At 39.6% G+C, this 57671-nt stretch carries 52 protein-coding genes, 1 pseudogene and 1 riboswitch (1 of these 54 only partly in view); of the genes and pseudogenes, 19 read left to right on the top strand and 34 right to left on the bottom strand.

The window, feature by feature from the left end:
* A protein-coding gene (locus MKZ11_RS10610; protein ID WP_340794416.1) for a YhgE/Pip domain-containing protein crosses the window boundary here: on the top strand, positions 1-147 show its final stretch. Its footprint begins 2058 nt before the window's first position; 147 of the gene's 2205 nt are visible here — the last part of the coding sequence; the start codon falls outside the window, past its left edge; its stop codon occupies positions 145-147.
* Between the two features lie 320 nt (positions 148-467).
* Here the strand turns inward: MKZ11_RS10610 and MKZ11_RS10605 are convergent, their stop codons facing one another.
* The gene (locus MKZ11_RS10605; RefSeq protein ID WP_340794415.1) at positions 468-1937 is read right to left on the bottom strand and encodes a DHA2 family efflux MFS transporter permease subunit; all 1470 of its coding nucleotides are present in this window, start codon (positions 1935-1937) and stop codon (positions 468-470) included.
* 172 nt (positions 1938-2109) lie between these two features.
* Here MKZ11_RS10605 and MKZ11_RS10600 point away from each other — a divergent pair, with 172 nt between their 5' ends.
* Both MKZ11_RS10600 and MKZ11_RS10595 read left to right on the top strand, forming a co-directional pair.
* The gene (locus tag MKZ11_RS10600; RefSeq protein ID WP_340794414.1) at positions 2110-2766 is read left to right on the top strand and encodes a TetR/AcrR family transcriptional regulator; all 657 of its coding nucleotides are present in this window, start codon (positions 2110-2112) and stop codon (positions 2764-2766) included.
* 279 nt (positions 2767-3045) lie between these two features.
* Positions 3046-3993: a nucleoside hydrolase gene (locus tag MKZ11_RS10595; protein ID WP_340794413.1), complete on the top strand. Its 948-nt coding sequence runs from the start codon at positions 3046-3048 to the stop codon at positions 3991-3993.
* A 12-nt stretch (positions 3994-4005) separates the two neighbouring features.
* Here the strand turns inward: MKZ11_RS10595 and MKZ11_RS10590 are convergent, their stop codons facing one another.
* From MKZ11_RS10590 to MKZ11_RS10580, 3 genes are read right to left on the bottom strand one after another with little or no spacing between them, the layout of a single operon-like run.
* Positions 4006-5130 carry a Ger(x)C family spore germination protein gene (locus MKZ11_RS10590; RefSeq protein ID WP_340794412.1) on the bottom strand — a complete coding sequence of 375 codons (1125 nt, stop codon included), beginning with the start codon at positions 5128-5130 and terminating at the stop codon, positions 4006-4008.
* Positions 5127-6239 (bottom strand): GerAB/ArcD/ProY family transporter, encoded by a 1113-nt coding sequence (locus tag MKZ11_RS10585; protein WP_340794411.1) that lies wholly within the window; start codon positions 6237-6239, stop codon positions 5127-5129. The genes MKZ11_RS10590 and MKZ11_RS10585 overlap by 4 nt, the downstream gene beginning before the upstream one ends.
* Complete coding sequence (locus MKZ11_RS10580) at positions 6240-7808, bottom strand: spore germination protein (RefSeq protein WP_340794410.1); 1569 nt, start codon at positions 7806-7808, stop codon at positions 6240-6242.
* A gap of 257 nt (positions 7809-8065) precedes the next feature.
* Here MKZ11_RS10580 and MKZ11_RS10575 point away from each other — a divergent pair, with 257 nt between their 5' ends.
* A complete protein-coding gene (locus MKZ11_RS10575) occupies positions 8066-8560 on the top strand; it encodes a DUF948 domain-containing protein (protein ID WP_340794409.1) in 495 nt (164 codons plus the stop codon).
* Positions 8561-8583: 23 nt separating this feature from the next.
* Positions 8584-9033, top strand: a complete 450-nt coding sequence (locus tag MKZ11_RS10570) for a DUF948 domain-containing protein (RefSeq protein ID WP_340794408.1) — start codon at positions 8584-8586, stop codon at positions 9031-9033.
* Between the two features lie 68 nt (positions 9034-9101).
* Here MKZ11_RS10570 and MKZ11_RS10565 read toward each other — a convergent pair whose 3' ends face one another.
* The 7 genes from MKZ11_RS10565 to MKZ11_RS10535 form a co-directional block, all read right to left on the bottom strand.
* On the bottom strand, positions 9102-9635 hold the full coding sequence (locus MKZ11_RS10565) for a DUF948 domain-containing protein (RefSeq protein ID WP_340794407.1): 534 nt from the start codon (positions 9633-9635) through the stop codon (positions 9102-9104).
* Positions 9636-9664: 29 nt separating this feature from the next.
* A complete protein-coding gene (locus tag MKZ11_RS10560) occupies positions 9665-10081 on the bottom strand; it encodes a DUF948 domain-containing protein (RefSeq protein ID WP_340794406.1) in 417 nt (138 codons plus the stop codon).
* 409 nt (positions 10082-10490) lie between these two features.
* Positions 10491-10769 (bottom strand): anti sigma factor C-terminal domain-containing protein, encoded by a 279-nt coding sequence (locus tag MKZ11_RS10555; RefSeq protein WP_340794405.1) that lies wholly within the window; start codon positions 10767-10769, stop codon positions 10491-10493.
* A gap of 102 nt (positions 10770-10871) precedes the next feature.
* A complete protein-coding gene (locus tag MKZ11_RS10550; protein WP_340794404.1) occupies positions 10872-12290 on the bottom strand; it encodes an NAD-dependent succinate-semialdehyde dehydrogenase in 1419 nt (472 codons plus the stop codon).
* An 18-nt stretch (positions 12291-12308) separates the two neighbouring features.
* Positions 12309-13490 carry an iron-containing alcohol dehydrogenase gene (locus MKZ11_RS10545; protein WP_340794403.1) on the bottom strand — a complete coding sequence of 394 codons (1182 nt, stop codon included), beginning with the start codon at positions 13488-13490 and terminating at the stop codon, positions 12309-12311.
* 16 nt (positions 13491-13506) lie between these two features.
* Positions 13507-14355, bottom strand: a complete 849-nt coding sequence (ahlS, locus tag MKZ11_RS10540) for an AhlS family quorum-quenching N-acyl homoserine lactonase (RefSeq protein WP_340794402.1) — start codon at positions 14353-14355, stop codon at positions 13507-13509.
* 235 nt (positions 14356-14590) lie between these two features.
* Positions 14591-15589 carry a LacI family DNA-binding transcriptional regulator gene (locus MKZ11_RS10535; protein ID WP_340794401.1) on the bottom strand — a complete coding sequence of 333 codons (999 nt, stop codon included), beginning with the start codon at positions 15587-15589 and terminating at the stop codon, positions 14591-14593.
* A 204-nt stretch (positions 15590-15793) separates the two neighbouring features.
* Between MKZ11_RS10535 and MKZ11_RS10530 the strand changes: the two genes are divergently transcribed.
* Positions 15794-16756: a polysaccharide deacetylase family protein gene (locus MKZ11_RS10530; RefSeq protein WP_340794400.1), complete on the top strand. Its 963-nt coding sequence runs from the start codon at positions 15794-15796 to the stop codon at positions 16754-16756.
* Positions 16757-16899: 143 nt separating this feature from the next.
* On the opposite strand, the gene MKZ11_RS10525 is transcribed toward MKZ11_RS10530, so the two are convergent.
* The 4 genes from MKZ11_RS10525 to MKZ11_RS10510 all read right to left on the bottom strand — a co-directional run bounded on the left by MKZ11_RS10525 (position 16900) and on the right by MKZ11_RS10510 (position 22287).
* Positions 16900-18165 carry an acetylornithine deacetylase gene (locus MKZ11_RS10525; protein ID WP_340794399.1) on the bottom strand — a complete coding sequence of 422 codons (1266 nt, stop codon included), beginning with the start codon at positions 18163-18165 and terminating at the stop codon, positions 16900-16902.
* 116 nt (positions 18166-18281) lie between these two features.
* Positions 18282-18384: riboswitch (TPP riboswitch) on the bottom strand.
* Between the two features lie 17 nt (positions 18385-18401).
* The gene (locus MKZ11_RS10520; RefSeq protein ID WP_340794398.1) at positions 18402-20588 is read right to left on the bottom strand and encodes an S-layer homology domain-containing protein; all 2187 of its coding nucleotides are present in this window, start codon (positions 20586-20588) and stop codon (positions 18402-18404) included.
* Positions 20589-20863: 275 nt separating this feature from the next.
* Positions 20864-21409 carry a hypothetical protein gene (locus tag MKZ11_RS10515; protein ID WP_340794397.1) on the bottom strand — a complete coding sequence of 182 codons (546 nt, stop codon included), beginning with the start codon at positions 21407-21409 and terminating at the stop codon, positions 20864-20866.
* Between the two features lie 149 nt (positions 21410-21558).
* Positions 21559-22287 (bottom strand): alpha/beta fold hydrolase, encoded by a 729-nt coding sequence (locus tag MKZ11_RS10510; protein WP_340794396.1) that lies wholly within the window; start codon positions 22285-22287, stop codon positions 21559-21561.
* A 698-nt stretch (positions 22288-22985) separates the two neighbouring features.
* Here MKZ11_RS10510 and MKZ11_RS10505 point away from each other — a divergent pair.
* The 3 genes from MKZ11_RS10505 (at position 22986) to MKZ11_RS10495 (ending at position 25901) form a co-directional block, all read left to right on the top strand.
* Entirely contained in the window at positions 22986-23582 is a 597-nt protein-coding gene (locus MKZ11_RS10505) for a hypothetical protein (RefSeq protein ID WP_340794395.1), read from the top strand.
* Positions 23583-24002: 420 nt separating this feature from the next.
* On the top strand, positions 24003-24335 hold the full coding sequence (locus tag MKZ11_RS10500) for a DUF485 domain-containing protein (protein ID WP_340794394.1): 333 nt from the start codon (positions 24003-24005) through the stop codon (positions 24333-24335).
* 15 nt (positions 24336-24350) lie between these two features.
* A complete protein-coding gene (locus tag MKZ11_RS10495) occupies positions 24351-25901 on the top strand; it encodes a solute symporter family protein (RefSeq protein WP_445326990.1) in 1551 nt (516 codons plus the stop codon).
* A 1349-nt stretch (positions 25902-27250) separates the two neighbouring features.
* Here the strand turns inward: MKZ11_RS10495 and MKZ11_RS10490 are convergent.
* The 11 genes from MKZ11_RS10490 to argC all read right to left on the bottom strand — a co-directional run bounded on the left by MKZ11_RS10490 (position 27251) and on the right by argC (position 36826).
* Positions 27251-27382, bottom strand: a complete 132-nt coding sequence (locus tag MKZ11_RS10490) for a hypothetical protein (RefSeq protein ID WP_340794393.1) — start codon at positions 27380-27382, stop codon at positions 27251-27253.
* Entirely contained in the window at positions 27375-27683 is a 309-nt protein-coding gene (locus MKZ11_RS10485; RefSeq protein WP_340794392.1) for a hypothetical protein, read from the bottom strand. Before MKZ11_RS10485 ends, MKZ11_RS10490 begins: the two co-directional genes overlap by 8 nt.
* Before the next feature lie 152 nt (positions 27684-27835).
* On the bottom strand, positions 27836-28003 hold the full coding sequence (locus MKZ11_RS10480) for a hypothetical protein (protein ID WP_340794391.1): 168 nt from the start codon (positions 28001-28003) through the stop codon (positions 27836-27838).
* A 124-nt stretch (positions 28004-28127) separates the two neighbouring features.
* Positions 28128-29672, bottom strand: a complete 1545-nt coding sequence (locus tag MKZ11_RS10475; protein WP_340794390.1) for an S-layer homology domain-containing protein — start codon at positions 29670-29672, stop codon at positions 28128-28130.
* A gap of 173 nt (positions 29673-29845) precedes the next feature.
* On the bottom strand, positions 29846-30799 hold the full coding sequence (locus tag MKZ11_RS10470; RefSeq protein WP_340794389.1) for a stalk domain-containing protein: 954 nt from the start codon (positions 30797-30799) through the stop codon (positions 29846-29848).
* Positions 30800-30940: 141 nt separating this feature from the next.
* Positions 30941-31351, bottom strand: coding sequence for a hypothetical protein (locus MKZ11_RS10465; protein ID WP_340794388.1), 411 nt, complete (start codon positions 31349-31351; stop codon positions 30941-30943).
* 322 nt (positions 31352-31673) lie between these two features.
* Positions 31674-32321 carry a hypothetical protein gene (locus tag MKZ11_RS10460; RefSeq protein WP_340794387.1) on the bottom strand — a complete coding sequence of 216 codons (648 nt, stop codon included), beginning with the start codon at positions 32319-32321 and terminating at the stop codon, positions 31674-31676.
* Positions 32322-32656: 335 nt separating this feature from the next.
* A complete protein-coding gene (locus MKZ11_RS10455) occupies positions 32657-33808 on the bottom strand; it encodes an acetylornithine transaminase (RefSeq protein WP_340794386.1) in 1152 nt (383 codons plus the stop codon).
* Positions 33805-34578 (bottom strand): acetylglutamate kinase, encoded by a 774-nt coding sequence (argB, locus tag MKZ11_RS10450; protein ID WP_340794385.1) that lies wholly within the window; start codon positions 34576-34578, stop codon positions 33805-33807. The genes MKZ11_RS10455 and argB overlap by 4 nt, the downstream gene beginning before the upstream one ends.
* A complete protein-coding gene (gene argJ, locus MKZ11_RS10445; RefSeq protein WP_340794384.1) occupies positions 34547-35776 on the bottom strand; it encodes a bifunctional glutamate N-acetyltransferase/amino-acid acetyltransferase ArgJ in 1230 nt (409 codons plus the stop codon). Before argJ ends, argB begins: the two co-directional genes overlap by 32 nt.
* Positions 35777-35791: 15 nt before the next feature.
* Positions 35792-36826 carry an N-acetyl-gamma-glutamyl-phosphate reductase gene (argC, locus tag MKZ11_RS10440; RefSeq protein WP_340794383.1) on the bottom strand — a complete coding sequence of 345 codons (1035 nt, stop codon included), beginning with the start codon at positions 36824-36826 and terminating at the stop codon, positions 35792-35794.
* Between the two features lie 215 nt (positions 36827-37041).
* Here argC and MKZ11_RS10435 point away from each other — a divergent pair, with 215 nt between their 5' ends.
* Positions 37042-37821 (top strand): enoyl-ACP reductase FabI, encoded by a 780-nt coding sequence (locus MKZ11_RS10435; protein ID WP_340794382.1) that lies wholly within the window; start codon positions 37042-37044, stop codon positions 37819-37821.
* Positions 37822-38030: 209 nt separating this feature from the next.
* Here MKZ11_RS10435 and argH read toward each other — a convergent pair whose 3' ends face one another.
* Positions 38031-39359, bottom strand: a complete 1329-nt coding sequence (argH, locus tag MKZ11_RS10430; RefSeq protein WP_340794381.1) for an argininosuccinate lyase — start codon at positions 39357-39359, stop codon at positions 38031-38033.
* Positions 39360-39626: 267 nt separating this feature from the next.
* On the opposite strand from argH, the gene MKZ11_RS10425 reads away from it, so the two are divergent.
* The 4 genes from MKZ11_RS10425 (at position 39627) to MKZ11_RS10410 (ending at position 44559) form a co-directional block, all read left to right on the top strand.
* Complete coding sequence (locus MKZ11_RS10425; RefSeq protein WP_340794380.1) at positions 39627-40529, top strand: DoxX-like family protein; 903 nt, start codon at positions 39627-39629, stop codon at positions 40527-40529.
* 10 nt (positions 40530-40539) lie between these two features.
* Positions 40540-41154, top strand: coding sequence for a DUF4166 domain-containing protein (locus tag MKZ11_RS10420; protein WP_340794379.1), 615 nt, complete (start codon positions 40540-40542; stop codon positions 41152-41154).
* Positions 41141-42739, top strand: coding sequence for a YndJ family protein (locus MKZ11_RS10415; protein ID WP_340794378.1), 1599 nt, complete (start codon positions 41141-41143; stop codon positions 42737-42739). The genes MKZ11_RS10420 and MKZ11_RS10415 overlap by 14 nt, the downstream gene beginning before the upstream one ends.
* Before the next feature lie 917 nt (positions 42740-43656).
* Positions 43657-44559: a cation diffusion facilitator family transporter gene (locus MKZ11_RS10410; RefSeq protein WP_340794377.1), complete on the top strand. Its 903-nt coding sequence runs from the start codon at positions 43657-43659 to the stop codon at positions 44557-44559.
* Positions 44560-44737: 178 nt separating this feature from the next.
* Here the strand turns inward: MKZ11_RS10410 and MKZ11_RS10405 are convergent, their stop codons facing one another.
* Together MKZ11_RS10405 and MKZ11_RS10400 are read right to left on the bottom strand one after the other, a co-directional pair.
* Positions 44738-45727, bottom strand: coding sequence for an LCP family protein (locus MKZ11_RS10405; protein ID WP_340794376.1), 990 nt, complete (start codon positions 45725-45727; stop codon positions 44738-44740).
* 30 nt (positions 45728-45757) lie between these two features.
* A complete protein-coding gene (locus MKZ11_RS10400) occupies positions 45758-46402 on the bottom strand; it encodes a DUF1232 domain-containing protein (protein WP_340794375.1) in 645 nt (214 codons plus the stop codon).
* A gap of 203 nt (positions 46403-46605) precedes the next feature.
* On the opposite strand from MKZ11_RS10400, the gene MKZ11_RS10395 reads away from it, so the two are divergent.
* Both MKZ11_RS10395 and MKZ11_RS10390 read left to right on the top strand, forming a co-directional pair.
* Positions 46606-47187: a branched-chain amino acid aminotransferase gene (locus MKZ11_RS10395; RefSeq protein ID WP_340794374.1), complete on the top strand. Its 582-nt coding sequence runs from the start codon at positions 46606-46608 to the stop codon at positions 47185-47187.
* Between the two features lie 53 nt (positions 47188-47240).
* Positions 47241-48146: a TRM11 family SAM-dependent methyltransferase gene (locus MKZ11_RS10390; protein ID WP_340796966.1), complete on the top strand. Its 906-nt coding sequence runs from the start codon at positions 47241-47243 to the stop codon at positions 48144-48146.
* A gap of 75 nt (positions 48147-48221) precedes the next feature.
* Here MKZ11_RS10390 and MKZ11_RS10385 read toward each other — a convergent pair whose 3' ends face one another.
* A complete protein-coding gene (locus MKZ11_RS10385) occupies positions 48222-49769 on the bottom strand; it encodes a sensor domain-containing diguanylate cyclase (protein ID WP_340794373.1) in 1548 nt (515 codons plus the stop codon).
* 278 nt (positions 49770-50047) lie between these two features.
* Here MKZ11_RS10385 and MKZ11_RS10380 point away from each other — a divergent pair, with 278 nt between their 5' ends.
* Complete coding sequence (locus tag MKZ11_RS10380; RefSeq protein ID WP_340794372.1) at positions 50048-51232, top strand: ABC transporter permease; 1185 nt, start codon at positions 50048-50050, stop codon at positions 51230-51232.
* 86 nt (positions 51233-51318) lie between these two features.
* On the opposite strand, the gene MKZ11_RS10375 is transcribed toward MKZ11_RS10380, so the two are convergent.
* The 3 genes from MKZ11_RS10375 to MKZ11_RS10365 form a co-directional block, all read right to left on the bottom strand.
* Entirely contained in the window at positions 51319-52704 is a 1386-nt protein-coding gene (locus tag MKZ11_RS10375; protein ID WP_340794371.1) for a leucyl aminopeptidase family protein, read from the bottom strand.
* A 70-nt stretch (positions 52705-52774) separates the two neighbouring features.
* On the bottom strand, positions 52775-52930 hold the full coding sequence (locus tag MKZ11_RS10370) for a hypothetical protein (RefSeq protein ID WP_340794370.1): 156 nt from the start codon (positions 52928-52930) through the stop codon (positions 52775-52777).
* A complete protein-coding gene (locus MKZ11_RS10365) occupies positions 52923-53846 on the bottom strand; it encodes a hypothetical protein (protein WP_340794369.1) in 924 nt (307 codons plus the stop codon). The genes MKZ11_RS10370 and MKZ11_RS10365 overlap by 8 nt, the downstream gene beginning before the upstream one ends.
* 241 nt (positions 53847-54087) lie before the next feature.
* On the opposite strand from MKZ11_RS10365, the pseudogene MKZ11_RS10360 reads away from it, so the two are divergent.
* Positions 54088-54743 (top strand): annotated as a pseudogene (locus MKZ11_RS10360) (DNA alkylation repair protein).
* 202 nt (positions 54744-54945) lie between these two features.
* On the opposite strand, the gene MKZ11_RS10355 reads toward MKZ11_RS10360, so the two are convergent.
* A complete protein-coding gene (locus tag MKZ11_RS10355) occupies positions 54946-55923 on the bottom strand; it encodes a S8 family peptidase (protein WP_340794367.1) in 978 nt (325 codons plus the stop codon).
* 776 nt (positions 55924-56699) lie between these two features.
* Between MKZ11_RS10355 and MKZ11_RS10350 the strand changes: the two genes are divergently transcribed.
* Entirely contained in the window at positions 56700-57608 is a 909-nt protein-coding gene (locus tag MKZ11_RS10350) for an endonuclease I family protein (protein ID WP_340794366.1), read from the top strand.
* Positions 57609-57671: the final 63 nt, after the last annotated feature.

Below are 57671 nucleotides of genomic sequence, written 5' to 3'. Positions count from 1 at the left end.
GTCTGGAGAAGAGTAAGCATCGATCTTATATTCTTAGCAGGTGTCGGTCTAGCATTCCTGCTATTCGGTACTTTCCTGAAAGAACGGATAAATAAAAAAACAAAGCATCTATTGACCAAGTCCAAGGAATCAGATCTGTTTCACTAAACACCCATCCAACGCAATGTATCCCGTTGAATGACAATGGTTAAGATTGATCATATATCAACTCTGACCAATCATATCCCACAGAAGACCGGAAGTACGATATAGAAGTGGCTAAAACAATCCAAGTTTGTGGAAAAGGTATAAAAGCAAGAAACGGAACTCCTCTACGAGCTTAACTGCGCAGGGGGTCCCGTTTCTTCTTTCTACATCGTCTTATCCTCCGCCCTTTTTAAAATGGATGAGCAGATGGGCATTTTTTCTGAATAGTGTCAAATTTGACTTGGTGACTGTCACTCCGAATTTCCCCTGATTTCGCCGACTCAAGAAGATGTCTTATGACGGCGCAATAATAGTCCTAAAGCCGCTCCAATAATCGCAACAATCACCATGAATCCAAATGTATCACCGAACGAATTTGCGGCTACTTCTGCCATTGCCTGCTGCATGCTCTCTGGTGTCGGAGAAACTGTTCCCGTAGCTGATTGGGCTGCTTCTTTTAATTCATCAGTTCTAAGGGTCACATGTGCTGATAAAATCGTTACCAAAGCTGCGACAGATAATGAATTGATCACCTGCTGCATGGAATTCGTCAGTGACGTCACTCGGCTGACCAAATGACGCGGCGCCATATTGAATAGATGTGTATTCATAGGCATTGTCATCATTCCCATACCTGCACCGGCCATGATTAACGGTATTAGCAAATCTTTCCCGGTAGTCGTCACGTCCACTTGTGAATATTGATAAGTGGCTCCTGAAACGAGACCAAGTCCGATAACAACAAGCCAACGAACACCTATCCTGTCAAACAAGTAACCTGCAATCGGCATTACAATCATCGAAGCTATCGCCTGTGGCAGTAAAATCATTCCCGTATCAAATGCACCAAAACCTCTTGCTTGCTGAAGAAATTGTGGAAGAAGGAAGATTGCCCCGAATAGCGCAAACTGACCAATCCATTGCACGATAATTCCAATCGAAAAATCGATTGAACGGAAGACTCGAAGATCTAGTAGCGGCGTTTCAATCGATAGCTCCCTGATGATAAAGGCTATTAAAGCTATTCCGCCGATTACGAGACCTGCAATTGTATTTACAGAAGTCCAACTAGTCGCCCCTTCAATTACACCATAGGACAATCCGGCGAAAGCGATAGGAGCAAGAATCATACCAGGCAAATCTATTCCTGCTACCGTTTGACGTTCCACTTTTGGCAACGTTTTTAGACCAATCAATATAGAGATGATTCCCACTGGAATGTTAATGAGGAAAAGCCATCTCCATGAGTAGAATTCTACCAGCCAGCCTGAAAGAACCGGTCCAATTGCCGGCGCAAATAAAATCGGAATCCCCATCATAGCCATGACAGTCCCGACTTTATGCTGTGGACTAAGTCTGTACACATATGCCATTGCAACTGGGATTACACAACCGCCGCCAAGTCCTTGAACAATACGGAAAGCGATAAGCCAGCCGGCACTATTCGGAATTGTACATAAAATAGATGCAATTGTAAATAGAGTTATGGAACTTAAAAACACCGCTTTTGCTCCAAATCGGTCAGACAACCAACCTGCTAACGGGATTACAGAAGCTTGGGCTAACATATAACCAGTGACTGTCCATTGAATTGTAGGAAAGTCAGTATTTAAATCTTTCAATAATGTAGTTAACGCAACATTCATGGATGTACTATTAAGGACAACCATGAACACCCCTGCAATAATAGCTAGCAAAGGTACGATGATACTTCTAATCCGAAATTCTTCTGGTGCCACGTTCTTCTCCATCTATAATCCCCCTGATTTGTGTGAAGTCTGTTTGACTGCAATTTGTGCGGAATGTTACAATGAAACCGGACAACTGTCCTCTAGAAATATAATACGGACAACTGTCCGGTTTGTCAAACGCAACTTATCTACTCTATAGATTCGCTTTAAAAACAGAATGGAGGATTTCACAATGACCGAGCGGGTAAACGAAAATGAAACAGACCTAGTTAAAAAAGAATCGACCCTAATGAGCAGTGGTCAAAAAAACTCTGAAGAATACCGAAATCGAATTGTAACTGCAGCAAAAAAACTGTTCAATGAGTATGGAATTGAAAATGTCACGATGCACCAAATTGCAAAAGCCGCCGCTATTGGGCAAGCCACCCTATATCGCCGCTATTCCCATAAGGGTGAAATCTGCATGGAAATCCTAAGCAGCAATACGCAGAACTTCTTGAAAGAACTTGATTTATTACTTACCACAACCGAGAAGACCTTAACCCCTTTGGAACAATTGGATAATGTAATTACCAAAATTGCAGACTATATTGATGACAAAGCCTCCATGCTCGTCATTATCAAAATAGAATACAGCCGTGAGTTACAACTGTTACAATTCCACCACCCCATCTTTCTTTACCTGCACAAAATTATTTCTGACTTATACTTAAAGTCGATTAATAATGGTGAAATAGTGAAGCTGCATACAACTTTGACTGCACACACATTAGTAGCAGCCTTAAGTCCTGACTTATTCCTTCATCAAAAAAATGAAATGAGTTTCAGTAAAGAAGAAATTATTGCGAGTATTCGACAAACCTATATTGAAGGATTTAAAAAACTATGAAAAGAACCTTGGAACATCCAAGGTTCTTTTTCATAGTTTTTCCGTTTAGGGCACCCGTGCACTGCAAGCATCACTCAAATTTCACGCCATGTTTTACACGATCTTTGAACCAACAGGTTGATGTAGCATACTGGTCCCTTTCACCATAATATAGGCTAATAGGATTTAACGAAAAGTCTGTGTGGATACGAAAGGTCCTGCCGACACATACTATGGGAATACACAAATGGAGCACATTTATCCAGTTCAGTAAAAACGTATATGAAAGGAGAGTTTCTATTGGCAAAAAAAGTTCTTTTAATTGGGGATATTGGAATTGACGATACAGTAGCCTTAATCTACGCTCACTTGAATGATGAAATTGATATTGTCGGAGTGGTGGCCGATTATGGAAATGTATCAAGGGATGATGCAATTGCAAACATCCATTACTTGTTTAACTTGCTCAATTTTTCTAAAGATATCCCGGTCATAAGCGGTGCGAAGGCTCCGATGACTGCAGAACAACCTACTTACTATCCTGAAATTCATGGTGTGCACGGCCTTGGACCCATCGTTCCAGATGGGCCTGAATTGATCATTGAAAACTTCCTGGAGATTGTAAATATAATCAAAAAGTATAAAGATGAGTTGATTATCGTAAATATAGGCCGTCTAACTTCACTTGCTACGATGTTCATTCTTTATAAAGATTTAATGAGCAATGTAAAAGAGTATTATATTATGGGAGGCGCATTCTGTGTTCCTGGTAATGTCACAAGTGCTGCAGAGGCAAACTTCCATGCGGATCCTATCGCCGTAAAAATCGTTCTTTCATCCGCTGAAAATGTCACTATCGTCCCGTTAAATGCAACACAAAAAGCGATTGTCACACCTGACATGGTCGATTATATTGATTACTTTGGAAAAACTGCTATCTTTAAACCGCTAATGGACTTTTACACTGAATTTTATCAAGAACGGGATCCAACTCTTCAAGGAAGCCCCGTGCATGATGTACTGACACTTATTGCGGTGATACATCCCGAAATGTTCACGTTCAAGTCTTACCCTATCGAAATTGGGCAACAACTAGAAGGACTCACAAGGGGGCAAAGTATTGCAGAGATACAGCCTGAAGCCCAACTTGTCAATAACGGAACAAACCACCGTATTGCATATGACTTAGATTATGAAAGGTTTTTCCACAACTTCCTGTCTGTCATGACAGGTAACCATTCAAAATAAGTTTAGTATCCATCATTCAAAGACTCCACTTCTAAGTAGTGTAAAGTCAACATCAACGTTAACTTTCATTTTCTTGTACAACTCATGCCATTTCTCTTCCGTCAGTTTAGAATGACGTACAGAACTTCTATAATGATCACCATATCCAAAAACATCCGAATCAATTTTCTGACAGTAGGCAATAACCCTTGAGATTTCACTCGACAGGCTCTTACTGATTGCTTTTTCAAGTTCTTCCGTGTTTTCAGCTTTCCCTGCATTAATATTTGGTTTTATTTCCAGTATTCTTGCTTGCACGGAGAGGCGTAGATTAAATTCGGGAGTTGTTGGATTGACTAACTTCACATCTTTATGCGTTTTAATCGGATCGAATACCAAACTAATTTCATCAGGAGGATTCTTCATCAAAGATGAAGGTAAATCATCGCCTTTAATTTTCAATTCATAGGTTCCAGCATGATAATCATCTCTACTTAGCTTTACGTAAAAACTATCCTCAACAGGAAGTTTACCAACCATTTTGCCCTTTTTAAACAAAGCAATTCCAGAGATCTCCAATAACTCCTCCTCTCTTCTAATAATGGGTAGCGCAATTTCTCTGCCAATGGAATAATAATCATGGGCTAGTTCATGAAGCGCAGATGAAACCACCTGCTCATTATCGATGTTTTGTTTTAACATATTATAGACATGTTCACCAATGTCATCGATATTTGGGTATTGGTATTCAAGTAATGGTCTCGTCTCGCCCTCAACCACTGCGAAAAGCATTCCCCCACTTATAGCGGGATTTTTCAAAAAGGTATCAATATAATGACCAATGCCTGCCTTGGCAAATTCCTCACCGAATAACCCCCCTCTCAATTGTCCTGACATTATCTTTTTAGCTGCCCTGCGATTGATTTTTGCGCGCGTTCCTTGACTTGTGTCGTTTTCAGCGGTAATAATTGCAACTTTACTTTGTAATTCCGTGCTCACCTGGCGAACAACCGCCGTAGTCTCCACTACTTCCTCCTTGCCAAAATCATAGCCAATCAACGTTGCTAGGCCTACCCTCTCAAGAAGATTTGTTTCTGCACACCCGACCAAACCGACGCAGAGAAATAATAGTAGTAAAAAAAAATGTTTTTTTTTCATTCTTTTTGCTCCTTACGCGATTTAAATTTCTTTTTTGCCACTGCTAATACATACAAGATGATTGGGTAAACAAAAACAATATAAAACGCCACCTGGCCATAGTAATTATTAAATGTATTTATTTGGGGTCGAGTCTTAAACGCTATACTTATAATGAACATGATGAATGAAAATCCCCAGACGAATTTAGTCGCACTTACCTTTACCAGGCGTCTAGTTCCGCGAAAAGTAGCCCATAAAAAAAGACAAAGGTTCGGCAAAATAATTAACATCCAAAAACAAACCACTATATACTCAAATCGTTCCACGAATGGAAGTTTAACAATACTGAACAAAGACAATGTCGCCCAAATGGTCTTAGTTAATTGTTCCCCACTGAAGTAAGTTAGCGTAACCAACATAACGGCGAGATAAATCAAGGTCGTTACGAATAAAGCAAGATGAACATGTTTTTTTGTATTCTCTTTATCCTTTACAAAAGGATAAATCACATATAATATTTCAAATCCAATAACCGTAAATGTCATAGACTTTACACCTTTTAATATTCCGCCCAAATTGGCCTCCAAAAAAGGGAGAAGACTTCGGGATTCTATAGACTTCATCGGATAAGCCAACATTGGGAACAGCCATATGGAAAGCACAAAACTAAAAAAAGAAACACCCACAATTACCCGTAAACCGCCCGTAAACGTATACATCACGATTAGCAGCAATGTAGCCGTAAGAAACCAAGTATTCAAATCTGGAAACACCCATGTTTGAACGACTTCAATATAGTTCCTTAAAACGGCCAAAAACGCAGCTGAACAATAAATAATATAAATTATATTAAAAAAATTCCCTATCCATTTCCCAAATACATCTTGATGAATACCATATAAGTCATTTGAACCGTATATTTCTAACGTTTTAATCATGAAAATTGCGATGATATGGGTGGCAAGCCCTGCAAGTAGTACCGGAATCCATGCATCATGTTTCGCGTCTTGGTATATAATCCGCTGAAATCCTTGTATTCCGATCCCGATTTGCGCGGTATGAATGATGAAAAAAAGGAGAAAAGCATTAATCGTATCACTGGGACCAATTTGAATGGTATTTTTCACTTATTTCACCTTCTGTTCATTTTTCTCGGGATTTATGGGTTCAGGTTCATATTTGTCTTCATCCTCTGGTCTTGTATTTGAAGGTCGCTTAAATGTAAACGGCAACGGTAATCTGATCAGACTATCACGCCAATCAAGCAGTCGAGGTGGATAAAAAGGTGCTGTGTACGGAGAACCCAAACTTTTTTGACGCAAAAGATGTATCAGAATAAAACAAAGTCCCAGCATAATGCCGTAAAAACCCCATAGTCCTGCTAATACTATCAACGGGAAGCGAATGATTCTGATGACATTACCCATCATGTAACTTGGGGTTGTGAACGACGACAATGCTCCTAAGGCGACAATGATAATTAAAATATTACTCGTAATCCCTGCTTGTACAGCAGCAGTACCAATCACGATACCACCAACGATACCGATTGTTTGACCAACCTTCGACGGTAACCTGACTCCTGCCTCCCTAAGCAACTCAATTATAAGTTCTAACAGCAACGCCTCAAATATAGGTGGGAAAGGAACTAAAGCTCTTGATTCACTTAACGGGACTAAGAGCGTTTGCGGGATGACCTCATAATGAAATGTTAAGGCTGCTACATATAAAGGGGTTAAAAAAACAGATAGTACGACTGCACCAAACCTTAATAGCCGGGCAAACGTAGCAATCTGCCATCGAAGATTTTGATCTTCCTGACTTTGGAAAAACTCAAGAAATGAATGAGGGCTAATTATTGCGAGCGCACTGCCATCCACAATAACGCCCAATTTCCCATTCAGCAGTTCAGCACAAAACTTGTCCGGTCTTTCCGTCAGTAACATTTGAGGAAAAATCGATAAAGAGTTATCATCTATTAGCTGTTCAAGAATCGAGCTATCTAATACCGAATCAACTTCAAGGTCGCTAATCCTTTGCCTTAGCGTATTCACCATTTCATCGGAAGCAACGTCTTTAATGTACAACATTGTAACCGTTGTCTTCGATTGTTTTCCAACTACTAACTTTTCATTGCATAGATTCGGATTTTTTATATACCTCCGAATCAAAGAGACATTCGTAGTAAGACTTTCATTAAAACCAACTTGAGAACCGATTACTTGGGATTCATTTTCCGGCGCTGCTAAGGACCGGGATTCATTTGTAGGGATATTTGCCAACACAACTTGCGAGTGCCCTTCTATATGAATTAGTACTGTTCCGTTCATCATTGCAGATATGATTTCATCTATTTTGTTAGATAGTTCCAACTCAGGTACTGATAGAACAGAAAAAATTTGTTCCGGTGAGTCATTTCTGCTTCTAAGTAAGTCCAGAATAATATGATCTTTTAATACTTCATTGTCCACTAAAGTATCTATATAAATGAGCGTAAGATTCGGGGGGATTGGTTTAACAATTAAATCAGATGTATTATGAACAGCGTTCGTTACTGCTTGAATAAAATCTTTCCCTAAAGGGGACACAGTACTTTCCGTACTTTCCTTTTTTTCTGTACTTTGCTGATTATTCGTTTCGCTTTCCACAGCTGACTGTTTTTTTGCGGGAGAAAGTTTTGGTTTTTTTTTAAACATCTAACTCACCTCATTACTAACATTGTTTCTAGAATTGACTTCCGGAGGACTATATATACGCATCTTTTAAATTTCAGCCATTAAATATGCTTTCTTGGATTTTAAGCAATGATTTAACCTCTATTCCCTGTATGTCTTCTTTTGAGTTTCACTATAGCCGACGTAAATGCACTGGACCAATTATCATTGAAAGTGTTTAGCTATAACTGTATAGTGGTACAAAATAGATAAAGACAATTTAATAGTTTAGATTGGAGATGAAGTATTATATGGAGATACTTTTGTATGTTAGTGCCATCATTGGGGCCTTATCTTTATTGCTCATTGCAATTTTTGTTATCATCACATTGAAAAGTGCAAAACAGACAATAGGGGAAGTTTCCGAGACTTTGAAACGAGTTGAGACAAAGCTTGGTGGTATCACTGAGAAATCCGAGCAATTGATGGAAAAGACAAATCGGATTGCCGAAGATGCAGAAAACAAACTTCAATCATTAAATAGCCTATCCGATTCTGCAAAAAATCTCGGAAACTCTACAGATCATATGAATAAATCGATACTCGCAATTTCAGAAGAAGTTGCTGTCCCTCCCGAAAAGTATCGTGATCTTATGGAAAAGGCGACTGTACTGACTGAAACAGCGGCACGGATCTATTACCGTTTCCAAAAGGAAAAGCGACATAGTGAATGGGAAGAAAAAGACTCCATTCCCAAACGTTTACCAGCACCGCAAAGCAAAAACAGATCATAAATTTAAAAATGAGGTGATTCAATATGGATTGGTTAGGTATTGGTGTGCTCATTATCGGAATCGCATTTGCTATACTCGTCATTTTCTTATTGAAACCAATAAAGAAGTTAGCGACTGTACTTGAAAGTTTACAACAAACGACAGATCGTCTACCAGAAGTGCTAGACAGCGTAACAAATCAAACTTCAACAGTTCTCCAAACAAGCAATACAACGCTTGGTAACGTCAACGAGCAAGTAAATGAAATTAGTCCTCTCTTCCATATTGTTGGAGATGCAGGCAAAGCAGCAGAAAGTCTCACTTCAGCTGCTTTAGATAAAACAACTACATTAAAACAGCAAACTGTTGACGCAAATGAATTTGTTAAACTCAAAAAGTATGAAGGAATCTATGGTCTTCTGTCATTTCTTTTCTTCCTTTCACAAAAAAGAAAAGAAATCTCAGAAACAATTCTCGAACCGAAATCAAATTGATCAAATAAAAATCGTGTGGCAGGACTAATAGTCCCGCCACACGATTTTTAATTTGTTTCATCACCAGATTATTTTTTACTTCTTGCAGCCACTTTTGCTTCTTCTTTCATCCTGTTAACAGCCAATGTACGTTTCTCACCTTCACGGTACAGGTTTCTTCCAACTGATACATCTGATTCTTTTTTAATCCTGCCTTTCTTTCTCATAGCATAGAATCCGAGAGCAGCGGTGCCATATAAACCGCCTAATCGCTTGTCCTGCTTATCCTCATCTGCCCCGTCCATCTTGGCCTTAGCAGAAGCAGTCAGATCGACTAAAGAGGATGACAAAGTCCTTGTAGACTCACCAACATCCCCAACTATATGGAACAAAGGTGTCAAAGTGCCAAGCTTTTCATTGACATCAGCAAGAGTATTGTTACTGTTTGCTATTAAATCCCCAGTCTCATTTAAGATGCTATCCAATTGACTTGGCAACTGCTCTATTGTTTTATCTACCCCATTCAAAATGGATGCAAAGTTATTTAATACACGTGCTAGAAAAATTGCTAGTACCAATAATGCGATACCTATAAGCAATACACCGATTCCTGTGAAAGTCATTTTCATCCCTCATTTCAAAATTTGTTTGATTAAGCGTGCTTTCCCCGCTTCCAAGAATTAAATAGACTTGAAGCAAATTCGGTAAACTGGATGACGCGCACGAAAGGTCTTGTACCAGGCAACGAAGGGTTCTGTGCATAGCGTTCAGTCCGTATCGCCAATTCTTCACTCAATAGCGAGGTTGAGTCTCCAACATGCTTGGCTGTGTAAAACACGCTATTTAATGCCAGTGCCTTCTCTTCAATATCTGTTGCCGTAGCATTTGTCTCACTAATCGTCTGTTCCAATTCAATGATTGTCTTATCCATCTTCATCTCCAACTCACTTACAGTCTGTCCAACAGTTCCAATGACGCCTGATACGCGTAGAAGTAATTTCGCGAAGAATATCGAAACTAGTGCAAACGCGATTGCCATGATAAATACGCCAATATGTACGAAAGTCATTTACCTGCAACTCCTTCCTACTCGTCTTATACCACTAAAGCATAGCTTATGAAACATGAGTATTCATAGTATGATAACCCCCAAAAGGCCAGTTCCATAGAAAATAGCCAGAAAGACACACAATATAGATTGAAGTATTGAATAAGGCATATGAACTGTGCGTAGTCGCCTTAAGTGGGCAGCCGAATCGGTATTGAATGGAATCAGTAACCCAGTCTCTATCTATTGTCTCCTTGAGCAAGTCAGTACTAGTCTATTTTGTGACGGCGCATCATGTTTAAGCTTTTTGGCTTTTTAATCATCATATCACTCTGCGGTAAAAACGCTTCCTCTTAGTAAAAATACTCGGTACCTCCACCAATCATTTCTTCTAAATTATAAACAACCATGTGCTCTCATTCTATCAGATTTATCTTTTATTCCAATTCCAATACGTCATTTCGCCTAGTAAAACGCTATGGATTCCTTCTAACTCTCGCAGTTTCAATAATTCTTTGACTGGCCCCGTAACAACCGCACCGTAAGCCTGAAAACCATGGTCGTTTAAGTAGTCATATCTTTTTTGGAGAATCTCAGTACCCAGTAATTTTTCCGCTAATCGCTTATTCTTCTTTAACATCATTTGCATATTTTGCAGCATTGCGTCTTGACTCTCTTCAATTGAATCTTTATTTAATTCATTTGCCAATGAACCACCTGTTATAACCTCTCCACAGTTTAAGATTGTATAGTTTTCTTTGCAAAAACAAACAAAACCGCCCCATCAATCGGTAGCGGTTTTTTTCGTTTCTTATAAACCAAGCGAAATGTATTTAACTTCTAGATACTCATCTATGCCATGGTGACCGCCTTCTCGCCCAAGGCCACTCTGTTTAAAGCCGCCAAATGGTGCTTGTGGTGTTGATGGAAGTCCATCATTGAGACCGATAATTCCATACTCCAACTTATCGGTAATCCGGATTCCTCTCGATATGTTCTCCGTGAAGACGTAGGCAGCCAGTCCATAAATCGAGTCATTAGCTCGTCTGATTGCCTCTTCTTCCGTTGAAAATGTACTAATTGGCATAACTGGACCAAATGTTTCCTCATACATACAAACCATGTCGTCCGTTACATTAGTTAAAATGGTCGGTTCAAAGAAGAGTCCATCCCGTCCTTCCCCGCCAAGTGCGATTATCGCCCCTTTTGTTGTCGCATCGTCAACATGGTTTTGGGCTTTTTCAACAGCGGAAACATCGATAAGAGGACCAATATCAACACCCTCGTCCAATCCATTTCCTACCTTCATTTTCTTCGCTTTTTCAACAAGCTTCTGAGTGAATGATTCAGCAATCGATTCTTGAACATAGACACGATTTATACAGACGCATGTTTGACCTGCGTTTCGGAACTTTGCCGCAAGTACGCCTTCTACCGCTTTATCCAAATCGCAATCTTCCATAATGATTGCTGGCGCATGTCCACCCAATTCAAGGGATACTTTTTTTACTGTTTCTGCGGCACCTTGCATCAGTACTTTCCCGACCTCCGTCGATCCCGTAAATGTAAGTTTCCTAACACGTGTATCTTTTAACCAAGCTTCACCAATTGTTTTGGAATCCCCAGTAACGATATTAACAACGCCAGGAGGGATGCCTGCCTCTCCAGCCAGCTGAACAAGCTTAATAGCAGTAAGCGGTGTTTGACCGGCTGGTTTTATAACGACTGTACAGCCCGCTGCAAGTGCAGGGCCCACTTTCCTTGTAATCATTGCTGCCGGGAAGTTCCATGGCGTAATGACTGCCGCAACGCCAACGGGTTGTTTATGAACAAAAAGACGTTTATTTTGCTGAGTAGCCGGTATCATTTCTCCGTATACTCGCTTGCCCTCTTCCGCATACCAAGACATAAAACCGTTCGCATAATTGATTTCACCACGGGCTTCAGTTAGCGGTTTTCCTTGCTCTTCCGTCATTGTTTTCGCGAGGTCCTCCGTATGATCCTTAATCAGCTCATACCAATTCCGGATTAAATCACTTCTCTCGTATGCAGACAGTCCTGACCATTTTTCAAATGCAGCAAATGCAGCATCTACAGCAAGTTCTGCCTCTTTTCCATTTCCTTTTGGTACAGTTGCAAATACTTGTCCTGTAGCAGGATTACTGACTTCAATGATCGGCAGCTCATGCCCGACCTCTTCACCATTAATAATCATGTGATATCTTTTCAAGTCAAATCACTCCTAAAATCAAACCGGCTCGGTAACAACACCATCAAATGCCGATTGATATATTTTTCGTATGTCATCCTCTTTCAACGGAAGGGGACTTCTTTCCAGTATACGCTTTTGCTTTACACCATCAGAAGTCAATTGCTCAAGTGCCGATTCTGGAATATTGAAACCGCCTAATGTTGATGGGATTCCTACATCTTTAACGATTCTTGTCAGTTCGTCTACACATTTATAGGATGCTTCTTCTTCAGATAACAGGCTTTTATTGCCACCTAATGCTTCTAAAATATCGCCCATTCGCTTCGTACAACTTTTACGAATATAACTCATAACGTAAGGCAGTAATACTGCATTAGATTCACCATGTGGAATATGGAATTGCCCACCGATTGGATATGCTAAAGCATGGACACCGGCTACCCCCGCATTGAAGAATGCCAAGCCCGCAAGAAAGCTTCCCTGACTCATATCCGTTCTTGCTTGCCGATTGTTTCCATCTTCAACCGCTTTCCGGAGTGAATGTGCTATAAGCCGAATCGCATGTAAGGCAAGTGCATCTGATGCCGGACTAGCATTTACAGAAATATAAGCTTCCACTGCGTGCGTTAGTGCATCCACCCCCGTTGCCGCCGTCACTCTTGGAGGTACCGAAACCGTCAAAGCCGGGTCCACAATGGCGACATCAGCTAATAGATAATTATTCGCTACTACATCTTTTGTTGTCTCCAATGAGAGAACGGAAATGTTCGTCACTTCAGAGCCCGTCCCCGCAGTTGTAGGAATAAGTATTTTCGGGAGCCCTTTCTTCTCAACTTTTTTCGTACCAGTCAAATTCAAGTAGTCCGCTACGGGACCTTCATGAACTGCCAGTACTGCTGCTAATTTCGCCAGATCCATCGCACTGCCACCGCCAAATCCAATGACTAAATCAAAGTTCCCTTTACGCGTAAAATCGACGAGTGCCTCCCCGACTTCGAGTGGTGGTTCTGGAACAACCTCTGTATAGACAGAAACAGCAAACCCCTTTTCGATAAGTGGTGCTGTCACTTGTTTAGTGATGCCAATCTTCTCTAAAACAGGATCTGTCACCACAAGAACTTTTTGAGCGTCATATTTTTCGACCTCGGCGACTAATTGTGTTAATGCTCCCCAGCCTGTATAACTAAGAGGCGCAAATACAAGTTGTGAAAAGCCCATCACTTTACCTCCTTCATTACTCATAGTACCCCTCGGTCGATTTTCGAAAGTTCTTGAATTGATTCGCATCATGTCCAAACCACACATCGGAATCGGTTTCTTTTGCAATTCTTCGGATTTTCTCAACTGCTGTGGAATACCCAATCGAATCATAAATAATACCCGGCGGTTTGATTGGCGGCCCAAAACTTTCTTCCGTATAAATTGCATCTGAAGCTAAAATAATTCCGCCCGTGTCAGGCATATCAATCTGCAATCCAAGCATTCCCCATGCATGTCCGCTGCCAAAATTAAGAATATTGATTCCTTCCGCAAGTTGAATATTATCTTCCCCACGTTTGATTGTGTGCCATTGAAGATTATTTTTAATCCATGCATCAATATCACCCCATATATAAGCCCCCTCTTTCTGATTGCGGGCATATGTCTGCAATGTTCCATTCAGCTCATCCTCATGGACAATGATTGTAGCATTGGTAAACAACTCCAAACATCCTGCATGATCTAAATGGAGATGGGAAGCAACTACATATTTAATATCTTCAGGCCTAACCCCCAATTGTTCCAAACGATTATGAAGGTAACATTCCTCTGCCATCGTAATCGGAAACATTTGCTGTGTCATTTGGCCCCAGCGGCCATCCTGTCCCATCGAATTCGGGTTACAGGCGGTGTCAAAAAGGATTTTCCCTTCTGGATGATCAATCAGGACCGTGTAAATAGGAAACTCAACAAATTCGGCAGGTGCATTCGGATTTGCTAATGTGGCAGGGTTATGCATCGCAATCATCCAGTTTTTATCCATTTTCATACGCCCGTTGTCCATAACATACAGCTTTTTACTTGGCTTAATAATGTTTGACAAATTTATTCCTCCTTGTTTAATAAGAGTTTTAATCAATTCACGAACCTAATCTTTCACCCACCTCCCTTCAAAATCCTTGTCAAATTTCTTCTTTAACAATAAATGAATACGTAACCATTTCATCTTAAAACAGTAAGCTTCACTTTCTGCTGGGACATAACTAAGGTACGAGAAACTCGCTTCAATGTGCTAGTTTTAATTTTTGACTACATATTCACTTATAGCTCTCCTTTCCTTACAATTTTAGGGTTGTTTTCCTTGCCAATAAACTTGTTTCAATTGTTTTTTGAATAAACGATGGACTGAAAGGCTGTCCTTCAATTAGATTAAATAACGTTTCGACTGCAATCCGTCCAAGATTTTGTTCTGTCGTTATTGTAACCGTGCTAAGTTGAAATGAAGCATGAGCGCTTAAATTCACATTATCGGTTCCAATAATGCTAATATCCCGAGGAATTTCGTATCCCTTTTGAAGAAGATAATCCATTATAAAGATAGCGATTGAATCGGTTGCAGCATAAATAGCTGTAGGTCGATTCTTGCGGGACATGATGGATGCGGTTTCCTTAAAAATAGATTCTCGGCTCGTGTCTGTAATAATAATATTGTGCTGCTCAAGGGGAATTTTTTCTTCTGTAAGAACTTGTTTATAACCCTCGAATCTTCCCCAAAACGTGCTCATATTCAGAGGTCCTCCAACCCAGGCAATATGTTGATGCTTTAAACTTATTAAATGTGCAGTTGCAAGACGTCCCGCTTGAACATTGTCCATTTCCACAAAATGACCAAGCTCTTTATGCTTTCGGTTAAACATTACAAAAGGAATATCTAACCTGTTCAATCGCTCAAAGATCAAATCCTCATATAAAATGGATGATAAAATAATTCCATCAACCGTATTCTCAACCATGTCTTGATAGACTTCCATATTACTTCCGAAATTCTCAAAGTGTACATTTACATTAAATCCTTTTTCTTTTGCATAATTCACAATAGACGTTGTAGACTCCGCAAAAAAAGGGTTATGAAGCGGACCTGATAGTAAAGCGATTGATTTGGTTTTATTATTCACAAGTGAACGTGCGACTGAGTTGGGTCGATAATTCAATTCATTTATTGCATTCTGTACTTTATCGAGCGTTTTTTTCTGTACCAAATCGGGACTATTTAATACACGTGACACCGTTGTTTGTGAAACACCAGCATATTTCGCAACATCTTTAGAAGAAACCATAACTAATCTCCAATTCAATCTTAATTATTATGAATATAGCGTACTAGAAAAATATTGTCAACACTATTCAGATTTTTAAATTTCCTATTCCCTCATATAGTGTCATGGATTGACAAACGAGCGGATTATATTGCGTTTTAGATAAGTATTAAAAATCAATGTTGGGGGAGATTATGATGAAGTGACTACAACTAGGAGGAGAACATGAAGAATACATTTCTAATACTATTTGTGTTATTAAGTGGTTCAGTTCTGTTTTTTCTTGGCAATTCGAAAAGTCTACCTATCCCATCAGATCTTATAACGACAATGGCAATTCCGACAACTGTTGAAAATGAAGACTTACTCAGCAAAATTCAATCCTATGCATTGGCGAATGATATAAAACCAATTGATGCGACTGTTGATAAGATATGGAAAGCTATTCCAGGCTATAACGGATTAGTAATTGATAGCAAAGCAAGTTATCAAAGTATGTTGGCTGGCAATGATTTTGATGTGAAAAAACTTGTTTATAAAGAGGTTTCACCACAAGTTCATTTGGAAAATCTGCCCCCATCTCCTATTTATAAAGGTAATCCAGAAAAACCTATGGTCGCGTTATTAATCAATGTTGCGTGGGGCGACGAATACATCCCAGACATCCTGGCAACTTTGAATGATTCTAACGTCAAGGCTACATTCTTTTTTGACGGCAGTTGGGTTAAAAAGAACCCTGATTTAACTTCCATGATTAACTTGGAGGGGCATGAAATTGGAAACCATGCCTACAGTCATCCTGATCTTAAACAGCGTTCTAGGGAGGAGACAATCGTTGAATTGACAAAAACGAATGATGTCATTGAAGAAACACTTGGCATGAAGCCGAAGTGGTTTGCCCCACCGAGCGGAAGCTTTAATCAGGAAACAATTCTTGTTGCTAATGAACTCGGTATGAAAACCATTCTTTGGACGGTCGACACGGTTGACTGGAAAAAGCCAGCGACAACGGAAATGGTAAATCGCGTTTTGACAGGTGTGGGAAATGGCTCAATGGTTCTTATGCATCCTACAAAACCCACGTCTGAGGGATTAAAATCGATGATAGATGGCATGAAAGACAAAGGATACCAACTAGGTACCGTTAGTGATTTAATGAGTGAAAAACGGATTGACGCGTTTGAATAAAGAGAAGTTTTAAATTGGAAAGTCTCATTAGTAACTAAAACGGAAAGTGTTCAAGCACTATTACTCAACGAACACTACACAGACTCTTCTATAAAAACGTCTTCCAGCAGATAGAACCGATGGAAGACGTTTTAGCGTTTCTCTTATTTTTTCATATTACACCATTCAATTATAAAGAGCATAAGCGTCTTGGTAAAAGTTAGTAACTCATCGATGCTTATCTTTTCATCGACAGAATGAGCTTCTTCCAACTTCCCGGGTCCATAGATAACTGTTGGAATTCCTGCCTCACCTAACCATCCCGCGTCTGTTACTGTTCTCGACATACCGATGACTACAGGACTTTTTTCGGTTTGCTCATGACAATCTGCAAGCAGTTGAACAGCTGCATGATCCGCGTTCATTTCCAGCGCCGGGAATATTTCTCCTCGCTCTTCAATCATCGATTTTCCGCCCCAGCGATATTGAATCGGATTTTCTCGCAGCCATGGATCCGCTTTGGCTACATGGTTAAGGTGATCTTCAATTTCATTCACCACAGATTGATACGTTTCATTCGGATAAAAGTGAACAGTGATCCAAAGTCGGCATTCATCCGCAACAAAAGCCGCATGTCTTCCACCTTCTATAACTGCCGGGTTGATAGTATTCATACCCGGTGCAAACCCCGGATACTGTTTTGTCACGGCCCAGTGACGTTCCAAGTCTTGCAGTCCAGCAATCACTTTCATCATCTTCTCGATCGCACTGGCCCCCTTGACGTTACCACCTGCATGGAGCATACTCATCCTCATCGCATCATGGAAAACTTCCTTACTTTTGATTGTTATCCAGCCGGTTATTACACCACCCTGACCATGAATTTGACGATCACTGCCATCTACTACAAGCGCGAAGTCTGCCGTATAGCCTTTTTCCATACACGAAAGTGTTCCAGCTTCTCCTGCTTCCTCCCCAATGACCGTCTGGATTTGCAAATCGCCTTTAAGTTCAACACCCAATTCCCTTACTAATTTAACGGCCATTAAAGTCGCCGCCACTGCACCTTTCATATCAGAAGTTCCCCGTCCATATGCAAAGCCATCTTTCGTCGTCAGATCAAAGACAGGCACAGTCCACTCTGTTTCATCCCCCACTTCCGCAACGTCTATATGACCATTAATGATTAAGCTATTATGCAGAGTGCCATCTGTTCCTTTTTTAATGCCTATAACATTTGGATCGCCAGAAAACACATCCCAACTAGCCGTTTCGAACTTCTCTTGTTCTAAAAAGTCTTGAATATACTTCTGCACGCCAGCTGTATTTCTTGCAGGCGGACTGACAGTTGGAAATCGGACCAGATCTCCAAGCAATCGCAACAACTCCTCTTGACGTTCATCAACCAAGCTACTGATTCTCTTTTCCATTTCACCCATCCATTCTTTATCTATATTTTACTTCAGTGAAACTGTAATGGAATAGAAAACAGCCGCCTTCCATAATTGGAAAGCGGCTGTTTTCTACATATATAAAGACAGTGATTGTAGGATTTCAGCTGCTTCCCTACGCTAGTATGAACTAGATCAGGTTCGAAGGGTTTACATGTATGATGCGTCTCAGCCTAAACGGCTCCCCTAGCAGTATCTATTTAATTAGTGTTTTTTTATAATGCGTCCGTTCGTTCTTCACCCTCTGGAAGATACTTCAATAAGTCGATATCACGTAAACCATTCTTTATTTTGGTTGTGTAGCCAAGCTTTTCATTCGATAAAAATGATGCTTTTGAAGCGATCATTTCTTCTAGCAAAGGCAAATACGTCGGATCAATATCTTTCCAAAGTTTGTACGAATTTAATAAATCCTCTAAAGTCAGATGCTTGTAATCATCGCCTTTATAATCACCCAGTGGAGAAATACGGTACCAAATATCGCCGCTATCACGAAGCCAATCATCTTTTTCCGCTACAATCGCTGTTTGAACAGCTCTAGCAGCATCTAAATATTTCTGATCATGGAACTCATTGTAGGCCATGAGTAAAATGTTCATACCGCCCAACACGTGATTCATAGAAGCATGCGTCGTCACTTCCTGTGCAATTGGGAAGTAATCTGAAATGTAATAGGATTTGTCATTCACAGGGATAACATTTCCTTTACTTTTTTGCGAAACAAGTAAGTCCGCATAATTACGTAGCGGTTCTTTCGCATTTTTGATTCCAAAATCGGCACCACTATTATAGTAGAACAACGCAATTTGCTCATTAAAACGTGTATCAATGAATGGAGCAGTAATGTCGTATAGATCTTTCAAATAGGTGCTTGTGACTTCTGTTTCCCAGTACTCTTTGTCGCCTTTGAAATTCTTCAAATTAACAAAGGAGTTGTAAATTAAGTTCTCAAAATAACGATCTTCTTGCTCATTATATAATACCAGCGCTCGATCTTCTTTTAATAGAAGCAAGTTTCTTCCATAGCCTTGCCCATTATCAGGCATTGGTTCTGTCGTTGTCGCCATTTTATTGAATGCACCACCCGCAGTATACCAATTATTACGTTTTTTATAATACTTGGCTGACTCCTGCATCCAGCTCTCCATATTCTCTTCATTTGCAAACAATTGACCATCCGCATTCATATACCATTGATCTACGATGTCATCGCCTTTTGAATTCAACGTATGAACGGATAGTAGAGTAGAGCCAACTTGGGCATACGATAATGCTTCTTTTTCACCTAGTAATTGACGCATGTAGCTGTAACCCTCATCCTCATACTCCAATGACAATTGCTTCGATAAATATGACTGTCCGACCATCCGCTCTTTCACTGACCCGTCTTGCTTTACAAAACGCAGTAAGCCTGTTGGATAGGACGTTGTGTCACTGCCAAAGACATCTTCTTCATTACGTTTAATCTTGTAGCGGTCATAACGGTTTAACTCAAATGAAGCAACTTCATTTTCTTTTTGAATAACATCAACCGTTACAGCAGATTCAGTAGGATTGTTAATTTTCGAAAACAAGAAGTAATCCCCATTATCAAAAGAACGCACCGTTAGCTCTATTATTGCACCTTGTTCTCCGACATTATATGTGTAAATATTATCTCGTGAAAACGTATTATCAATTCTCGTATGATTCGTGAAAAGGATATCCTCTGCTGATCTTAAGTAAATCGGATGTTCATCAAATGACACCTTCATTAAATGAACAGTAGAGGGAATTCGAATAAAATTAGGCGACAGCTTTAAATTAGTTAACGCATACTTTTTGATGGTTTCAATGTTACCATTTTCTACAAGTCCTTGATGCAGAACCACCGCAAAAGTAGCACGGTCGACCGTTGTTTCTGGATTGAACAGACCATTCTCTGTGCCTGGCATCGTTCCGTATTTGGGAACTATACCAACACTCCCTTTATCCAATGAAGTAAGGCTTGGCCAATCGATTAGTTCACTACCTTGCAAATTGAATGCGCGTATTAATGCCGACTCCATTTGCTGACGTGTTAGAGGTTCATCCATCCCAAGCGAATTGCTTGCCACGTCTTTGATTAAGGATTCATATCCCACTTTTGTAAAAGATTGTGCAGCCTCCCCAACAGTTATTGCTACGTCAGGTCGAAACTGCATATCGCCGTAACCCTTCATGATACCCATTTCTACAAGTTGCATAACTTCATTTTTCGCCCAGTGGCTATTTGGAATATCCGTAAACTTCACGACAGTCGTGATGTCTTCTGACTTAACAGCTTGACCTTCTGCCTCGTTAGCTGCTAATACAATCGTAGCTGACATTGGCAAAGCTACTGTCAATGCTAGAGCGAAAAACAGTGTGCGTATTTTCTTCATCTTTGTTTAAAGCCCTCCTCTAATTCGAGAAATTAATTGATAAAACCCGATTTGATTTAACTCTAATTATAACACTTTTGGATACTATTTGGGGTTTCGTCAACATATTAGGAATTAGATGGATGCTAGTAGTTTAAGTTACTTGTCACAAATGACTATCAATGGACATCAAAAAAGTACTTGGTACTAACACAATTCGAAATTGTGCCAGCCAGGTACTTTTAATTACCTTTCGATTGTGAACACAGATTTTTTGGAAGTTTACTCTAGACTCTTCATTTCCATACAGTCATATACTTCTTACGGTATTTGATATCTTCTTCTGTCTCAATCAAATCCATTGCTAGTTGTTTAATTTCTTCCTCTTTTAATACATCATATAAATTTTTCAAGCCTTGAATCATATCAAATCGAATCAAGGTGTAATGTTTTTCATCCGCACCGTTTTGAAAGCGATCCACTATATGATTAATCACCATTTCCTTTTGTTCCTTTCCAGCTAACCCGACTTTCCATATCGATTGCAAGCTATGACGGGCAGTAACAAATTTTGGATCTCTGGTCACTTCCCATAACGCTGAAAAATCGCCTACTATGCGTTTTTCAGGATCACTTTTCGCAAGACCAGCTAGGAACTGAGCTGCCCTGGATCTTCTGTGATTATCGGTATCTGTCAGCCATCCCTTTAATTGGTCCCAAACTTCATAAGCCCAGTCCACCTCTTCTTTTGTAGCTGCAATAATATTATTATATGCTTCAATTTGAATATCTTTGTCCTTTGCTTCCAGGTTTTCGAAGTAGGATTTGGTTACACTGTCCACTCGCTTCAACTCACTCTCGTTAAAAATTTATTTATGTACGTCCGTTCATCGTACTGATTACTATACAGTTTTCACTCCATTACATCTATTGCACTACCTCATTATTAAACTGCCCGCTACTAAAATCATAAATTCCTGTAAATTTTAAATTAGCGGTCTCTATTTGCAATAGAGTCAAGGAATTTATCCAAAATTGCAGTGTAGATTTCGGGCTGTTCACTATGAACTAAATGAGAGGCAAATGGAACAATTGCTACATGGAACAGCTCATTCATTGCTTGATATTTTAATGCCCCAATTACTTCATGTTTCTTATCTTCTCCTACTATAATTAAAGCCGGGCATTGAATACTTGAAACTTCGCTTGTTTCTTCGAATGGATACCAATCATGCTCTTGGGAGGTTCTGATAAAACTTTGCCAGTCGGATAAATGTATTCCATTGAAATAATTTACGGCGTCTTCATTTTCCAGAATCGCCATTTGCATGCTAGCATCAACACGTTGTAACTCAGCCCAATTAGATGGTTTTTCAGAAGTTACGCCTGATAGCGTCAAACTCTTAACTCTGTCTGGGTATCTCTTTATGAATACCAAGCCCACGAGTGCTCCCAGAGAGGCACCTACGATATGGGCTTTTTTGACTTCTAGATGATTGAGAGTATCAACTAAATCAACTACTGAATTTTCGAAGAAGTGTAGAATATCTATTTGATCCACTTTAGATTTTCCATGGCCCCGTAAGTCTGGCATGATGACTTTGTAATTCTCTTTGAAATGTTCCCTTTGGTATTCGAAATCAGTACTCCCGGTTTGCAAGCCTGTGTGAAGAAATACAATCGGCCCGCCATTTCCTACAATCGTTGTGTGTAAAATCAATTTATTATCCCTCCGTTTTATGTACCAGCGCCTAAAATAATTTAGTTTTTCATCAGAACCTTGTACTTCAGATTAAATTAGTCCTACCTGTACCCAAAATTATTTTTGTAGTTTGAAAATCCACATTAATTTCTCACACAAGTAACTGGCACCGTAGTTAGTTAACTCAAGAACAAAGATAATTTAAGTAAAAAAAGAGTAAGAATTTCGACTAACAGGTTGTCTTGTGAGGAACATAACAAACAAATCAGTATACTTGGCCACACTTGTAAATAGATACTTTTTATTGTTATGAAAGTCTTACTTTAATTCCAGCATACAAAATAGCACCAATTTTAATATATATTTCATATTGTACAACAGCTGTTGTACAGTTAGTTTAGAATATTGTTTTATAAGCGATACATTATACCATTTTAAGATTGTACTATAATTTTCCCTTTCTTTTTAAATCATTAATTAAGAACAAGTCCACACTAACTCGACAATTAGTTATAACTGATAAGGTAATCAGAATAAAGGATATTCTATAGTTAAAGTCAAATAACCGGTGGATACACTTTCCATAAATCATATAATACAGGAACGCGACCTCTCTTCATAACCAAAAAATGGAATAGTTAGAAAAACGAAACTTTTATTGTGTGCTATCCGTATAAAGAGTAGGTAAAAAAAGGAAAAGGGAGGCGAGTGAAATTATGTCTCATAACTCACGTTGGAATCGTATACCTTTCGTCACAAAGAGGATCTCTCGCGGAAAAATAGGGGTTGCCATATCTTTTGTTCTTATGTGCCTCATACTTGGAGGCTGTTCTCAAGATGAACCACATGATAAAAACAAAGAACTTATTCAAGCTTATTTGGAGTATGACTTGAATACTCCAAATAAAGGAGCCATAAAAGCACAAAATGACCTGTGGAAGTGGTTTGAAGAACAGAAGCAGGAGAGCGGACCATTGAGTAAGGAGTATAACGCATATTTAAAGGATAACTATGGACCATATTTTTCTGAAAGTGGTTACGATCAACTTGTTTCGAGAGGTCAAACATTAGTGTTCCACTTAGCGGCTGACAAATACGATTATCAAACAACCGTTAGTAAAATCGATATAGAACAAAGTAAGGATACCCCAACGAATTATTACTTTACCGTTAACATTGATTATATAAAAAATGGCAAAGATAAAATTAATGCGGAAATCACAGGTATAGCGATTCTTCGTCCTGATGGAATAGAGCAAATAACGTACCTTAGAGACAAGAAAATGTTGAGAATGCTTATAATGGGCGAGTAAAAAGGAATTGTAGATAATGAATTACCCATTTAATAGATATTCATAGTTGAAGTAGATAAGTTGTTGTCAAACACTACTCATAACTTTGAATAAAATAACACGAGAAAGGGCGCCCTTTGGGTACGCTTCTTCGTGTTATTTTTTTATACTACTCTATTAATTTTTCAAATTAGGTGGGGATTAATTTTGCTTCTCAAACCTGTAACCGTCTAACCGATATATGAATTTAAACTATTCTGAAAAGTGCTTGTATATCGACAGAATTTTTGGTAATGTAAGTTAATATGTCGCAAAATCCTCATATTTTCCTAGTTTTGGAATAATTCTCAAAAGACAAGAAAATGTTTTTATTTAAAAGGAGGTTAAACACTCTAATGAGCTATCAGTTTTCAATAATTCACTAAAAAAGGGGATGAAATCGTGAGTAAAAGTTCAAAAAAAGGCCAAGTGAAAATGGAATTGGATTATGAAAAAATTATCAACACTCCGGAATTTAAAAGTTTAATAAAGCGGAAAAGAAACTTCTCTACCCCATACATTATTTTCTTTTTTGTTGCCTTTTTTACATTACCCATTCTGACAGGATACACAACCATACTTGAGAACCGAGCCATCGGTTGGATGACTTGGACATGGGTGTATTCATTATTAATGTTCGTAATGGTATGGCTATTAACATCCATCTATATGAATAAAGCGAAAAGCTTCGATAAAGATGTGGAAGAAATTTTGAAAAAAAATGTTTTTAAATAAAGGGGGTAGCTGCATTTGGATAATATCATATCAATATTAATTTTCGTTGCAGTAATTGCACTAACACTTGGAATTACATACTGGGCTGCAAAACAAACAGCAACTGCGAGTGATTTTTACACTGCTGGAGGGTCATTAACCGGTTGGCAAAACGGAATGGCAATCGCTGGGGACTACTTGTCTGCTGCGTCATTCCTTGGAATTGCAGGGGCAATTGCCTTAAGTGGTTTTGATGGTTTCTACTATAGTATAGGTTTTTTAGTAGCTTATCTGGTAGTTTTATTTCTAATCGCTGAGCCCCTTCGTAATCTCGGGAAATTTACTATGGCCGATATGATTGGATCACGTTTCGGAGCAAAAAAAGTCCGAGGCGCGGCGGCATTAAATACAATAACGATTGTTTTATTTTACATGCTTGCCCAGCTTGTAGGTGCTGGGGCACTTATTAAATTACTTCTCGGAATCGACTATTGGGTCGCAGTACTCATCGTAGGTGTCATGATGACAATCTATGTATTATTCGGCGGTATGACTGCAACAAGTTGGGTTCAAATTGTTAAAGCAATCTTGCTTATGGTAGGAACCATTATTATTTCGTTCCTCGTTCTATTAAAGTTTAATTTCAACTTTATTGGTATGTTTGATGCCATGAGGACGGCAACGCCCCATGGTGACGCCTTCTTGCATTCTGGAATAATTTATAAAGATCCGATTGGTCTAATATCCGTTCTAATTGCACTCGTTTTAGGTACAGCTGGATTGCCGCATATCTTAATGCGTTTCTTTACTGTAAAAGATGCAAAAACAGCTAGGTCTTCTGTTATTTACGCGGTTTGGATTATTGGGATATTCTACGTTCTAACCATTTTCCTCGGATTCGGTGCAGCTAAATTTGTTGGCGTGGATGCGATTATTGCTGAAAATGCTGCCGGGAACATGGCCGCCCCAATGCTCGCGGGTGTGTTAGGCGGTTCAGCATTAGAGTCATTTGTTGCAGCTGTTGCATTTGCAACTATTCTTGCAGTTGTTGCCGGACTAGTATTATCAGGTGCATCAGCAATTGCACATGATATTTATGGAGAAATTATAAAAAAAGGAAAAGTAACAGAGAAACAGCAAGTAAATGCTGCAAGATATGCTGCAATTGCTGTTGCGGTTGTCTCTATTATTTTAGCACTCGGTGCGGAAAAATTGAATGTCGCGTTTCTTGTGTCACTCGCATTCTGTATCGCCGCCTCTGCGAATGTCCCTACAATTCTCTTTACGATTTATTGGAAAAAATTCAATACAACAGGCGCAGTCGCTTCAATGTTAACCGGCTTAATTGTCGCACTTGTTCTTGTTGCATTAAGCCCGAGTGTTATTAATCCTATAGAAGGAGCAGCGTTCTTTGTTGGGCAGCCGATTTTCCCGTATGCGAATCCCGCAATTATTTCAGTTCCAGCAGGATTCCTAGCAGCAATTATTGGTACACTCGTTTCATCTAAGAAACATGAAGCCGATGAGGTTTCTTATGCCGAAGTAAGGTTTAAAGCAGAAACAGGTTACAGAGAGCTTGAGCGTTAATTCTTAAGTAGAATCCCTAAAAAGATAGGTCTCCCCCTCCCCTATTATTTTTAGTAGACGAGGGGGATTTTTCATACACATTATGATTAATGAATCTAAAGAAATTCACAGAAAAACTTCTGATCAAACACTATATAGTTGAATTAAAGAATCCCTTTGAATCTGCTGTGGCGCTTAATAATGAGAGAGTTGTAATTCGGGAAGTGGATTGTAGAACGCTTGGCTCTTTCAGGATGCCTTTGCCGCGCCTACGCTAGGGTGTTCATTACCGAGAAAAATGTGATTTTGAAATGTATATGGCGAGATTATAAGGAAATTCCTATTTGATACTACTTATAGTCAAGAAAGATGCACTCCAGGTTGCAGATTTCATCACAGTTAACGAAATGCTCTTTCTCAGATAGACCATTCAGCGAAGGCGCGTCTTCGTGGTAGCCGGAGCGATAAGAGCAAGAAGGGATACAATTCAATCCCTCCCAAGTGCTCTCCTTTCCGGCTTATCGCGGGAGGCATCCACAAAGCGTCGAAGCGGTATTAGTGGGAATTCCAATTCACTCCTCATATATTGGGACATTCGTTGATCACATTCAATCGATTTATTTATGGCATTCCAGGTTGTATGTCTCATCCCTGATAACGAAATGCGCTTTCTCACATAGACCATCCAGCGAAGGCACGACTTCGTGGTAGCCGGAGCGATAAGAGCAAGGAGGGATGCAATTCAATCCCTCCCAAGTGCTCTCCTTTCCGGCTTATCGCGGGGAGCATCCACAAAGCGTCGAAGCGATATTAGCAGAAATTCCAATTCATTCTAATTATTAGGTATTTTTCAGCGACCTTCCAAAAGCCCTTGTAAAACGCATACGTCCTATTCATTTGTTCAACATATATAGTTAAAAAAGTATCCTTTAATTAATTTTCAAAACTAATGGCTGAATACAAGATCAGCTACTATTATATATCGGCAGTTACTTCAAGACACCTATTAAAAATACAGTCTACAATGTATTACACGTTTTGAGTAACGGGAATTCCCCGGCAATTCATACATTGTTGAAATAGCGATCATCGATTATTTAAACCCCTCATGGAAACAGCATGATTTCGAAAAATATACACTCATATTCGAAGCTTAACTATTTGAATGACATCGGATAATCGATGATGCATTAACAATAGCTCATTTGTTTCTTGAACGATTGAAGTGCCTTGAAAACTGGCTGGTTTACTGCAATTGAAACACAGTAAACTTTGGCAGAAAACAGACCTGACCTAATTTCTTTTATACTAATAGGACCCATAGATACTTAATGAGTCCCGTTTGTCTTTCGTATTCTGTTTCTCAGCCTTCAATTTTCTATATCTTCTACTTGTGTCAATTCTTCTAACTTAGTCGTACCGAAAACAAGGAGAAGGAGAAATACAATTAAAATGATTGTGTTGAGAAATTTTTGGGAGTCAAAGTTCGTTGTTTCACCCATGTCCGCTCCCCCTACCTTTATTCACATGTTTCTTTATCCCCTCAAATAATTCATCTATTGTCATATCACCACTTCCTTCTAGAAATTCAGCCATTTCATTCACTTTATCGTCATTCAGTCCTTTGAATGCTCCTAACAGCGTAACGGATATTATAGGCTGATCTCTAAATAATTGGATGGAATCTACTTTCAGTTTGCCAAGTAAAAGAAGAGATGCGGCAACAATTTCAAGATCCTTCCCTTTTAAGAGATCGCCCAGCGTGTATTTCGAATTTGAATTACGATTGGAGTTGTTGTACACGCCTACACACATCCTTTTTCGGGTAGTGATTCGTCCATAGTTACCTTATTGTTTTATCGTATGTGAATAGCGTTATGAGTGTGTTTGAACTTTCTTTGGAATCCACTTTCACTAAGATATAAGAAAAAGCACCCCGGGGGATGCTTTTATCATTACTTTTTCAGAGTGTGTTTTTTGCCCTTACTATCTACAATGACAATTCCATTATCTGTTATCGTCATATCTTTCGCTTGAATAGCCGAAAGTTTCTTCGTTTCCCTATCTTGCAGACTGTAAGCGAACACACCTTTTTTTATTGATATAATACATCGTTGAATCATTGAATTTAATTGACTTGTTATTTTGCGTAACATTTACAACGCCGTATTGTATTTGATTCGACACTGGTGTTCAGTTCGTATAGATTTAACAAAAAATAAAATTCCATCTGATTGAGGTATCACTTTATTTCAAATATCTTCTCGAACCCGCGTAGTTCGCTTTGTATGGGTGCGTGTCAATGGAGATAATTTCTACGCTTTTGCTTGAATTCGGTGCATGAATCATCTTACCATTTCCGATATACATGCTGACATGGAATACCTTGCCCTTGCCTTGATTGTAAGCAAAAAACATCAAATCACCAGGTTGCATGTTTTTTCTGTTAACAGGGGTACCATTGACCGCTTGGACAAATGAATCACGCGGAATCATAATGCCATGATTTTTGTACACGGAGTGGATAAGACCCGAACAGTCGAACCCGAAGCCTGATATCCCTGACCAGACATATGGAAGTCCCAGGAACATCTTAGCGCTATCAACAATATCTTTTTGAGTCGGTTTTGGGATTGCCGCAAAATTTTCAACTACCTTTGCATCTTGTTTGCGTAAATATTTCACGCCGTTAGCAGGTGTTTGAACGTGAAGCCACTCGCCTTTTTCCCCAATGACAGGAAGGATGGTCGTATAACTAATATCCATATATTTGTTTGCTTTTTTCGGTTCATCATAAAGAGTGGCTATATTCGTGTCTACGATCGCTATGTGGCAATCCTTGTAGTCAGTCGTTAGTTCTGTCACATGTGATTTCGGTACCCATCCTGGATAACCCGCTTTATTTCTCGGTGTATATTGATCTATTACAGCGACTTCATGCCAATTACCACTACTTTTTAAAATGACGACTTCCTGTCCGTACAAGGCTTGCGTATCTGTTTTTCCAACGAGCCATAACTTCTGACTGACGGACATGCTTTTCGCCCATTTCCCGATATCGGTTGGACTGGTAATTGAGGGACGGTCCACTACCCGGTTTTTGTTTGGCGATTTCCACAAGTTTGTTACCTGTACATTAACGACAGCTTTCTTTTTACCATCAGACTTATAGCAAACAGGCTTTTGTTTAAATTCCGGGTTTAGGATTCGCGCAAGGAATACCCCGAAATTCACTTTCGTAATAAATGCTGTTGGCTTATATGTATTATTTGGATAGCCTGTTGTGACTTCATTGGCAAAGAGTGTTTTAATCGCTTCTGATGCCCAATACGCTGAGTTGACGTCTTTAAAAACGTGTTTGGACGTTCCCTTCAACTCAAAAGCGCTGACTAGAATCGCTGCCATTTGCCCTCGTGTCAACTTATTATTCGGCATGAACTCGCCGTCTGCATTACCATTGACGATCCCCTCATCCGCTATTGTGGCAATGATGTCATAGCCCTCGTCTTCAGGAGTTACGTCGCTGAAGTTTGGATTAGGACGATTTACTGTTTCCAGTCCCAGTGCCCTAATGATCATGGCGGACGCTTCCAAACGGGTAATCTCTTCCTTCACCCCAAAGTTTTGTTGCGGATTCGCAACAATGATGCCCCGTTCTGCTAAAAAGTCCAATTCAGCTTTCGAAACGTGCTTATCACCAACATCTTTAAATAAAGGAGCTGCAGAAGCGTTGCCAATTGATGTAAACGTAACTAAAAGTGCAATAATAAATGCCAGTATTTTTTTCGCCATATCCATTCTCCATTTCTTCTGAAAGATCATATATTAACAGTACAGTAGAATGAAAAATCTGTATAGTTTTTCTTTATAGATAATGACAAAAAAAGCCTGAAACGTCTGCCTCTTTAAAAGGCAGTCCCATCGTTTCAGGCTCGGTTGCTATATAGCCATGCTTCGCTTGGCGGTTAGTTTTTAATCAAAAGTTCAAGGAAGTCTTCTGAAACGTATGTTTTCATACCTTTCAGTTCAGGTGCAACTTCAAAAGATTGAATGCTTTTATTATAACCATACTTTTTATCGCCACGTGTGATTGTAAATGAACTATTTTCCAGTGTGACGAGTGCGCCATTGACTTTTGGTTGAGAGAGCACATGGTAACCAAGTTGCTCAGCCACTTTACGCAGCGGAATCATCTTTACACCATTTTTCATGTAGTGATCGTTTTTAATGATTTCATCCATTTTTGAGGTGTCCGGTTTTTCAGGTTCAGACGGTGTTTCTGTTTCCGGCAGTTCCTCAGTGACATAATCCAATGCAATGACTTTGGACGGCGATGTTTGAGGTGGAAGGCTTCTTGTTGTTGCATCATAGAAGACGGCCAATTCTTTTCCTTCAAGACCTTTTTCTTTAATTACTTTTCCTTGTTGATTCAAAAGGACTGTCTCTTCACTTAGGTTCAGTTTCAATTTCCCATCCAAACTGAGGTAATCTTTATCAAACTTAGCGATTTTCACTTCTCCGAAAACGTCGTCATTTTTCATAACAACGATTTCAGGGGTAACTTGCGCTGGATAAATTAAAATCATCGGCTTGTTTTTGTCATAATAAGCTTCGACCACTGCGCCTTTTTTTAGGTCTGTTTTTCCAATTGATTTTGTCGTTCCGCTATTGAAGAGTAGAGATTCATCAGTGATGCGTAAAATCATAATCATCTCATCTTTATTTTCAAGCGTTACGAGAATCTCTTTATCCCCTTTTTCAATCTCTTTGATAATGCCTGTGAAATTCACATAATTTGTTGTATCTTCCTCTTTGGCGCTAATAACTTGCGGTTGTTCTTCCTGCGCATGAGCCGTATAGCCACCAACCATGCTTCCAGTTAATAGTGCTGCCAATGCGACTGTACCGAATTTCTTCATACTATCTCCTCACTTTCCGTTACTCAACAGATTAGACGGAGTACGATGGAAGAAGTTACATTTTTTTCGGTGCCAATCCTTAAATTATTTTAAAAACAGCTGTAGAATATCGAGTGTAATCGATGTTCTCAGCTGTTTTGTTTATTTTAATATCTTATTGTAAATTAAACCATCATTTTCTAGTTTAATAATTTTTAAGCGATTATCATTTTTGACAAAGATACTTTTATATTCTTTATGATTCTGTTCGTTTCCAAAGAGAATGATTCGAGTTCCTTGGTTATCAGTTTCTATCATTCCGTGATAAACACCCAAGTCAATAGTGTCAGCTAGCACTTTAAATTCTGGTAGGTCTTTAAGAGCGTCGTTATTTGAATTCGTTATGACTTCTCCAGTATTTGCTTCATTGGATTTGGCTGTCTTTTCAACCACCGCATTATCTTGGGTATTGGAGCTGTCAGGTTTCACTTCAGTTTGACCAACTTTAGTTCCACCATCTGTCTCCGTTTTAGGCGCATCAGCTCCCCCACTGGAACATCCCGCCAAAAGCATGATACAAAAAAAATAGCAATTCCTTTCTTCATAAAAAAACCTTCTTTCATTCCTACTTTACACTTCAAAAAAAGTATACAAACCATTCTAAAATGACCGCCCGGAGTTATCAACTGATTGAACTTCAAGCGTGATAAGTGGTTCCAGTCACTGCCACAAGCTGTCACCCAAACTCTCTTCTAGAGGAGCTTTTATTAATTCCTCTGAGATCATTTTTCCACAGTACGGGCTACTCTTTCATTTTAATTATTTTAAGGATTTTTGAATGGAATGACAGTTGCCTCGCACACGAAATTATTACCTACTCATACTTATACAACGTTCACGAGAGTTGTATAAAACCCAACTCAGTATAGTCACTATAAATCTGATAGCCATCTTTCCAGTGTTCTTTCAGCCAAGTGATACTTTCATACATTTCCTCGCTATGCTGTTTCGCTAGTTTCTCCAACTCGTCCACTTCATCAAATGCAGTTAAGCACCATTTCGTGTCGGGTAACAGATTCAACCACTCAACTTCTTCTTTATCCAAACTTTCAACAGCTGATATTTCCATGATAGGCGGCAGCAAAGTGCTCCACTTATCCCCTAATCCTACCTGCTCCATGAAACTTCTAACTTCCAGTGCAAACGTGTAGGTCCATTCGTAGGAGTCCAAATCAGCCCAATTAGGCACTTGAAGATTATAATAAACAATTTGTTCTTTTTTCATTACCTTATCCAAAAAATTACGTTTTACCGGGCTTTCAACGAAAGTGGCATTTCTGATTGCCTCCACTTTGACAGACGCTTTCATTTGCTCGTCGCTAAAGTTCACTTGCATTTTATGTACTTTTTTAATGTCCGTATCGACTTGCTCTAGTAATGTTTTAAGTGCCTTCTCTTCATCTAACGATAATCCGCTTGTCACCTGTTTTTCACGGAAGTTTCGAATACCCATGTAAAGCCCTTCGCGCTCAATATCAGTCATCTTTTACTCCCCCTCTGTTCTTTGTCAATGAATTCTATTTACCATACATCATTTTCACATGATTAGTTTCAATATTTATCCAAAATGATTCCGATGGTTCAGAAAACCGACTCCAAACTGTATAAAAGACCTATTTTTGATAGAAAATCTGTTTTTCAGCACTTTATAATTGATTCACGAGGTTATATAGTGGTTAGTATCAATTTCCCGGTCAATTTAGTAACTTCTATTAAAAAACAAAAAGATTCGCTAGTTTAAGCGAATCCGTTTGTTTTAACCTTCAGACAGAGGTCGATTGAATAGCGCTTCACTGAACGCCTTAATTCAAATGATTATTAAGTTACTGCCACTTTTTCGGCGAGCAAAACGGTTGCGAGAATATCCACTGCTTGGTCAATTTCTTCATATGTAACCGTCAATGGCGGTAACATACGTATGACATTAGCGCCTGCTTGAACGAGCAACAAGCCTGCTGTTTCTGCCTGTTGGATGAATGACTGAACTTCATCGCGGCATTCTATCCCCAGTAACAGACCTGCCCCGCGAATCGAGTATTGGTCTTTCGACAATGACGCTTGCAACTTTTCGATAAGGTAATTCGATTTGTCTTCAACTTCTAGCAAGAACTTTTTCTTAAATACGATGTCGACAACTGTTTGTGCAACTGCGACTGCTAGTGGATTACCTCCAAATGTCGTACCGTGAGTTCCTGGTCCAAATGACTGAAATAGCTCGCTTGACCCGAGCATGGCACCAATTGGGAAACCTCCGCCCAATCCTTTGGCAAGGGTTATAATATCCGGTTCAAGAACCGTCTGCTCATAAGCATATCGGGTCCCGGTACGGCCAATACCCGTCTGCACTTCATCGATAATAAGTAAGATACCTTTAGATTTACAGAGATCTGTTAGTAATTGTGCAAAGTCAGGGTCAATTTGGTTGACGCCGCCCTCTCCTTGAATCACTTCCAGCATAATTGCAGCTACATCGCCGTCAATCGCAGCTTCCAGTTGCTGTGCGTCATTATATGGAATGATACGGAATGATTCCAGCAACGGTCCGAAGCCTTCGCGAACCTTAACTTGCCCAGTCGCGGACATCGCACCAAACGTCCGTCCATGAAAGGATTGTTCGAATGTAATGATAACGTTTTTCTTTGTATGTTTTCTCGCTAATTTGATAGCTGCTTCGTTTGCTTCAGCTCCGCTGTTGCAAAAAAAGGCATGACTGAAAGGCGTATCTTCCGTTAGTTTCGCAGCTAATAGCTCTTGCTCCGGGCTTTCGAATAAATTTGAAACATGCCATAGTTTTTCACTTTGTCTTTTGACTACTTCAACTAGTGCATGATGCGCATGACCAAGACTGACGACTGCTATTCCACTAGTAAAGTCGAGGTAATCTTTTCCTTTGTCATCCGTTACAATCGTTCCTCGCCCTTTTACGAGGTGGACAGAACGACGTGCGTAATTTTGAAATAGACTAGTCATACGAATACCCCCTTGCTTTTAATTGTAGTTCCCGTCAACTGATCACTGACAATTTGCACCGATGGAATGCCTGCAGTTAAACAATCAAGTGCTGCTTTCACTTTCGGCAACATCCCTCCGTAAATTGCACCAGTTCCAATCCACTGTACAATTTCAGTTGGAGATACTGTTTGTTGCACGCTTCCTTCTATTTGAATGCCTGGTGTGTCCGTGACAAGAAGAAGGCTGTCTGCGTTTATGGCAAGAGCAATCTTACTTGCCACGGTATCTGCATTAATATTGAGAGCGGCTCCATCTGCTGTCGCCCCGATACATGAAATAACCGGCACAAGCCCTGCGTCTAGCATTGTTTCTATCAGCTCAGTACGGACATGCTGTATTTCTCCGACAGAACCGTACAAGTCTTCATCTAACACCGTGCAAGTTAGCAGTTTTCCGTCATATCCACTTAACCCTATCGCATCGATTCCACCATTGTTTAATCGATGGACGAGATCTGGATTCACTTGACCTATTAACGTCGTTTGAACGATTTCGGCCGCTTCCTTTGACGTCACCCGGATACCGTTCACTACGGATGATAGTACTTTGTTTTTAGCGAGTTCTTTATTAATAAAAGGTCCGCCTCCATGAACAAGCACTAGATCATGCTCTGTATCTTGTAATTGTTTGATAGTCACAAAAAAGTCTTCATTCAAGCCTTCAAGCATGCTTCCACCAAGTTTTACCACTATTCGTTTACGAACGATATGTTGCGTTGATTTGGACATAGTCATATGTTAAATCGCACCCCCATGCTACTCCCTGACCGCTTCCTTGATAAAGATCAACAATGATTTTCACTTCGGGCTGTTTCAAATAAACAAGCAGTTCAGCTTCCGAAAATTGGACAGGCTCCCCATTTTCAACAACAATTGTTGGGCCAATCTTAATTTTTATCGCATTCGGATCCAAGGTCGCACCACTATAACCGACAGCGGCTATAATTCTTCCCCAGTTAGCATCACAGCCAAAAATAGCTATTTTTACAAGTGGTGAGCCGACAACTGTTTTAGCAATCCTACGCGCCTCGACATTCGAAATAGCTCCTGTCACTTCGACTTCGATAAGCTTCGTTGCGCCTTCTCCGTCTTTCGCAATCATTTTTGCCAGATCCTGAGAAACTGCCTGCAACGTTTCTATAAATAGTTCCCAGTCAGGATGGGCCGGTGTCAATGAATCATTTCCTGCCATCCCATTCGCCATAATGAGCACCATATCATTTGTTGACGTATCGCCATCCACTGTAATAGCGTTAAATGTCAAATCTGTAACTGTTTTAAGAGCAGCTTGCAGATGAATCGACTCGATATTGGCATCCGTAGTCATAAAGCCAAGCATTGTTGCCATATTGGGGTCGATCATACCAGACCCTTTTGCCGTCCCTGCAATAATAATCTTCTTCCCGTCAATGACGGTACTGTATGCAGTATTTTTCGTTACGGTATCTGTCGTAAGAATCGCCTGGGAAAATAAAATGGAACCTTCCAACTCGGCACTTGGTTCAAGTTTCCGGATACCTTTTACAATGGGTTCCATTTTCATCATTTCGCCAATGATCCCCGTCGATGCGACACCGACAAGATTTGATGAAATACCGAGTTTCTCTGCCGCTGTTTGTTGCATAAGTCGTGCGTCTATCAATCCTTGCTGACCTGTACATGCATTCGCATTTCCCGAATTCACCACGATTGCCTGCATTTTGCCTACTTTCAGCATTGCTTCTTTTGTAACTACCAGTGGAGCAGCCTGTATTGCATTTGTTGTAAATACGCCTGCAACATTTGCTGGTATTTCACTGACAAGCAGTGCCAAATCATTTTTCTTATGTTTAATCCCACAATGGATGCCTGTCGCCTTAAAACCAATCGGGGATACGATGTTATTTCCTGAAATCCGCTTCGGTGCTAATACCGTTGTTCTCGTCATAGTAATCCCCCCAAGTTAAATGAATGCCGGGACATGTGAAAGACCGGTTATTTCCTCAAGACCAAATTGCACGTTCATGTTTTGAATGGCTTGCCCTGCCGCCCCTTTTACCAAGTTGTCAATTACGGAAACGATTGTAGCCCGGTTCGTCCGCGGGTCAACTTTTACAAGAAGATCACAGTAATTCGAGGCATATACTTGATTGGTGCCAAACTTAGCCTTATCTTGCAAAACACGAACAAATGGATGATTGGCGTATGTTTCCTTTAGACACTCAATGAGGTAAGCTTCCGTTACTCCATCCATAACAGGCGCATAACTTGTCGCAAGAATTCCCCTCGTCATAGGAACTAAATGTGTACTAAATGTAATAGGCGGTGTCTCTTTTGCAAATGATGCAAATGCCTGCTCTATTTCCGGAATATGCTGATGTTGATTTAATTTATAGATTGCTGTGTTTTCATTCGTTTCGCTGAAATGCGTCATTTGGCTTGGCTGATTGCCAGCCCCGGACACACCGCTTTTCGCATCAATGACTAACTGGGTCGCGTCGATTGTATTTTCTTTTAGTAATGGCAACAATGCCAAGAGAACTGCTGTCGGGAAGCAACCTGGATTTGCAACTAACTGTGCTTGCCGGATTGCTTCGGCATTCCATTCAGTCAGTCCGTATACACTTTGCTCAATGGCAGAAGCTGGCGCCGGTTCTTTGTTATACCATTGCTCATATTGAGACAAATCTTTTAAACGGAAATCCCCTGACAAATCGATGAGTTTCGGTCCTTTTCCAATTAACGGAGGAAGAAGTGTACTCGCTACCCCAGCAGGTGCACTAGAAAAAACGACATCGAATTCTGCCAAGTTCGCTAGCTCTATTTTCTGAAGAGGCTGATCAACTATATTCATAAGATGCGAATACTTATGCGAAAATACTATTCCTTCTTCGGAAGACGTGAATAGTTCAATTCGTTCGACTTCAGGGTGGTTGTGCAGTAGCCGGATGAGCTCAAGTCCGCCGTATCCTGAAGCGCCAATGATTCCTACTTTCATTCCAATCACCCCTATTTACAAGTTAAGCTTATTATATGTATGCATAATTATAAAGTCAACTGTATTTTTATATATTACCAATATTTCAGTTTTGAATACGTTTTCATTTTTATTTGCAGCTATTCACAATATCTGAACAGATATGCTATAATTTATTTAGCATCTGGTACTAATAATAGGTATATACATTTTCAATACCTACTCAGGAGGTTACTATGGAAGATTTACTTAAAATTAAAGGTAAAAATATTGTTGTAATGGGGGTAGCGAATGAGCGAAGCCTTGCTTGGGGAGTGGCAAAAACACTCTTTTCAGTCGGTGCAAATGTTATTTTCACCTATCGCAAAGAGCGTTCACTTGCTAAACTTGAAAAACTATTAAGTGCAGCCGATTTTGAAGCGAAAATGATTGTGCAGTGTGATGTTAATGAGGATGAAAGTATCCACGAGGCATTCGTGAAAATCGGCGCTGAAGTCGGTACCATTCACGGTGTTGTCCATTCACTTGCATTTGCACATGCTGAGGATTTGAAAAATGACTTTGTGGAGACTACGAGAAGCGGTTATGCATTTGCACAGGACACAAGTTCTTATTCGCTCATCGCAACAGCCAGAGAAGCCCGTCCATTCATGACAGACGGCGGTTCTATTGTAACGATGAGTTATTTGGGCGCACAGCGCGTGCTTGACGGCTATAATGTGATGGGTGTTGCAAAAGCGGCACTTGAAGCATCCGTAAAATACTTGGCGTTCGATTTGGGGAAAGAAAATATCCGTGTCAATGCAATTTCTGCCGGGGCCATCCGTACGCTGTCTGCAAAAGGCATTGCTTCCTTCAATACGATTTTGACTCAAATTGAAGAACAAGCCCCGTTAAAACGCAATGTCACACAAGAAGAAGTGGCTGAAATGACGTTGGTCACTTTGAGTAACCTGTCTCGCGGTGTTACAGGTGAAATCATTTATGTAGATGCCGGCTATAATATTATGGGATAACAAAAAAGCTTGAAAAGACGAATTTGTCCTTTCAAGCTTTTTTTATTTACATAAGGAAAGGGTTGTACTGTTGGAGTGACCATATATCATGGGAGACCGACCGTATCTCTCGCCAAACGATCATATATCATCGGAGACCGATCATATCCCCTTGCCAACCGATCATATACCACCGCAGACCGACGATATGCATAACTATCCGCCTGCTCTTATTCCACCACTTGCTTCATCAGGTGCTTATTCCCTTTAGTAATAATATTTTCGTAATCAATATAATCATATATGTCATCTGTAATTTGCTCACTGAACTTGGCTAACTCTTCGACCGTCAAATCCTCAATTGCTTTCTGTTGTTGCTCGCAGTAAATGATCAGTTTTCCAACGATTTCGTGTGCATCGCGGAATGCCGTCCCTTTACCTACTAAATAATCCGCAACTTCGGTTGCATTAAGAAAACCAGCTTTAATCGCTGCTTTCATATTATCCGCATTGACCTGTAGCGTATCGATCATTTTAGACATGATTTCAATACAGTCCAGCACAGTATCAAGTGCGTCGAAAAATTGTTCTTTATCCTCTTGCATGTCTTTGTTATAAGTAAGCGGCAGGCCTTTCAACGTTGTCAGTAATGCGAACAATGAGCCATAGACACGCCCCGTTTTCCCGCGAATTAATTCCGCAGCATCAGGATTTTTCTTTTGCGGCATGATACTGCTTCCTGTCGAATAAGCATCTGCCATATCGATGAATTTAAATTCCTGACTGCTCCACAAAATAAGTTCTTCACTCAAGCGACTCAAATGCATCATGATAATTGAAAAATCCGACATGAGTTCAAGTAAATAATCACGATCACTGACACCGTCAAGGAAGTTGTCCACCGGTTTTTCAAAACCTAATAACGCCGTTGTCACATCACGGTCGATGTTGTGCGTTGTACCAGCAAGTGCTCCACAGCCGAGCGGATTTTCATCCAAAATTTCAAGCGCATTTCCAACACGCTTTTTATCCCTTTTGAACATTTGCGCATATGCACCCAAATGATGACCGAATGTTACGACTTGTGCGCGCTGCAAATGCGTATAGCCCGGCATAATCACATTGTTAGCCGCCCCTTTGTCAGCCAGTGAATCGATGAGTATTTGAAGACTATCTATCACTTCCACTGCTTTGCCTTTCGCATATAAGCGCATGTCAACAGCCACTTGATCGTTCCGGCTACGGGCTGTGTGCAATTTCTTTCCTGTTTCCCCAATTCGTTCCGTCAAATGCATTTCGACGAATGAATGGATATCCTCGTAGTTGCCTTCTATTTTAATTGTCCCCGTTTCGATATCCTCCAAGATGGATTCAAGCCCGTCTACGAGCAGCTCGCCTTCTCCTGGTGTCAATAAGTCGCAGTGTACCAGCATCGTAACATGCGCTAAGCTACCCGCGATATCTTCCTTATACAATCTATGGTCAACAGGTAGTGATGTATTAAATTGCTCCATTATTTCATCCGCCCGACTCGTAAAACGTCCACCCCAAAGTTTCATGTATAATCAACCTCTCGAATGTATTATTATTCATTTATATGTATTATAAGTATCATTCTACACGATTGCAACAATCAATAGAGCAACTTGCGTGAACTCTCTATAGAACTATACTATAATTTCATACTTTCTACGTATTCTCCTAAAATCGAGATGCTTTATTCTAAAAAGATGTAGTATAGGTAACATCGACGATTCTCCTTCGTTATATACTAGTAGAGACACGATTGCCGTAAGTATTATAAACAACACGATGAGGTGAGTGTGATGAAAAAAAAGCCGATATATGTTGAAATATCGATTCATGCGGAGATTGAAAAAGTATGGGACGCATCGCAAAAACCGGATATGCACGAACAATGGGATTTACGTTTCTCTTCAATTACCTATTTGCCAAAAGAAGAAGGCCAGCCACAGCAGTTTGTGTATTCACGGACAGCCGGTCCTTTCATCAATGTGGAAGGCTGGGGGAAAAGTGTTGGAACGTTCCACAAGGATGATGGCACGCGATCGTCTTCCCTTCAATTCGGTACGGAGCAATGCATCTCCCCTATCCGAGAAGGACGCGGCTTTTGGAAATATGAACCTCAAAAAGAAGGCGTGAAATTTTTTACGCAGTATGATTACGACGTCAATTTTGGCCGTGTTGGCGAAGTCGTTGATAATCTGGCTTTTCGCCCGCTTATTGGCTGGGCAACCGCGCTTAGTTTTGATGTGTTAAAGCGATGGCTTGAACGAGGCGAAGCCCCCCGCTCACAATACATGCGATTTTTCAGTACCTATTTAATGACGCTATTATTTGCATTCATTTGGATCTACCAAGGACTCGTTCCTAAAATTATCGGAATGCATGAAGAAGAAAGGGCGATGATCGGGAGCGTTTTGGAATTATCGGAGAAAGGAATTACGACGTCGGTACTGCTAATTGGCATTGCAGAGGTGCTACTCGGAATCAGTTGGCTACTTTATCGAAATAAGAAGCATTTATTTACATTGCAGCTGATTTTATTTCCGTTATTGACGATAGCGGCAATCATTGCTGTACCGGCATCTGCAATCCATCCATTCAACCCGCTAACGTTCAATTTATCACTGATTGTTCTTTCTCTTATTGGGTTATTCATAAGTAAAGATGTTCCTTCAGCGAGAAGCTGTAAACGAAAAAGGTGAGGTGGACTTCATGTCAATTTTCAGACAAGCATTGGGTGACGATTTCAATCGGCTACATCCGATGCTACAAAAAAGGTATGACCTGCCGTCAGGTACTTCATTTAAAGCATCGGGTATTATGAAAAAAATCAGCGGCGGACCGAAATGGATGTATCCGATTTTTCGAGCAGGTGTTAGTTGGAAATTGCTTTTCCCTGAACGGGGAAAAGACATTCCATTTACAATAACGAATAAAGCGTTTGTTGGAGAGAATGGTGAAAGCCAAGTACATTGGGAACGCATTTTTCATTTCGGAAATAGAAGACGTTATTTTAATGCGCGTATGAGTTTTGACAAAGAGCGGCTTATCATCCGGGATTACCTTGGTGAACCGTCCCTCCTATATGCTGATTTGGGCTTTCTAGTAACAAACAATGGAAGTTTAACGATTAGATCGCTGCGTCAGCGGCTTGTTCTTGGAAAGTTAGAAATTCCATTGCCACGGATATTTCAAGGGCTTGCAACAATCATCGAGCGGTTTGACGATGAATTAGGGCTTTATCATATTCATGTTAGAGTACGGAATCCTTTGATTGGAATTGTTTTTTCGTATGAAGGGATGTTTTCTACCGATGACGATGTGTAAGTTTGCACTCATACATAGTGTGTTATTTGTTAGTGTAGCCTTTTTCAGCTTGAACCCATGGCCTTTTCTTATGCTAACGATCGCGCAACTGGTCTATGTCCCAATCGCAATACGTTTCGTTATGGAAAAGGAAAACTGGTTTTCTCAACACTATTATTATTTTGCTATTCCTGCATATCTAGCGGTAGCGTTATTGCACATAGTACCTGGCTCAAAGTGGGATGGCCTGCTAGCGGCAATTTATTTAGCGTTCACATTTGTTATCGCCCTGTATGGGTTGACTCGGTTTTTCAATAGAGGATTTACGAATCTGGAAGAGTTCGCAATTGATGCGGGGCTTGTTTATATATCACTCGGCGGCGCTTGGTTCTTTGCTTACGTGACTGGTATCGATACCGGATTCAGCCCACTCATTACATGGTTGACTGGCATTCACTTTCATTATTCCGCATTTTTGCTTCCGATTTTCATTGGCTTACTGGGGAGGATTTATAAACCTCCGTTCTTTAGGATAATGTGTACGATTATTTTAGTATCACCACTTCTTGTTGCGATTGGCATTACATTTTCTAGGTGGATTGAGCTGCTATCAGTCGGATTATACATTATCGGGTTAAGCGGACTCATTTTTATTGCTTGGAAAACGCCCTTCAAAAACCATGTGCAAAAGTGGCTCATTCGAATTTCGTTTGGTGCACTCGGAGTGACTATCATCTTTTCGTTGTTATATGCACTTGGCAGTGGCTTCGGGCTTACATCCGTGAACATCGATTTCATGCTTCGTTTTCACGGTGTCTTGAACTGCTTGGTATTTGCGTTAGTTGGTATTGTCGGGTGGTCTATAACTATCCCGGCTGCAAATTTTCATCCCCCCACTTTTCCCATCAGTCGTATTCGCGGGAAGCGGGTTATAGGTGAACAGGTTCTGGAAGGCATGTTGCATGAAAAACATCCAGGACTTGTCGACGATATGAAGGTCTACGGACCGTCTCTTCAATGCAACACACTCTCCCCGCGGATTATTGATTTCTATGAAAACACTATTAATTACCGGCTATTCGCAACGATTAAATGGCGCTCATGGTTTAAGCCGTTTGCATTTGTCTACGAGCTGATGAGCAGAAAAACACAACAGATCCATTTGCCTCTGCATGGCAGACAGGTTGAAATGACTGGAGATGTTATTGCCCTTCAAGATACGGCGGACGGCAGGGATAAAGTAAGAGCTTGGATTCGTAAAATCGGTCCTGAAACCGCTTTCGTCGCACTTTATTCTCAACATGAAAAAGCTGGCCGAATGTATATGAATATCGACTTACCGCTGCCATTTTCAACGATGACCGGTATATTGGAATTGCATCAGGTCGGGGACGATTTACAACTGACCAGCAAGAAGAAAAGTTCTTATGATTCGGATGCGGGAATTTATCTCTCTTTTCTCTCGAATCAAGCATTCAAGTTGCCGATTGATGAAGACTTTAGCGTTAGTGACGGAAAAGATGGTTCATTGAGCGCCTGTCATACTATGCGATTATTTTCAATCCCATTTTTAACGATTAGGTATTTAATAAGACACGTCTGTTGATTAACCACTTATTTGCATAAAACACTAGTGAGAAGGGCTTGATGACCTTCATTTTCACTGGACTATTTCCGGCCCGCTTTCGACTAACTATTCATGACAGATTTACTGAGGGGTCCTAGTGTGGCTAGAAGTGACTCCGTCACTTCTAGCCACACTCATTTCAGTAATACTGTTGCGAATAGTTGCCTGTCGCGTTCCTACAATGTTCAAGTGAAAAGTGCAGTTGTTTTGGAAGAAAAGAATAGATGGCACTCAATGAAGAGTGTAAGTGCCCGAAGATGCAATTTCGGGCACTCTAGTACTTTGTACAATGTGTTCCTTGCTTACTCTTAGTAAAGATTATGCATCTAATTCATGTGATGTCTTATAGAAAGTGACACTTCTTTTATAATAAAAGAAATATCCATATAGAAAGCATCAGCCGCCAAAATTGCATCTTTGGCGGCTTTTCTCCAGTTAAGAAGCCAACTATTCTTTCGTCCCAAAAAGCTTCAGCACTCTGTGTACTTATGCATTTGGAGCGCGACGGATGAAGGGCCACCATACGATTACCGGAAAAAGTGTGTAGGGATGCGACAAAGTCGCATCCCTACACATCCTGACATCTCGGTAATCGTAATAGAAGTCATTCAATCCAAAGCGATCCAAAAGCGCAACTATACAAGTAGTGGCTAGGGGGTAATCCAGTTATTTACTGGTTACTTTTGGTTAATCAACAGACATGTTAATAAGACCGAATCCTTTTCCTTGAAGTCTAAATTTAGCAATGTTACAATTAAAAAACGTCTTAATTTAGCGAGTGATTGATATGAATGCATTTCACCGATACGATTATACGAATACCCGGAAACCTTGACAGAAGCCTGTCAAGGTTTTTTGTTTCCCTTAGGAAACATATCAATAGGAGGTCATCATTGATGAATAAACATAGTCATGCAAGTGCTTCAATAATTGCCGTCTGGATAAGTTTAATCAGCAATATCCTCCTAACGGTAATTAAACTTGTTGTGGGCTTTCTTTTTCAAAGTCCCGTTCTTCTAGCTGATGGTTTCCATAACGCCGGCGATGTGATTGCCAGTGGTGCTGCCTTAACTTCAATGCGAATATCCAAGCGGCCCGCAGATGATGATCATCCTTATGGACATGGGAAAGCAGAAGTAATCAGCTCTGCCATTGTCGCACTTATTTTAGGGATTGCCGCGATTTATATTGCATATGAAGCGGTTTCTGCGCTTTTTGCAGAACCGGCAAAAGCCAGTTTAATCGCTTTGCTAACTGCCTTCATTTCTCTTATTTGGAAGCATGCCTTGTATGTCTATACGATTCGGATTGGTAAATTGGCTAATAGTAAAGGGTTAATTGCAACTGCGTATGATCATTTAGCGGATGTCTACGCTTCCCTTGCAGCTGTCTTGGGAATCGGGCTTGCACTCATTGGTGATTTGTATAATATCCACTTCCTAGCTTACGGTGACCCTGTTGCGGGTATCATTGTGTCGTTTTTAGTGCTGAAACTTGCGTATGAAATTGGGAAAGAAGCAATGGACGTCCTTATGGAGAAAAATATAAGTCAGGATAGACTGGATGAATTCGCTGCTTTAATCATGACAATTCCCGAAGTAAAACGCATTGACCGTCTACGTGCAAGAGAACATGGTCATTATATTTTGGTGGATCTGCGTGTAGGCGCTCCTGGTGAGATGACAATCCAAGAAGGTCATGATGTTGCTCATAAAATCAGAGACACCATAATGGATCAAAATGAAGATGTGGATGAAGTTTTGATTCATTTGAATCCTTGGTATGAAGAGGATGAATAACGCGACCCCCATTTAGCTTGGACGAGTAAGAGGGAGGACTAGCGTCGTAGCAGTTCAATGGAGCTCTTTCCTTCAATTATGAGGGTAACTTTTCCATCGTCCAAGATTATAAAATTACCTGGATAAATAAAATTGCGTAGCCGTCAAATGACAGCTACGCAATTTTAATGATGGTAACCTATTCCTTTGTCTCAAGCGAATCAGCTTTATCCAATTCGGTAGTAGTTGTATCTTCTTCCGTTGATAAAAACTGTTGTAAAGCTTGTTTGTTTTTCTCGAAATCGATACTAAGAACCTCCCCTGCTGCTACACGCTTTTCTTCAAAAGATTTTTCAACAGGGATACGCAACGTCTCTATTTTTTCAGACTTACCAATAAGTAAACCTTTACCGATTGTAAGGATTGTCCGATTATCGACGTTTGTATTAATGTAAGGCTCCACAACACCGAGTAACTTTGGCAAATTCATTATACTATGAATGCTGACGGCTTGTTCTTTCAATTTCGACAATGCTTCCTGCTGGCGTTCCACCCGTCCATAATCACTTTGAATGTCATGTCGGAAACGCACATACCCAAGTAGCTGCTCTCCGTTTAAAACTTGTTTTCCAGGCTGTAATGTCATTCCAATTCCATGAGACATGGCATAAGGAATATCAACTTCTATCCCATCAGGGGCAATAACATCTACAATTTTTGGAAATCCTGTGAAGTCAACAATCGCGTAGGAATGAATATCCACGTCAAAGTTTTCTTTAATCGTCTTCCTTACTAGCTCCGGGCCTCCGATGGAAAAGGCAGCATTTATTTTATGGTACCCGTGATCTGGTATATCCACATAGGTGTCTCTCATAATAGAAACGAGTTTCATCTGGTGAGTCGTTTGATTATAATGAGCAATCATTAACGTATCGGCTCTTGCATCTTCATCCCCCCGGGAGTCACTGCCCAATAACAGAACATTAATTTCACCAAACTGAGGATCCGCGCCTTCAAATTCCTCAAACAACGTTTCATCTTCATTTTCCAATCCTTCTTTTGCCAAAGACAATCCGCTATAATACTGGATTACTACATATACAATTCCCACTAACAAAATCAGTGCAGTTACAATTAAGAAGTTCCTTAGTCCCTTATTTTTCTTTTTTCTTCGCTCGCTTCTCTTCATAAGTTAATCCACCTATCGCTTTAATCTATGTCAGTTCTTTGCTAATGAATTTGAAGCAAGTTGTACTGCAATCGCATCATCCAAATATCCAATGGCAAATAGATAATCAGGAATAACATCTAAAGGAATGATAAAATACAATAGCGCACTACCAATTATTGCAAGTTCATAGGGAGTACCATTCCCCAGATGAAATTTCTTGTATAGATCCTTCATCTGACTAATAAGCGGCCCTATGCTGCCTACACTTTCCAGCTTCTTTCCGAATTCATTGAGAATTTCGTTTTTTCCTTCTACCGTTTGAACATACTGTTCGTACTTTGCTAATTTTTGTTCAATAACAGCTTCTGATACGTTTTGATCCGCCATGTCCGAAGAAACGAAAACGTCTTGAAGTATATCTACATATGTATGATTTTTCAGCAGACTTTTTTCCTGTATCTGTTCAATAGGATAACCAGCGGCTTCGACCAGATCGGCCAAAGGCACTTCTAGGCAGCATGCAAAACGTTCTAAATGTTGCAAGTTTGCACTTCTTTTCCCATTTATCACTCGTGAAATAGTAGCTGTATCAATTTCGCTGAGTTCACTAAGTTTTCTCATCGACATTGAACGCTCTTTTAATAATTTCCTTAGCAATAAACCAAGAGACAAATTGATGATGTCTTTAGCCATGATCAATTCTCCTTCCCATGAAACTAATCGAGAATAAGACACTATGGAGAATTGTATAGCTGTGTTGACAATTTGTCAACGTCAATAAGTTCCATATTCACTCTAAACTTTTTTGAACTCGTTTTGGGAAATAAGTGCTACAAATTAAAAGCCTATCGGAACAATGTAAGCTATACTATAAGAAGTTAAGGAGCTGATCTGATTTGTTAAAAAAACAGATGGAAAAGTATATTGTAGAAAATACAAAGGATAACAAGATTGAGTTCTTTGAAGTGGATAAAGAATATGTCGCTAAACATCAATTGATTACCAGTGGACAAACTGTTCTAGACAAAGACTTCCACTTCAATGTCGTTGAACGGTGTGTTAAAGAGACAGAAAATCTGATTCGAGAAGAAGATCAGCAATTTTTAAGTGGTAGTATTTCATATTTGAAAAATCATATGAATGAATTCATTTATGTGGAATCGGATGCTTTTGACCTCATTCGAATTGATGCAGTTGTACTTGAATGCGACGATGTATTTAAAACGTATTCTTCTTTATTCGGATTAAAATTACAAAAAAAATTCGGCGATGCTATAAAAGCGTATCTCGACACGCATTTACACGGAGACGGAGCGAAATATAGTGTACTGTTTTCAAATGAAGACGGCTTATGGGATATGAACTTTGCGCTGGATTACGTAGACGGTTTTAATGAAGATTTATCGTTTGTAGAGGTTTATCAACTGATGTACAACTTTATATTCAAATTGGTTGAAGCCATTGATGAAGAGCAGTGAAGGATGGGAATTGAGTGAGTAATCTAGGTTTTATATACACATATACTCAGCATATGGATGAGCATGATCTATGCATGTTAGAAATGAGATCATTTTTCGGTTTCGATGTCCCCTCTACAGTATTGAAAAGTTCGATTAGAATTGATCCGAGCCGAAGCGCTTTTATGAAAGAACGGCTGGATATTATGTATGAAGGCAATAATCTCGAAGAAATTTCACAACAAGTTGAACAGCATGATTTAGGTGGATTTACTTTTAGAGTCGTCTCTTTGAATACGGCTGATCTCGGCACAACCGCTAAAATTGGGCATCCGGAACGGCGAAAAATCGAACGTGAAATCGGTTTACGTGTCAATGGTATTCCAGAATTAGTGCATCCACCGGGAAAAACATTCGGCATTATTTTATTGGATGGCAAGTGGTATTTTGGGAAGTTGGTTGAGAGTGAATCCATTTGGTTCCAACATCAGAAAAAACCGCATATGTATTCAACAGCACTAAGCACTCGCGTCGCAAGGGCAGTAGCCAATATTGCAGTCCCGCATCCCGCTGGTGTACGAGCAATCGATCCTTGCTGCGGCATTGGAACTGTTCTAGTTGAAGCATTATCTATGGGCATCAATATCGTCGGTCGTGATATTAACCCACGTGTTGTTTTAGGATCGAGGAAAAACATTGCCCATTTCGACCTCGAAGGCAGTGTAGAAATTGGACCTATTGCAGAAGTTGTTGACGAATATGACGTTGCAATTATCGATATGCCCTATAATCTTTTTACACATATAACCCCTGAAGCGCAACTTGAAATATTGAAGGAAGCACGCCGGTTTACGAAGAAAGTCATCGTTGTGACAATTGAAACAATCGATCATATGGTTGAAGAAGCCGGTTTTAATATTACTGATCGCTGTGTTGCAAAAAAAGGGCATTTTATCAGACAAGTGCTTGTTTGCGAATAAGAAAAAAGACCCCGCTCAAAGCGAGGTCTTTTTTTTTGTAATTTACGAATAAAACGTCTCAATAGTCCTACGTATTCAACCTTCAGATTGTACGACTTTATTTCTTCCTTCCATTTTCGCTTGATATAACGCCTTGTCTACCCTGTTGAAAAAGTCTTCTATTGTTTCGTTATGATTATGATAACTACCAACGCCAGATGAAATCGTCATATAATCATTGGTCGGACATAACATTGATGCGACATTTGTTCGAAGCCTTTCAGCTATAATCATTGCTTCCTGAATATTCGTTTCAGCCAACAAGACAACAAATTCTTCTCCTCCCAATCTAATGCATACATCATCGTCCCGAACTATTTCATTCATTTTTCCTGAGAGAAACTTAAGAACTTCGTCGCCAATATGATGGCCATATTTGTCGTTGACAGCTTTGAAATGATCAATATCAATCATAATGACGGAAAACTGTTTTTTTTCCATTATCCATTTCGTGGTGATTTCTTCTCCATATCTACGATTCTTCAGTCCAGTTAGAGGGTCCGTATAGGAACGCTCCTTATAATCCTCAACCTTCTGTTGCTGACTCTGTGCGTATTCGTGAATTGTTGCATTCAACTGCTTAGCCTCGAAGTACCACGTAGGAATATCATTACATTCGATTTGTCCTCCGCTTTCTTTTAGTCTTGCCGACAACATAGCCAATTTGCGCAATGGAGATGATAATTTTTCGGTCAAAATAATGGTTAAGAGGAAAAAGAATACAACAAATGGAAATGCGTATAGCAGCATTTTGTATACCATTCCCGACAAAGGTTTGATGCTTGCTTCAAAGGGTGTTTGAGAAACAACTCCCCACTTGCTCGACTTAATGTATGTGTAGCCGGCAAGAAACTTCTTACCTTCAGAGTTCGTAACTTGTTGGGCACCACTTTCATGTCTTTGTATTTTTAGATTGACTTCATTTTCACTAATTGTTTCCCCAATTCTTTTGGCATCGGGATGGTAGATCAACATTCCTGAAGTATCAACTACCCAAACATATGAACCGTCCGTGGAAAAGTGTTCGTCGAGGATATCATGAATAATATTATCTTGTTGCAAATAAATCGTGCCACTCAAAAATCCGAGGTATTCATTTTTTTCACTCCATAATGGGGTGGAAACTAGTATGAGCAGTCTGCCCGTTGCAGCTTTATAAGGCTTTGAGATAAGGGGTTTTCTTTCACGCAGTGCTTCTGTCGGGCCTTCAGTAGCTAGTTTCTTTCCGACTATACCTATTTCCGGTGAGGTCGCAAGCACAACCCCCTCCCTATCAACTATGGAAAGCGAATTAAAGTTTTTACTGCTACTTATTAAATCAGCAAGTTTTTCTGACAACTTTTCTGGGTTGTCAATTTCGGCACTCATTTCAGAAGCTTTAATTTGCAAATTACTTTGCATTCCGCCAAACACCTCTTCGGAAAGCTGTGCCAATTTCATGGAATAGACTCTATTAATTTCCAAGGAATTATTTATTAAATTTTGTTTTGTAACGTAATAACCAGAAAACAAAGTGATACTGAGTATGCCAATCATCGTAAATGATATAAGAAGCATTATCCAAAATCGTAATGTTTTGATCATATTAATTACCTCTTTTTTGAAAATGTATTGGTTTTCTATCATTATAAGGGTTGTGTGGGTGACAGTCACCCATACAACTTTAACACAACTCTTGAATCGCTTAGAGTACCGATAGCTAATATTATAGTGTTACCCAGCAATTTCATGTTTAAAGAAGTAAATTCCAACTTACCTATATATGGTATACAATTAAAACAACGCATATACTGTAGAGAACATCCTTGTTTAGACAATATTAATAATTAGAAAATTAACCAAGTGAAAGTTATGGTGGAGTAATGAAAATCAACTTAATATGGACTGAAAGAGCAAAAGATTTTTATATTGACATTGCTAAATACTTTTCAGTCATTGCAATGAGTGTACTTTATTCATTTATAATCTTTGGTAGTGTTTTCATTTATTATTACTTGAAATTTCTTCAATGGTTACCTCCATATTTTCAAACTGAAAGTATAGCTTCTTTCGTAATTACTCTTACTCTTTTACAGACAAGCGTTCGAACATTTTTGAAAAAAGCGGATATTATTTTTCTAATGCCTGCGGAGAAGGAATTATCTTCATATTTTAGAACATCGATGTTTTACAGCGCTTTAATGGATGTCATTCGAATACTGATAATGATGATAATTAGTAGCCCTTTAATAAGACATAGTGAAATTAATACTATTCCATTCCTAATTACTTTTTCAGGCTTAATCATTTTAAATATTCGTATGGCGTGGATTGAACAATGGCTAACGGGTAACCTTCAAAAATTAGTTCACAGTGTTATTAGATCCCTATTACTTTTTACAACTCTTTATTTCATGTTTACAGGTATGTGGATAGTTGCAGGGTTTTTATTGATTATCAATATTATTTTTTGGTTCTATGTATTTGATAAGAAAGCAATCGGGGTTAACTGGGAGTTCTTAATTAGTAAAGAAGAAAGATCTTTATTAAATATTTATAAATTTATTAATATATATATTGATGTCCCTCACCTAAAATATTCGTTTAAGAGCCGACCGTTTTTAGGTTGGTGGATAAAAAAGACTATATCTTATAAACAATCGTCTGCTTATGAATACTTATTTTCACACTTATTTGTCAGGTATAATGAATTTTACTATTTATATGTAAGGTTAACCTTAGTAGGATTAAGTATTAATTACTTTTTCCCTACCTACGGATGGTTCGTGACTTTCTTGCTATTATTTTTATCCGGATATCAGTTACTCCCTTTATATCATTCGATCAATGAAAATTCTTACCATTATCCCATCTCAACGTTTACTGTTAAGCAGTCTTTTCAAAAACTTTTAAGGAGCCTTTTAATTTTACAAGTACTTCTTTTAAGCTTGGTTTCATTTATTCATAATCATCCTATAAAAGCTGTTTTTATAATCTTGATGGAATTGTTATTTATATATTGGTTTGTTTATTTTTTCGCCTCGAAAAGGATTCTAAAAAAAGAGTGACAGTCACCACTACAAATTAGACACTATTCAAAAAAATAAAATCAAAAAGAAAGTACCCAGTCTGATAAAACTGAGTACTTTCTTTTTTAGTTTGAAATATGTGTTGTAAAGTCGGCTAATAATCGTGCGCCATAGCCAGTTGCAGATTTAGCATAGTATCCTGATGCGCTGTTTTTACTCATCATGCCTGCCATATCGACGTGCAGCCATTTGCTATCTTTCGGAACGAAACGGCGCAGGAATAAGCCTGCTGTAATCGACCCTGCCCCGCCTAATGAACTGATGTTGTTCATATCTGCGTAGTCACTATCAAGCGATTTGTCATATGCTTCAACTAATGGCATCGGCCAGATGAAATCACCATTTTGATCGCCAATTTTTTTCATTTGAGCAGATAACTCTTCGTCTCCGAATACGCCCCCAAGTTCAGTACCGAGTGCATTGACGATTGCCCCTGTCAGTGTGGCGATATCGACGATGTATTCCGCTTTCCATTCACCAGCACGAATGAGCGCGTCTGCTAAAATGAGACGGCCTTCCGCATCAGTGTTACCGACTTGAACAGTCAATCCATTTTTATAGGTAATGACTTCCCCTGGTAAAACGGATGTGTTATCCGGCATGTTTTCCACAATCGGAATAAGTGCGACAACGTTCACTTTCGCGTTCGATTTTGCGAGCAATGTAAGTGCACCGGAAACAGCAGCTGCTCCGCCCATATCCATGCGCATATCACTTAAATCTTTGCCGCTCTTCAAACTGATGCCGCCTGTATCGAATGTCACGCCTTTACCGACGAGCGCCACAAGCGGTTTCGATGCGTCTCCTTTGTAGACAAGTTCAACGAACGATGGCTTGTATATACTTCCGCGAGCGACTGTCAACACACCGTTCATTTCCATTTCCTTAAGCTTTTCTTTATCCAGCACATTGACTTCAACGTCAGTGCCTTCAAAGTTTTTCTTCAATACTTCCGGGAACGTTTCGGGATTCAAGACGTTCGACACTTCATTCATCAAATCACGTGAGAATGCAGTTGCTGCTGCTCGGATCTTGCCAGCTTCAATGAATGGCTTCGCTTCGTCGCCAACTATAGCAAGTGCAGTTTGGAATGCCGTGACGTCCGATTTATAGTTTACGAATTGATAAGAACCCAGTTCCCATCCTTCCGCGAATGCTGTCAGGACTGCTCCTCTGTCCAACTTCGCATAGGCATTGGAAATAACTCCATCCTCTATGACTGCTGTTTCAATTTTTTGTGCGCTTACATCACGAGCGATATTCCCTGCCGTTGCACGGGCTTTTTCAAGTGTCATCTCTTTTTCTTTGCACTCTTTTACGACAATATAATGTGTTTCTCCGATTAATACAGAGCTATGCCCCGCCTTTTGATTTGCTACGAATTTTTTTACCGCAGCATTTCCCAAGACAATCGGATCGTTCGCAAAAATCACTTTTACTTCAGTAGACATATAGTTTCCCCCTGGATAAATTATTTCGACTTCTAAAATAGTTTATCACAAGTTGTCCAACTTCAACGAATTATCTTTTTTCGAAAAGCACTAGGCAGAGAGTTGCAAATGGTCCCAACACTAAAGATAGGAGAAACCAATTTAACCCGCTTCTATTTTTCCCTTGTGCCAGACCCGCGTTGATCAATGCAAGTGTTCCCCATCCAACGAAATAGCCATTATCCAAATGAATCACTCCTTTTCCCGCACGACTTCCGGTAAATCCTCGGTATATACCTCTTCCATTCTTCTTTTAATTCATCCCAATGAACGATTTTCCATGGGTTGAAAAAGGTTTGCCCATTTTTATTGAAAAACAACTGGTTTTCAATGCAATAAGCAGCGTGTTGAATGATTTCTGATTCATTCACCCATGCTACGACATCACCTATTTGGAATTTCTCGTCCGTTGGTGAAAAACCTGCATTTTTTAATCCTTCAGCAAATGTTCCATCGTGAATCCATTCATGCACCTTCCACTCATCCTTTTCGGGATCCGCACTAATTGCGTAGAGTGTGGCAGCAAGACAGTTAGCACCTGGTTCCATGGAAAATGTATTGGCATATTTCTTTAAATGGATAGGCATGTTTGCAGGATGTGCCATCGCTGTCCATTTATCGTACTGTATTGCGTATGTAATCATTATTTCCTCTTGATAAGCAGTCGGCAGTTTCATCCACATGGATTTTTGAATACTAACAAACCGTTCATCATTCACATTGAAAATATACTCCTCAGGAAATGCAGTTATTTCGCTTAAAAAGGAAAGTGGACCGATTAAACCCCTTCCCAATTTTCGTTGAATCTTGAATAATTTTTCTTTCTTTGACATAGCCAAGGACGTTATCCAATCCGGCTGCGCAACAAGTACAAATTGGGCATCCTTTGAAATATTCCAATACATATAACTATTAACCCATTGGATTCCATTATAAGAAGAGTGGTTGAAAAATTCATCTCTTGGCATAACTAATGTACCTTGTAAATCACTCCTAAATGAGAGCAAGTCCGGTTCTTCAAGAAAAAACAAGTCTTTCTCTGGAACAAAGTTTTTTATCCAAGCATCCATCTGTTCTTGTAGCGGCTGTATTTGCACGTACATTTCCCTTCACTTCCTTATCTAGTTAGTTTCACCAAGTTTGAAAACTCTTTTCTGACAACAAGCAGTCTCCTTTTAACTCTATCATGTAATACGTAAAAGTTATCGGAAGGTTTCGTCCATTACAATGAAAATATCTTGCTCTGAGTACCCCCCACACATTAAAGTTAATTCATGCAGGTATGTTACACTTTTCTTAATCAAACCCTTCAGGAGGTAAGTATGTTGAAAAAAGCATGGAACTATCAAGGCATTATCGAAAAGTTTGAAGCGAATCAAAACAAGGAACTTGCCGCACCAATGAAGGCTTATCTAAAAAACCACTTCCCTTTTCTCGGCATCAAAAGTCCACTTCGTAAGGAATTACTAAAAGAGCAGTTCAAAGAATATGCATTGCCTGAACCTGTACAATTTTTTGATGAAGTATGGAAACTGTATAATCTTCCAGAGCGTGAGTATCAATATGCGGCCATCGCGTTGATCGAGAAGATGAAAAAGCATTTAACGACAGAGGATTTTCCAACTTTACTTCAGTTGATTGAAACGAAATCGTGGTGGGATAGTGTGGATTCGATAGCACCTCATTTTGTAGGTCATATTGTAAAACTTGATCGCGGTTACGGCGAAAAAATCATGATGGAGTGGTCTCTTTCAGACAATATGTGGACAAATCGATCTGCGATTCTTCATCAACTGAAATTCAAACAAGAAACGGATACCGATCTGCTATTCGAGATTATTGAACAACATTCAAGTTCAAAGGAATTTTTCATTCAGAAAGCGATTGGATGGGCCTTGCGGGAATATGCCAAAACGAATCCAGACGGCGTGATGTCATTTGTTGAGGGACATACACTAAAACCTCTGAGTAAGCGAGAAGCTTTAAAACACCTGAGTTAATTGAGCTAAGACGTTCCATAATAACCCGTTCATTTCAAATTTAAAAAGATGTTTGACAAATGAAAAAGGCGTTATCAAGAGCGTGTCCCATTAGAGGACCTGCCGTGATAACGCCACTATGGAATCCACACTCTATAGCTAAGGTTGAAAGGATTAAAACTGTTAGTGCAAAATAATATGTTCGCAATTGAATGGGACTCCTTTAGCTGAAGCTTGCCTGCCTATTCATGACCATTGTTTTAACTTCTTGATCAAATACTTTGGCCAAATGGTCGAGAACGGTTAAATAAATCAGCCCATTTCCTTCGAGCTTTGCAGAATTACCCAATGGTACAGTCCTTTTAATTAGTTGAGCGTAAAGTTCTGACTCTGAAAGCTTCCGTTCAAAACTGCTGTTTGCCAGATTTTTTATTAAAGCTAGCGCCCCAGAAACATGGGGAGCAGCCATGGAAGTCCCACTTAAAGTAGCATATTTCCCGTTTAAATAAGTAGAAACAATCCCTTCACCCGGAGCAACTAAATCGATTTCATTATGGGAATTGGTAAACTCCGAAGAGCGTCGCTCAAAATTAATGGCCCCCACACTAATAACTTCATTATAACTGCCCGGAAAAGCAAATTCATCAGTTGAATCGTTATTGTCACCTTCATTCCCCGCCGCACAAACTACGAGGATATTGTTAGCGATTGCCTTTTTGACGGCTTGATACAGTTCTGGAATATCAGTTGGTCCTCCCAGTGACATGGAGATAATATCTACTTTTTGTTCAATAGCATAATTGATGCCATCGATGATCCAATCATATTGTCCGGAGCCATTTTTATTCAATACCTTTATAATAAGCAAACTTGCTTCAGGCGCCACTCCGATTACCCCATTATCATTTTCCTGGGCAGCAATGGTACCTGCAACATGAGTTCCATGCCCATTATAATCCTTGAATATATCGGGATGTCCTCCATCATCATCCGTGAAATTCCGACCGCCTATAATCTGTTTTTGTAAATCTGGATGTGAACTATCACAACCTGTATCGAGGACAGCTACCGTAATCCCTTTTCCCTTCGTTTTGCTCCAGATCTTAGGTGCCTGTATCAATTCAACACCCTCGGGCACTTCTTTTACCTCTGCTTCCTGTTCAATCACTTGGTATGGCATTACTCGAACATAGTGCTCCATTTTTTTACCTCCCTTTTTAATTGTGTTGTGTCAACAGTACTAATAAAATAAGTGAGACCAATGAGAAAAAACGCAAACTTATCAACCTTTTCCGTCAATCAAAAGAGAATATCGATGGTCTTCTGGAATAGTTGGCAACCCTTGTTCAGGAATGTAGCTTAAACGGCTATATTGATGCCTTTCTATATGTCCGATAATTCTAACAGTTATGATTACTTTTTAACAGTATAGTTTGTAGGATTTTTTTTAAGATTTTCAGCACAAAAGTGATCCTAAAGTTTGGTTACGAATAAGTAGTTTTTTTCCCAACATGCTCTTGTGGAATATAAACCCAGATTAACCTTATGCATGATATAATAATAGGACAATAGAATAGGGGTGCTCAAGGGTGGTTAGCACAGATTCGGTGGAAGGAGGGGAGCGTCTGTGACAGTCTTTGAAGCGTTGATGTTTGCGTGTACTTTTGCAAGCTTAATTATAGTAACGCTGTCATTTGATAAAAAAAAATAACCCACCCTTGAGCTCACAAACTATGAGGGTGAGTTAATTTTCTTCTTATAGCGATTGCCCTAGCAGGAAACCGTCTATTGTAGGACCGTTTGGTGTTCTAGCACCGGCGGTCTTTCCTACAGTATGCTACTTTCTTATTATATAATACCCGAATTTAAGTAAAATGAACAATGAAAATGTCGAATTAAAATATTTTTTCTCTTCACGATACCTTTAGTCGTATACTCGAATGCAATTATAAAAGAAATCAAGAGGGAGGAACTATATTGGAATACTTAATCAGAAAAAATACAAGTGTAAAAACATCACTAGCAGAATTGGAATTTAATAAAGAAAGACTAGAAGATGAAAAAAAGTATTATGACTGGGAAAAGGATCAGCTTATAATCTTAAACTATTATGAGGCCATTCATTTTAATGAATCGAGCAAAGATGAACTTTTTATGCAATTGAATCAGTTAGTTACTAAAACACATGTAAATCGTCTTGCTTACAATTCCAAAACTAGAAACTATTTATATTCCATAGTCGACCTTCAGATTGGCGGGAACTTAAAAAGCATATACTCGGGAAAAGAAAAGAACCCTGAGCAAGTTATGAAAGAAGATTACGAAACAGAGCAAAAAAGAAAGGAAGCGTATGACAGACTGTTAAAAAGCAACCCGAAAAACGAGGTTAAAATACAAGAAGCGATAGCAACCATTGAAAGCGAACATATATATAATTGCGAGCACGTAGTTCCACAATCATGGTTTGACAAGCATAATCCGATGCGAGGTGATTTACATCATCTTTTTACATGTGAAAAAGAATGCAATTCATTGAGATCCAATCATCCTTATCATGATTTCGTTGACTATTCTCCTGAAATGAAGGCGAAGGTAATCAAAACGCAATGCGGAAAATACGAAAACAGTAAGTTTGAACCTGAAAGCGGTAAAGGCGAGGTTGCCAGAGCGACATTGTATTTTATATTAAGATATCCTCAAGAAATCAGTCGCTATAGTAGTAAGGAGCTTGAGCTGTTGTTCAAATGGCATACTGATTATAAAGTATCGACTTATGAAAAGCACCGCAACAAGGCTATTTTCGACATTCAAAAAAATAGGAATCCCCTAATAGATTTTCCACAGTTTTCCGATCGTATAGACTTTACATTGGGATTAACAAAGTGAATCAGTCGTGTTGAAAATTCGAGATTTGTGTTTTCACATCTCTAAAAAGAGGGTTTGTGATAC

It is taken from the genome of Sporosarcina sp. FSL K6-1508 (assembly GCF_038007465.1).
GTDB lineage: Bacteria > Bacillota > Bacilli > Bacillales_A > Planococcaceae > Sporosarcina > Sporosarcina psychrophila_B.
This window is presented reverse-complemented; position numbering and strand designations above follow the sequence as displayed.

Bases quoted from the DNA above. Each gene is read 5' to 3' on its own strand.
- MKZ11_RS10605 (WP_340794415.1), bottom strand. From the start codon at position 1,937: ATGGAGAAGAACGTGGCACCAGAAGAATTTCGGATTAGAAGTATCATC.
- MKZ11_RS10600 (WP_340794414.1), top strand. From the start codon at position 2,110: ATGACCGAGCGGGTAAACGAAAATGAAACAGACCTAGTTAAAAAAGAA.
- MKZ11_RS10590 (WP_340794412.1), bottom strand. From the start codon at position 5,130: ATGAAAAAAAAACATTTTTTTTTACTACTATTATTTCTCTGCGTCGGT.
- MKZ11_RS10580 (WP_340794410.1), bottom strand. From the start codon at position 7,808: ATGTTTAAAAAAAAACCAAAACTTTCTCCCGCAAAAAAACAGTCAGCT.
- MKZ11_RS10575 (WP_340794409.1), top strand. From the start codon at position 8,066: ATGAAGTATTATATGGAGATACTTTTGTATGTTAGTGCCATCATTGGG.
- MKZ11_RS10570 (WP_340794408.1), top strand. From the start codon at position 8,584: ATGGATTGGTTAGGTATTGGTGTGCTCATTATCGGAATCGCATTTGCT.
- MKZ11_RS10565 (WP_340794407.1), bottom strand. From the start codon at position 9,635: ATGACTTTCACAGGAATCGGTGTATTGCTTATAGGTATCGCATTATTG.
- MKZ11_RS10560 (WP_340794406.1), bottom strand. From the start codon at position 10,081: ATGACTTTCGTACATATTGGCGTATTTATCATGGCAATCGCGTTTGCA.
- MKZ11_RS10545 (WP_340794403.1), bottom strand. From the start codon at position 13,490: ATGGGCTTTTCACAACTTGTATTTGCGCCTCTTAGTTATACAGGCTGG.
- MKZ11_RS10535 (WP_340794401.1), bottom strand. From the start codon at position 15,589: ATGGTTTCTTCTAAAGATGTTGCGAAATATGCTGGTGTTTCACAAACA.
- MKZ11_RS10530 (WP_340794400.1), top strand. From the start codon at position 15,794: ATGAAGAATACATTTCTAATACTATTTGTGTTATTAAGTGGTTCAGTT.
- MKZ11_RS10525 (WP_340794399.1), bottom strand. From the start codon at position 18,165: ATGGAAAAGAGAATCAGTAGCTTGGTTGATGAACGTCAAGAGGAGTTG.
- MKZ11_RS10520 (WP_340794398.1), bottom strand. From the start codon at position 20,588: ATGAAGAAAATACGCACACTGTTTTTCGCTCTAGCATTGACAGTAGCT.
- MKZ11_RS10505 (WP_340794395.1), top strand. From the start codon at position 22,986: ATGTCTCATAACTCACGTTGGAATCGTATACCTTTCGTCACAAAGAGG.
- MKZ11_RS10490 (WP_340794393.1), bottom strand. From the start codon at position 27,382: ATGGGTGAAACAACGAACTTTGACTCCCAAAAATTTCTCAACACAATC.
- MKZ11_RS10480 (WP_340794391.1), bottom strand. From the start codon at position 28,003: ATGATTCAACGATGTATTATATCAATAAAAAAAGGTGTGTTCGCTTAC.
- MKZ11_RS10475 (WP_340794390.1), bottom strand. From the start codon at position 29,672: ATGGCGAAAAAAATACTGGCATTTATTATTGCACTTTTAGTTACGTTT.
- MKZ11_RS10470 (WP_340794389.1), bottom strand. From the start codon at position 30,799: ATGAAGAAATTCGGTACAGTCGCATTGGCAGCACTATTAACTGGAAGC.
- MKZ11_RS10465 (WP_340794388.1), bottom strand. From the start codon at position 31,351: ATGCTTTTGGCGGGATGTTCCAGTGGGGGAGCTGATGCGCCTAAAACG.
- MKZ11_RS10460 (WP_340794387.1), bottom strand. From the start codon at position 32,321: ATGACTGATATTGAGCGCGAAGGGCTTTACATGGGTATTCGAAACTTC.
- MKZ11_RS10455 (WP_340794386.1), bottom strand. From the start codon at position 33,808: ATGACTAGTCTATTTCAAAATTACGCACGTCGTTCTGTCCACCTCGTA.
- argB (WP_340794385.1), bottom strand. From the start codon at position 34,578: ATGTCCAAATCAACGCAACATATCGTTCGTAAACGAATAGTGGTAAAA.
- argJ (WP_340794384.1), bottom strand. From the start codon at position 35,776: ATGACGAGAACAACGGTATTAGCACCGAAGCGGATTTCAGGAAATAAC.
- argC (WP_340794383.1), bottom strand. From the start codon at position 36,826: ATGAAAGTAGGAATCATTGGCGCTTCAGGATACGGCGGACTTGAGCTC.
- MKZ11_RS10435 (WP_340794382.1), top strand. From the start codon at position 37,042: ATGGAAGATTTACTTAAAATTAAAGGTAAAAATATTGTTGTAATGGGG.
- argH (WP_340794381.1), bottom strand. From the start codon at position 39,359: ATGAAACTTTGGGGTGGACGTTTTACGAGTCGGGCGGATGAAATAATG.
- MKZ11_RS10425 (WP_340794380.1), top strand. From the start codon at position 39,627: ATGAAAAAAAAGCCGATATATGTTGAAATATCGATTCATGCGGAGATT.
- MKZ11_RS10420 (WP_340794379.1), top strand. From the start codon at position 40,540: ATGTCAATTTTCAGACAAGCATTGGGTGACGATTTCAATCGGCTACAT.
- MKZ11_RS10415 (WP_340794378.1), top strand. From the start codon at position 41,141: ATGACGATGTGTAAGTTTGCACTCATACATAGTGTGTTATTTGTTAGT.
- MKZ11_RS10410 (WP_340794377.1), top strand. From the start codon at position 43,657: ATGAATAAACATAGTCATGCAAGTGCTTCAATAATTGCCGTCTGGATA.
- MKZ11_RS10405 (WP_340794376.1), bottom strand. From the start codon at position 45,727: ATGAAGAGAAGCGAGCGAAGAAAAAAGAAAAATAAGGGACTAAGGAAC.
- MKZ11_RS10400 (WP_340794375.1), bottom strand. From the start codon at position 46,402: ATGGCTAAAGACATCATCAATTTGTCTCTTGGTTTATTGCTAAGGAAA.
- MKZ11_RS10390 (WP_340796966.1), top strand. From the start codon at position 47,241: ATGGATGAGCATGATCTATGCATGTTAGAAATGAGATCATTTTTCGGT.
- MKZ11_RS10385 (WP_340794373.1), bottom strand. From the start codon at position 49,769: ATGATCAAAACATTACGATTTTGGATAATGCTTCTTATATCATTTACG.
- MKZ11_RS10380 (WP_340794372.1), top strand. From the start codon at position 50,048: ATGAAAATCAACTTAATATGGACTGAAAGAGCAAAAGATTTTTATATT.
- MKZ11_RS10375 (WP_340794371.1), bottom strand. From the start codon at position 52,704: ATGTCTACTGAAGTAAAAGTGATTTTTGCGAACGATCCGATTGTCTTG.
- MKZ11_RS10365 (WP_340794369.1), bottom strand. From the start codon at position 53,846: ATGTACGTGCAAATACAGCCGCTACAAGAACAGATGGATGCTTGGATA.
- MKZ11_RS10355 (WP_340794367.1), bottom strand. From the start codon at position 55,923: ATGGAGCACTATGTTCGAGTAATGCCATACCAAGTGATTGAACAGGAA.